Annotated in this window: 25 protein-coding genes (2 of these 25 running past the window's edge); 11 read left to right on the forward strand and 14 right to left on the reverse strand. The window is 68.4% G+C overall.

Annotated elements, in window-relative coordinates:
- The 3 genes from ACIBK2_RS29910 to ACIBK2_RS29920 all read left to right on the forward strand — a co-directional run.
- Positions 1 to 37,395: the 3' portion of a non-ribosomal peptide synthase/polyketide synthase gene (locus tag ACIBK2_RS29910; protein WP_396971894.1), read on the forward strand. It extends 6,417 nt beyond the left edge of the window; 37,395 of the gene's 43,812 nt are visible here — the last part of the coding sequence; the start codon falls outside the window, past its left edge; it ends in the stop codon at positions 37,393 to 37,395.
- A gap of 135 nt (positions 37,396 to 37,530) precedes the next feature.
- A complete protein-coding gene (locus tag ACIBK2_RS29915) occupies positions 37,531 to 38,106 on the forward strand; it encodes a Uma2 family endonuclease (protein ID WP_396971896.1) in 576 nt (191 codons plus the stop codon).
- 64 nt (positions 38,107 to 38,170) lie between these two features.
- Entirely contained in the window at positions 38,171 to 38,713 is a 543-nt protein-coding gene (locus ACIBK2_RS29920) for a TetR/AcrR family transcriptional regulator C-terminal domain-containing protein (RefSeq protein ID WP_396971898.1), read from the forward strand.
- Here the strand turns inward: ACIBK2_RS29920 and ACIBK2_RS29925 are convergent.
- Positions 38,665 to 39,804, reverse strand: a complete 1,140-nt coding sequence (locus ACIBK2_RS29925) for a GDSL-type esterase/lipase family protein (RefSeq protein ID WP_396971900.1) — start codon at positions 39,802 to 39,804, stop codon at positions 38,665 to 38,667. The two genes, ACIBK2_RS29920 and ACIBK2_RS29925, sit on opposite strands and share 49 nt — an antisense overlap.
- 109 nt (positions 39,805 to 39,913) lie before the next feature.
- Between ACIBK2_RS29925 and ACIBK2_RS29930 the strand changes: the two genes are divergently transcribed.
- Positions 39,914 to 40,402: a MarR family winged helix-turn-helix transcriptional regulator gene (locus tag ACIBK2_RS29930; protein WP_396971902.1), complete on the forward strand. Its 489-nt coding sequence runs from the start codon at positions 39,914 to 39,916 to the stop codon at positions 40,400 to 40,402.
- A gap of 3 nt (positions 40,403 to 40,405) precedes the next feature.
- On the opposite strand, the gene ACIBK2_RS29935 is transcribed toward ACIBK2_RS29930, so the two are convergent.
- Positions 40,406 to 41,074 (reverse strand): TetR/AcrR family transcriptional regulator C-terminal domain-containing protein, encoded by a 669-nt coding sequence (locus tag ACIBK2_RS29935; protein WP_396971904.1) that lies wholly within the window; start codon positions 41,072 to 41,074, stop codon positions 40,406 to 40,408.
- A gap of 92 nt (positions 41,075 to 41,166) precedes the next feature.
- Between ACIBK2_RS29935 and ACIBK2_RS29940 the strand changes: the two genes are divergently transcribed.
- Complete coding sequence (locus tag ACIBK2_RS29940; RefSeq protein ID WP_396971906.1) at positions 41,167 to 42,183, forward strand: NAD(P)-dependent alcohol dehydrogenase; 1,017 nt, start codon at positions 41,167 to 41,169, stop codon at positions 42,181 to 42,183.
- Between the two features lie 51 nt (positions 42,184 to 42,234).
- Positions 42,235 to 42,639, forward strand: a complete 405-nt coding sequence (locus tag ACIBK2_RS29945; RefSeq protein ID WP_396971908.1) for a RidA family protein — start codon at positions 42,235 to 42,237, stop codon at positions 42,637 to 42,639.
- Here the strand turns inward: ACIBK2_RS29945 and ACIBK2_RS29950 are convergent.
- Positions 42,636 to 43,586: a helix-turn-helix transcriptional regulator gene (locus ACIBK2_RS29950; protein ID WP_396971910.1), complete on the reverse strand. Its 951-nt coding sequence runs from the start codon at positions 43,584 to 43,586 to the stop codon at positions 42,636 to 42,638. The genes ACIBK2_RS29945 and ACIBK2_RS29950 overlap by 4 nt on opposite strands.
- 63 nt (positions 43,587 to 43,649) lie before the next feature.
- On the opposite strand from ACIBK2_RS29950, the gene ACIBK2_RS29955 reads away from it, so the two are divergent.
- The 3 genes from ACIBK2_RS29955 to ACIBK2_RS29965 all read left to right on the forward strand — a co-directional run bounded on the left by ACIBK2_RS29955 (position 43,650) and on the right by ACIBK2_RS29965 (position 45,324).
- Positions 43,650 to 44,804 (forward strand): epoxide hydrolase family protein, encoded by a 1,155-nt coding sequence (locus tag ACIBK2_RS29955; protein WP_396971912.1) that lies wholly within the window; start codon positions 43,650 to 43,652, stop codon positions 44,802 to 44,804.
- 85 nt (positions 44,805 to 44,889) lie between these two features.
- Positions 44,890 to 45,042 (forward strand): hypothetical protein, encoded by a 153-nt coding sequence (locus ACIBK2_RS29960; RefSeq protein ID WP_357385784.1) that lies wholly within the window; start codon positions 44,890 to 44,892, stop codon positions 45,040 to 45,042.
- Between the two features lie 96 nt (positions 45,043 to 45,138).
- A complete protein-coding gene (locus ACIBK2_RS29965) occupies positions 45,139 to 45,324 on the forward strand; it encodes a hypothetical protein (RefSeq protein ID WP_396971914.1) in 186 nt (61 codons plus the stop codon).
- A gap of 6 nt (positions 45,325 to 45,330) precedes the next feature.
- On the opposite strand, the gene ACIBK2_RS29970 is transcribed toward ACIBK2_RS29965, so the two are convergent.
- From ACIBK2_RS29970 to ACIBK2_RS29985, 4 genes are all read right to left on the reverse strand, one after another.
- Complete coding sequence (locus ACIBK2_RS29970; protein WP_396971991.1) at positions 45,331 to 47,337, reverse strand: 5-oxoprolinase/urea amidolyase family protein; 2,007 nt, start codon at positions 47,335 to 47,337, stop codon at positions 45,331 to 45,333.
- 50 nt (positions 47,338 to 47,387) lie between these two features.
- Positions 47,388 to 47,993: an urea amidolyase associated protein UAAP2 gene (locus tag ACIBK2_RS29975; protein WP_396971916.1), complete on the reverse strand. Its 606-nt coding sequence runs from the start codon at positions 47,991 to 47,993 to the stop codon at positions 47,388 to 47,390.
- On the reverse strand, positions 47,990 to 48,745 hold the full coding sequence (locus tag ACIBK2_RS29980; protein ID WP_396971918.1) for a DUF1989 domain-containing protein: 756 nt from the start codon (positions 48,743 to 48,745) through the stop codon (positions 47,990 to 47,992). The genes ACIBK2_RS29975 and ACIBK2_RS29980 overlap by 4 nt, the downstream gene beginning before the upstream one ends.
- Positions 48,746 to 48,864: 119 nt before the next feature.
- Entirely contained in the window at positions 48,865 to 50,403 is a 1,539-nt protein-coding gene (locus ACIBK2_RS29985) for an amino acid permease (RefSeq protein ID WP_396971919.1), read from the reverse strand.
- A gap of 209 nt (positions 50,404 to 50,612) precedes the next feature.
- On the opposite strand from ACIBK2_RS29985, the gene ACIBK2_RS29990 reads away from it, so the two are divergent.
- Positions 50,613 to 51,281 (forward strand): TetR/AcrR family transcriptional regulator, encoded by a 669-nt coding sequence (locus tag ACIBK2_RS29990; protein WP_396971921.1) that lies wholly within the window; start codon positions 50,613 to 50,615, stop codon positions 51,279 to 51,281.
- A gap of 3 nt (positions 51,282 to 51,284) precedes the next feature.
- On the opposite strand, the gene ACIBK2_RS29995 is transcribed toward ACIBK2_RS29990, so the two are convergent.
- From ACIBK2_RS29995 to ACIBK2_RS30025, 7 genes are all read right to left on the reverse strand, one after another.
- The gene (locus tag ACIBK2_RS29995; protein WP_396971993.1) at positions 51,285 to 52,733 is read right to left on the reverse strand and encodes a TerD family protein; all 1,449 of its coding nucleotides are present in this window, start codon (positions 52,731 to 52,733) and stop codon (positions 51,285 to 51,287) included.
- 47 nt (positions 52,734 to 52,780) lie between these two features.
- A complete protein-coding gene (locus tag ACIBK2_RS30000) occupies positions 52,781 to 53,305 on the reverse strand; it encodes a hypothetical protein (protein WP_396971923.1) in 525 nt (174 codons plus the stop codon).
- Positions 53,306 to 53,424: 119 nt separating this feature from the next.
- Positions 53,425 to 54,225: a family 1 encapsulin nanocompartment shell protein gene (locus tag ACIBK2_RS30005; RefSeq protein ID WP_396971925.1), complete on the reverse strand. Its 801-nt coding sequence runs from the start codon at positions 54,223 to 54,225 to the stop codon at positions 53,425 to 53,427.
- A complete protein-coding gene (locus tag ACIBK2_RS30010) occupies positions 54,222 to 55,241 on the reverse strand; it encodes a Dyp-type peroxidase (protein WP_396971927.1) in 1,020 nt (339 codons plus the stop codon). Before ACIBK2_RS30010 ends, ACIBK2_RS30005 begins: the two co-directional genes overlap by 4 nt.
- Before the next feature lie 60 nt (positions 55,242 to 55,301).
- A complete protein-coding gene (locus tag ACIBK2_RS30015) occupies positions 55,302 to 55,628 on the reverse strand; it encodes a cupin domain-containing protein (RefSeq protein WP_150401995.1) in 327 nt (108 codons plus the stop codon).
- A gap of 200 nt (positions 55,629 to 55,828) precedes the next feature.
- Complete coding sequence (locus ACIBK2_RS30020; RefSeq protein ID WP_396971929.1) at positions 55,829 to 56,329, reverse strand: dihydrofolate reductase; 501 nt, start codon at positions 56,327 to 56,329, stop codon at positions 55,829 to 55,831.
- Positions 56,326 to 57,126, reverse strand: coding sequence for a thymidylate synthase (locus ACIBK2_RS30025; protein ID WP_396971931.1), 801 nt, complete (start codon positions 57,124 to 57,126; stop codon positions 56,326 to 56,328). Before ACIBK2_RS30025 ends, ACIBK2_RS30020 begins: the two co-directional genes overlap by 4 nt.
- An 85-nt stretch (positions 57,127 to 57,211) precedes the next feature.
- Between ACIBK2_RS30025 and cobF the strand changes: the two genes are divergently transcribed.
- A protein-coding gene (cobF, locus tag ACIBK2_RS30030; RefSeq protein ID WP_396971933.1) for a precorrin-6A synthase (deacetylating) crosses the window boundary here: on the forward strand, positions 57,212 to 57,671 show its 5' portion. 278 nt of this gene lie beyond the right edge of the window; the window shows 460 of its 738 coding nt (coding positions 1–460); it begins with the start codon at positions 57,212 to 57,214; its stop codon lies beyond the right edge, outside the window.

A 57,671-nucleotide genomic window follows, 5' to 3' on the forward strand; every position in this document is an offset into this window, starting at 1 on the left:
TCGCACGCCGGTGACGGTGCGCGCAAGGCACTGGTGGCGCGCGTCCGTCCCGAGGAAGTTCCGCTTTCGCTTGCGCAGCAGCGCATGTGGTTCCTCAACCGGTTCGACACCGCCTCGGCGGTCAACAACATCCCGGTCGCCATCCGGCTGTCCGGCGATCTCGACGTGGCCGCCCTGCAGGTCGCGGTCATCGACGTGATCGACCGGCACGAGTCGCTGCGCACCGTGTTCCCGGAGACCAAGACCGGGCCGGTGCAGGTGGTCCTGGACGCGGCGCAGATCGTGCCCGACCTGACGCCGATCCCGGTGACCGAGCACAACCTGATCGACCACCTGGTCCAGCTCGCCTCGATGGCGTTCGACGTGACCAACGAAGTGCCTTTGCACGCAAGGCTTTTCGAGATCAGCGAGACCGAGTACGTGCTCGGCATGGTGGTGCACCACATCTCCGCCGACGGCTGGTCGATGGGCCCGCTGGCCCGCGACGTGATGGTGGCCTATGCCGCGCGCACCTCGTGGGAGGCCCCGGCCTGGTCGGCACTGCCCGTCCAGTACGCGGACTATGCGCTGTGGCAGCGCGAGGTGCTCGGCTCCGAGGACGACCCGAGTTCGTTGATCGCCAACCAGATTCGCTACTGGGCCCGCGAACTCGCGGACCTGCCAGACGAATTGGTACTGCCCTCGGATCGGCCGCGACCCGCCGCGGCGTCCTATCGCGGCGGCACCTACCCGTTCGTGATCTCCGGGGAGACCCAGCGCGCGCTGGTCGATCTGGGCCGCAGGCACAATGCCTCGCTGTTCATGGTCATGCACAGCGCGCTCGCCGTGCTGCTCGCCCGGGCCAGCGGCACCGGCGACATCGCCATCGGCACGCCGGTGGCCGGTCGCGGTGAGGCCGCGCTGGACGACCTGATCGGCATGTTCGTCAACACGCTCGTGCTGCGCACCGAGGTGGACGGCGCGGCCAGCTTCGCCGATCTGCTCGCGCAGGCCAGGGAAAAGGATCTGCACGCGTTCGCGCACGCGGACGTGCCGTTCGAGCGCCTCGTCGAGGTGCTCAACCCGGCCCGCTCGCAGGCCAGGCATCCGCTGTTCCAGGTGATGCTGACCTTCCAGAACACCAGGCAGGCCAGCCTCGAGCTGCCAGGACTCTCGGTGAACGGCGTCGACTACGACGCGCGTCTTGCCAAGTTCGACCTGCAGCTGACCTTGCAGGAGACCCAGGACGAGCTGGGCGACGCGGCGGGCATGTCGGCCGAATTCTCCTACGCCGAAGACCTTTTCGACGAGGACACGGTTGCCGCGTTCGCGCGCCGACTGGACCGCGTGCTCGCGGCCGTCACCGCCGACTCGAACGTGCCGATCGGCGACATCGACCTGCTCGCGCCCGAGGAACAAGCTCAGGTGCTGGTCGACTGGAACGACACCGCACACCAGGTGCCCGGCGCGACGCTGGTCTCGCTGTTCGACGCGCAGGCCGCGGCGACGCCGGACGCGCCTGCGCTGCTCTTCGACGAGGAGCGGCTCACCTACCGCGAACTGCAGGTGCGGGCCAACCGGATCGCCAGGCAGCTGATCAAGGCGGGCGTCGGACCGGAATCGCTGGTCGCGCTGTCCATCCGCCGCTCCAACGAGCTGGTCATCGCGATGTACGCGGTGCTGCAGACGGGTGCGGCGTACGTGCCGCTCGACCCGGATCAGCCCGCCGACCGGATCAACCACATCGTCGACACCGCGCGCCCGCGGATGATCCTGTACCGGTCTGCGGACGGGTTCGGCATCGACCTGCAGCGCGAGGTCTCGGTGATCGCGATCGAGGGCATCGAGGGCGTGCCCGGCATCGCCGCCTCCAGCGGCGCGCCGATCACCGATGCCGAACGCACCCGACCGCTTCGGCCGGGCAACACCGCCTACGTCATCTTCACCTCGGGCTCGACCGGTCGACCGAAGGGCGTGGCGGTCAGCCATGCCGCGATCGTCAACCGGCTGCTGTGGATGCAGCACGAGTACCCGATCGGGCCCGGCGACGCCGTGCTGCAGAAGACGCCCGCCACCTTCGACGTGTCGGTGTGGGAGTTCTTCTGGCCCTTGCAGACCGGCGCGCGACTGGTCGTCGCGAAGCCGGACGGGCATCGCGACCCGGTGTACCTGGCGCAGCTCATCGCCGAACACGGCATCACCACGGCGCATTTCGTGCCGTCGATGATGTCGGTGTTCGTGTCCACCCTCGGCAACGAGAACGGCGACGCGGACGGGTACCCGTCGTCGCGGCTGCGGCAGGTGTTCGCCTCCGGTGAGGCGCTGCCCGCGCAAACCGCGCAGCGTCTCCGCGAGCTGACCGGCGCCAAGCTGCACAACCTGTACGGCCCGACCGAGGCCGCGGTCGACGTCACGTATCACGAAGTGACGGACGCGGATTCGGTCTCGGTGCCGATCGGCCGACCCGTGTGGAACACCCGGGTCTTCGTGCTCGACGCCAGGCTGCATCCCGTCGCACCGGGTGTCGCAGGAGAGCTCTATCTCGCGGGCGATCAGCTCGCGCTCGGCTACCTCGGCCGCGCGGACCTGACCTCGGATCGCTTCGTCGCCAATCCGTACGGCGCCGCTGGTGCGCGGATGTACCGCACCGGTGACCTCGTCACCTGGACCGCGGACGGCGAGCTGGAGTACTTGGGCCGCACCGACTTCCAGGTGAAGCTGCGCGGCCTGCGCATCGAACTCGGCGAGATCGAGGCCGCGCTGCTGACCCAGCCCGGCGTCGCGCAGTCCGTCGTCGTGGTGCGCACCGACGCGCATGCCGGCGATCAGCTGGTGGGTTACGTTGTCGCCGAATCGGATTCGGTCATCGACACCGATGCGGTCAAGCTCGCGCTGGCCGGTCTGCTGCCCGGCTACATGATTCCGGCCGCCCTGGTCGTGCTCGACGCCTTCCCGGTCAACGCCAGCGGCAAGCTGGATCGCAAGGCGCTGCCCGCCCCGGTGTTCGAGGCCAAGCAGTTCCGGGCCCCGGCGACGCCGATCGAGGAGATCGTCGCGGAGGTGTTCGCCGATCTGCTCGGGCTGCCGCGCGTCGGCGTGGACGACGACTTCTTCGAGCTCGGCGGCAACTCCCTGGTCGCGACCCAGGTGGTCGCGCGGCTGAGCGCGGCGCTGGACACCGAGGTCGGCGTGCGCGCGCTGTTCGAGGCGCCGACGGTGGCGGCGCTGGCCGCCCGCGTCGAGTCGCGGGCGGGAACCGGTGCGCGCCAAGCGCTTACGGCACAGGTGCGCCCGGAGCGGCCACCGCTGTCGCTGGCACAGCAGCGGATGTGGTTCCTCAACCGCTTCGACGCCGATTCGGCCGCCAACAACATTCCGGCCGCGGTGCGGCTGGAGGGCGCGCTGGATCTGGCGGCACTGCGCGGCGCGGTCGCCGACGTGGTCGCGCGGCACGAATCGCTGCGCACCGTCTACCCGTCGCAGGACGGCGTCGCCTATCAGCGGGTGCTGCCCGCGACCAGGGCGATCCCGGACCTGGAGGTCTTCCCGGTCGCCGAAGGCCAATTGCTCGGCGCGCTCTATGAATTCGTCGAGCGCGGCTTCGATGTGACGGCCGAGCCGCCGGTGCGGCTGCGCGCGTACCAGCTCGGCGACCAGGACTATGTGCTGGTTGTCGTGGTGCATCACATTGCGACGGACGGCTTCTCGATGCGGCCGCTGGTCCGCGACCTGATGACCGCCTATGTCGCCCGTACTTCGGCGTCCGAACCGGGCTGGCCGCCGCTCGCGGTCCAGTACGTGGATTTCGCGCTGTGGCAGCGGGCCACCCTCGGCTCCGAGGACGATCCCACCTCGCTGATCTCCGAGCAGCTCGACTACTGGCGCAACGCGCTCAACGGTCTGCCCGACGAACTGCGCCTGGCCGGGCGTCCCCGGCCCGCGGTCGCGTCGTATCAGGCAGGGACACACCGGTTCCGGGTGCCCGGCGAGCTGATCGACGAGCTGAACCGGGTCGCGCACGCGCACGGCACCACGCTGTTCATGGTGGTGCACAGCGCCTTCGCGGCACTGCTCGCTCGCCTGAGCGGTTCCGACGACATCGCCATCGGTATCCCGGTGGCCGGGCGCGGTGAGCGGGCCCTCGACGACCTGGTCGGCATGTTCGTCAACACCCTGGTGCTGCGCGCGCAGGTCGACACCGACGCGTCGTTCACCGAGCTGCTCGCGCAGGTCCGCGAACGCGACCTGCAGGCGTTCGCGCACGCCGACGTGCCGTTCGAGCGGCTGGTCGAGGTGCTCAACCCGGCCCGCTCGCAGGCGCGGCACCCGCTGTTCCAGGTGATGCTGTCGTTCCAGAACCTGGGCCGCGCGTCGCTCGAGCTGCCCGGCCTGCTGGTGTCCGAACTCGGCATCGACCAGCCGACCGCGAAGTTCGACCTGCAGCTCACGCTGAGCGAGGTGCAGGGCACCGAGGCGTCGATGGACGCCGAACTCCTTTACGCCACTGACCTTTTCGACGGTGTGTTCGCGAATACCTTCGCCGAGCGCTTCCTTCGCGTGCTCGGTGGCGTCGCCGCCGAACCGACCGCTGCGGTGGGCGATATCGAACTGCTGGACGGGGCCGAGCGCGAGCTGGTCGTCGAGCGGTGGAACGACACCGAATTCCCGGTGGACGCCGCGCTGACCTCGCCGGTCGGCGATGCGGCCGCGACGCTGGTCTCGCTGTTCGAGGCACAGGTCGCGCGCACTCCTGAAGCGCACGCGGTGACGTTCGAGGGGACAAGTCTGGCCCACCCGTCGCCCGACCACCACCCCTCATCGAGTCCCTACGGGACGCTGACATATGCCGAGTTCGCCGGGCGGGTACACCGGCTGGCACGCTGGCTGAAGAAGAACGGCGTCGGCCCGGAATCGTATGTCGCCCTTGGCATGCGGCGCTCGATCGACCTCGTCGTCGGCATGTACGCGGTGAACGCGGCCGGTGGCGCGTACGTGCCGCTGGATCCGGATCACCCGGCCGAGCGCACCGACTACATCCTGGAGACCGCGCGCCCGGTGTGCGTGCTGACCTCCGGCACCGACCTGGAGTCCACGGCCTCCCGGCAGGTGCGCATCGATGAGCTGGATCTGTCGGCGTTCTCCGATGCGCCGCTGACCGACGCGGATCGGCACAAGCCGTTGCGCCCGGCCAACACTGCCTACGTCATCTTCACCTCGGGTTCGACCGGTCGCCCGAAGGGTGTCGCGGTCTCGCACGCGGCCATCGTCAACCGCCTGGTCTGGATGCACGCGGAGTACGGCCTCGCCGCCTACGACGTGGTGCTGCAGAAGACCCCGGCCACCTTCGACGTGTCGGTCTGGGAGTTCTTCTGGCCCTTGCAGGTCGGCGCGCGCCTGGTGATCGCCAAGCCGGACGGTCACCGCGATCCGGCCTACCTGGCGCGGCTGATCATCGAAGAGCGCGTCAGCACAGTGCACTTCGTGCCGTCGATGCTTTCGGTGTTCGTCGCTGAGGAGCGCGCGGCCGAATGCGTCAGTCTGCGTAATGTTTTCGCCTCGGGTGAGGCGCTCCCCGCCGTCACCGCGCAGCGCCTGCGCACGCTGACCGGTGCCAGGCTGCACAACCTGTACGGCCCGACCGAGGCCGCCGTCGACGTCACCTTCCACGAGGTGACCGAGGCCGACACCAGCTCGGTGCCGATCGGCGCCCCGGTGTTCAACACCCAGGTGTACGTGCTGGATTCGCGGCTGCGGCCGGTTCCGGTCGGCGTGCCAGGCGAGCTGTACCTGGCCGGCGCGCAGCTGGCGCACGGCTATGTGGCGCGCCCGGACCTGACCACCGACCGGTTCATCGCGAACCCGTTCGGCGATGCCCAGCGCATGTACCGCACCGGTGATCTGGTCTCCTGGACCGAGGACGGTGAGCTGGAGTACCTGGGTCGCACCGACTTCCAGGTGAAGCTGCGTGGTCTGCGGATCGAGCTCGGTGAGATCGAGAACGCGCTCACCGCGCTGGAATCGGTCGCGCAGGCGGTGGTGCTGGTGCGCACCGACGAGCGGACCGGCGATCAGCTGGTCGCCTACGTGGTCGGCGACCCGGATCGGGCGTTGGACGTCGAGTCGGTCAAGGCCGCGCTCGGCGAGCAGCTGCCCACCTACATGGTGCCCTCGGCCTACGTGGAGCTCGACGAGTTCCCGTTGAACCCGTCCGGCAAGCTGGATCGCCGGGCACTGCCCGAACCGACCTTCGCGGCCAAGACTTTCCGCGCGCCGACCACCCCGGTGCAGGAGATCGTCGCCGATACCTTCGCCGCAGTGCTCGGTGTCGATCGGGTCGGCCTTGACGACGACTTCTTCGAACTCGGCGGCAACTCCCTGGTCGCCACCCAGGTGGCGGCTCGACTCGGCGAGGCACTGGATACTCAGATTCCGGTGCGCGCGCTGTTCGAGGCGTCCAGCGTCGCTGCACTGGCCGCACGCGTGGAATCGGCTGCCGGACAAGGCGGCCGGGCGCCGCTGGTGCCGCAGGAGCGCACCGGCCTGGTGCCGTTGTCGCTGGCACAGCAGCGGATGTGGTTCCTCAACCGGTTCGACAACCGCACTGCGGTCAACAACATTCCGGTCGCCATCAGGCTCACCGGCGAACTCGATATCGATGCGCTCAACGCCGCCATCGGCGACGTACTGGCCCGCCACGAGGCGCTGCGCACCGTGTACCCCGAGGTGGAAGGCACCGGCTACCAGCGCATCCTGCCGGTATCCGAGGTGTCGTTCACTGTTGCCGCCGAGCCGGTCACCGCGGACGAATTGCCTGCGCGCATCGTCGAACTGGCCAGCTTCCACTTCGACGTGACCCGCGAGATCGCGTTCCGCGCCGACCTGCTCAGCCTGGACGAGCGCAACCACGTCGTGGTGCTGGTCATGCACCACATCAGCGCCGACGGCTTCTCGCTGCGGCCGCTGCTGCGTGACGTGGTCGTCGCCTACAGCGAGCGCACCCGCGGCGAGACGCCGTCCTGGGCGCCCCTGGACGTGCAGTACGCCGACTACGCGCTGTGGCAGCGCGACGTGCTCGGCATCGAGCACGATCCGGAATCGGTTGCCGCCCAGCAGATCGCGTACTGGACCGAGCAACTGCGTGATCTGCCCGACCAGATCGAGCTACCCGCCGACCGGCCGCGCCCGGAGATCGCGTCCAATGCCGGTGGCACGCACGGCTTCTCGGTCGATGCCGAACTGCACGCCGCACTGGCCGCACTGGCCCGCCGTCGCGGGGTCACGCTGTTCATGGTCGTGCACGCCGCGCTGGCCGCGTGGGCGGGCAGGCTGTCCAACAGCTCCGACATCGCCATCGGTACGCCGATCGCCGGACGTGGCGAGCGGGCCCTCGACGACCTGGTCGGCATGTTCGTCAACACGCTGGTGCTGCGCAGCGAGGTCGATCCCGCCGCACGGTTCAGCGAGCTGCTCGAGCAGGTCCGCCGCACCGACCTCGCGGCGTTCGGCAATGCCGATGTGCCGTTCGAGCGCCTGGTAGATGTCATCAGCCCGGCCCGCTCGCAGGCGCACCACCCGCTGTTCCAGGTCGCGCTGACCTTCGAGGCGGCCTCGGCCGCCGACATGGGCACCGTCGCACTGCCCGGCCTCGATCTCGACGTCGTCGAATTCGACGCGGGCACCGCCAAGTTCGACGTACAGCTGACCGTTGGCGAGAACGCGGACGGCTCACTGGCCATGTCGTGGAACTACGCGACCGAACTGTTCGATCCGGAGACGGTGGCCTCGTTCGCCGACCGGCTGGTGCGCGTGCTGCACACCATCGCCGAGGATCCCGAGATCGCCGTCGGCGACATCGACCTGCTCGGCGAGTCCGAGCGCCTCGATGTCTCGCAGCGCTGGGTGTCCTCCGGAATGGATGGCGGCGCAGGCGTTTTCGGTGAGCACGACGCCACCCTCGGCACCGTGTTCGACGCGGCCGTCGCCGCGCACCCGAACCGCACGGCGGCCCGCTTCGGCGTCGAGACGCTGACCTACAGCGAGCTGGACCGGCGCGCGAATATCCTGGCGCGCAGGCTGATCGCCGACGGCGCGGGCCCCGAGTCGCTGGTCGCGGTGATCCTGCCGCGCTCGCTCGACCTGGTGGTCGCGCTGGTCGCGGTGGTCAAGACCGGCGCGGGCTATGTCCCCGTCGATCCGACCTACCCGGCCGATCGCATCGCCTACGTGCTCGGGGATTCCCAGCCGACCAGCGTGATCCTGGACTCGACAGTCCAGGTGACGGTGCCGGTGGACCTGCCGAGCGTGGTGCTGGACGGCTTCGCCGTGGAAACCGGCAATATCGAGGACGCCGACGACGCGCCGATCACCGATGCGGACCGCAACGCGGCGCTCTCGCCGGACCACGTCGCGTACGTGATCTACACCTCCGGTTCGACCGGCCGCCCGAAGGGTGTCGCGGTCGCGCACCGGAATGTGGTGCGGCTGTTCGCCAATACCGATCGCGACTTCAATTTCGGTCCCGACGACGTGTGGACGCTGTTCCACTCCTACGCCTTCGACTTCTCGGTGTGGGAGCTGTGGGGCCCGCTGCTGTTCGGCGGCACCCTCGTGGTGGTCGACTACTACACCTCGCGCTCGCCCGAGCAGTTCCTGGAACTGCTGCGCGCCGAACGGGTCACGGTGCTCAACCAGACCCCGTCCGCGTTCTATCAACTGGCGGAAGCGGATCGCAACGCCGCACCCGACGCCGCACCGCTGGCCCTGCGCTACGTGGTGTTCGGCGGCGAGGCCCTGGAGCTGCGCAGGCTCTCGGATTGGGTTGCCCGCCACGGTGATTCGGCTCCGTTGCTGGTCAACATGTACGGCATCACCGAGACCACGGTGCATGTGTCCTACCGCGCGCTGGATGCCGCGACCATCGCCGCCGCGTCCGGCAGCGTGGTCGGCCGGGCCATCGCGGGTCTGCGGGTGTTCGTGCTCGACAACCGGCTGCGGCCGGTCCCGGTCGGTGTCGCGGGCGAAATGTACGTGGCCGGACCGCAATTGGCGCGTGGCTACCTCGGTCGCCCCGACCTGTCCGCCACTCGTTTCGTCGCCAACCCGCTCGGCGGCTCCGACGCGGCGGGCTCGCGCCTGTACCGCTCCGGCGACCTGGCGCGCTGGAACCGCTTCGGCGAACTCGAATACCTCGGCCGCGCCGACGATCAGGTGAAGGTCCGCGGCTTCCGCATCGAACTCGGCGAGATCGAGTCCGCCATCCTGGCCCAGCCGGGCATCGCCCAGGCGGCGGTCATCGTGCGCGAGGACCAGCCGGGCGATCAGCGGATCGTGGCCTACGTGGTGGCCGAGCCCGAGGTCATTCCGGTGCTCGACCGCGTTCGTGACGGTGCCGCCGAGCGGCTGCCGTCCTACATGGTGCCGTCGGCGCTGGTGCGGCTCGAGTGGATTCCGTTGACGGTCAACGGAAAGCTGGATCGGCGTGCGCTGCCCGCGCCCGCCGTGCAGTCCCGTGCCTTCCGCGCGCCGGTCACCCCGGTGCAGGAGACGGTGGCCGCGGTGTTCGCCGAGGTGCTCGACCTGCCAAGGGTCGGCGTCGACGACGACTTCTTCGACCTCGGCGGCAACTCGCTCATCGCCACCCGGGTCGTCTCCCGCATCGGTGCCGCGCTCGGCACCACCGTCGCGGTGCGCGCGCTGTTCGAGGCGCCCACAGTCGCCGCGCTGGCCGCGCGGGTGGAATCGCACGCCGACGGTGCCGCGCGGGCCAGGCTGGTCGCCCGGCCGCGCAAGGCCGACGAACTGGTGCCGCTGTCGTTCGCGCAGCAGCGCATGTGGTTCCTCAACAAGTACGACACCTCCTCGGCGGCCTACAACCTGCCGGTCGCCATCCGCCTCACCGGCGCACTCGACGTGGCCGCGCTGCGGCTCGCGGTGGCCGACGTGGTGCGCAGGCACGAGTCGCTGCGCACCCGCTACCCGGAGCACGGTGGCACCCCGGTCCAGGTGATCGTGCCGGCCGAGAACATCGCGCTGGACCTGCACCCGGTGCAGGTGGAGCCGGCCGAGCTGACCGCCGTGGTGACCGACTTCGTCACCACCGGATTCGATGTGGCCGAACAGGTTCCGCTGCGCACCAGGCTCTACAGCGCGGGCCCGAACGAGCATGTGCTCGTCGTCGTGGTGCACCACATCGCGGCGGACGGCTTCTCGATGGGACCGCTGACCCGCGACGTGATGCTCGCCTACTCGGCGCGCACCCAGGACAGCGCGCCCGGCTGGGCGCCGCTGGCAGTGCAGTACGCCGATTTCGCGGTCTGGCAGCGTGAAGTCCTTGGTACCGAAGATGATCCGGACTCGCTGATGGCGCGCCAGGTGGCGCACTGGCAGCAGGTCCTCGACGGTGTGCCGGACGAGCTGACCCTGCCCGCGGACCGGCCGCGTCCGGCGATCGCCTCGTTCCGCGGCGCGACACTGCACCGAGAACTGCCCGGCGATCTGATCGCCGCCCTGGAAGACATTGCGCGCCAACGCGGTGCGTCGCTGTTCATGGTGATGCACGGCGCGCTGACGGTGCTGCTGTCGCGGCTGTCCGGCGCGGACGACATCGCGGTCGGCACGCCGATAGCGGGCCGCGGCGAGCAGGCCCTCGACGATCTGGTCGGCATGTTCGTCAACACCCTGGTGTTGCGCACCGGCATCGACGCCGCCGAATCGTTCACCGAACTCGTCGATCGGGTGCGGCGCACCGACCTGGATGCCTACGGCAATGCCGACGTGCCGTTCGAGCGACTGGTGGAACTGCTCGCACCGGAACGCTCACAGGCCCGCAACCCGCTGTTCCAGGTGATGCTGGCCTTCCAGAACCTGGATCGCACCAGCCTCGAACTGCCCGGGCTCTCGGTGTCCGCGCTCGATCTCGAAGAGAACGTGGCGCGCTTCGACCTGCAGTTCACGCTGTCCGAACTGGGTGAACCCGGCACGGCCGGAATGGCTTTGGCGCTCACCTACGCCACCGAACTGTTCGACGAGTCGACCGCGGCGGAGATCGCGCAGCGCTGGCAGCGAGTACTCGAGGCCATCGCCGCGAACCCGACGATCGCGGTCGGTCAGATCGACGTCCTCGATGCCGCGGAGCGGGCCGACCTGACCGCCCGCACCGGCCCGCAGGCCACGGTCGCGCGGACGTTGCCGGACCTGATCGCCGAGGCCGCCGCCATCGACCCGGCCGCACCCGCGGTCGTGTTCCAGGGGCGCAGTCTGTCCTATGGCGAGCTCGACCAGCGCTCGAACCGCTTGGCCCGCTTGCTGATCGAGCGCGGACTCGGCACCGAGGATCTGGTAGCGGTCGCCGTGCCGCGCTCGGACGACTCCTACTTCGCCGAGTGGGCGGTCGCCAAGTCCGGTGCCGCGTTCGTGCCGATCGACCCGACCTACCCGGCCGACCGCATCGCGCACATGGTCACTGACTCGGGCTCACCGGTCGGCCTGACCGTGGCGTCGGTGCGCGGCGACCTGCCGGACTCGGTCGAATGGCTCGTCCTCGACGAGCTGGATCTGAGCGACGTCGACGCCGCCGCGATCACCGATGCCGAGCGCGTGCGCCCGGTGCGTCCGGAGCACCCGGCCTACGTCATCTACACCTCCGGCTCCACCGGCGTCCCCAAGGGCGTCGTGGTCACCCACACCGGTCTCGCCAACTTCCGAGATGAGCAGAACGCCCGCTACGACGTCGATTCGTCCACGCGCGCACTGCATTTCGCGTCGCCGAGCTTCGACGCGTCGATCCTCGAGTTCCTGCTGGCGATCGGCCGCGGCGGCACCCTGGTCGTCTGCCCGCCCGGCGTGTACGGCGGCAACGAGCTGGCCGAGCTGATCCGCACCGAGCGCGTCACGCACGCGTTCATCACCCCGTCCGTGCTCGCCTCGCTGGATCCGGCCGCGCTGGCCGACATGCGGGTGATCGTGGCCGGCGGCGAGGCGGTCCCGGCCGACCTGGTCACCAAGTGGGGTGGCGCACAGGATGGTTCGGGGCGTCGCTTCCACAACGGTTACGGTCCGACCGAGACCACGATCATGACCAACATCAGCGACGCGCTGACGCCGGGCGATCTGGTCACCATCGGTGGCCCGACCCGCGGCATGCAGTCGCTGATCCTGGACGCCCAGCTCCGGCCCGTTCCGGTGGGTGTCGCGGGTGAGCTCTATCTGTCGGGCATCCAGCTGGCCCGTGGTTACCACGCGCGCGCCGGGCTGTCCGCCGACCGATTCGTGGCGAATCCGTATGTCGCTGGTGCCCGGATGTACCGCACGGGTGACGTGGTCAAATGGGTTCCTGCATCGCGAAGCGATTCGATGAGGGGTGGTGGCCGGGCGACGGGTGGGCCCCGCACCGGTGAGGTCGAGTACGTCGGCCGGTCCGACTTCCAGGTCAAGGTGCGCGGTTTCCGCATCGAGCTCGGCGAGATCGACGCGGCACTGGCCGCGCACGAGAACGTCGACTTCGCGGTCACCGTCGGGCACAAGGGATCCGCCGGTGCCACCTCGCTCGTGGCCTATGTCGTTGCGGCGCAGGGCCGGACGATCGATGTGGCGGCGCTGACCGCGCAGGTCGAGGATCGGTTGCCCGCGTACATGGTGCCGTCGTCGATCATGGTGATCGACCGGGTGCCGCTGACGCCGGTCGGCAAGCTGGACCGAAAGGCGTTGCCGGAGCCGGTATTCGCGACCGAGGTCGTGTTCCGGGCCCCGCGCACGCCGATCGAGCAGGCCATCGCCGAGGTCTTCGCCGAGGTGCTGGGAGTAGAGCGGGTCGGCGTCGACGATTCGTTCTTCGCGCTCGGTGGCGACAGCATCGTCTCCATCCAGCTGGTGTCGCGGGCCAAGGCGCGCGGTGTGGTGTTCACGCCGCGCAACGTCTTCGAGCAGCGCACCGTGGCCGGGCTGGCCTCGGTCGCCGGAACCGCCGACGCCGCAGCGGCTTCGGCCGTGGTGCTCGCCGAGCTGCCCGGTGGTGGCGTCGGCACGATGCCGCTGACCCCGGTGGTGCGGTTCATGGCGGAGCGGCGTGGTTCGTTCGGCCGGTTCAATCAGACCCTCGCGCTGGAGCTGCCGGTCGGCATCGATCGGGCGGGCATCGTCGCGACGGTCAGCGCGGTCATCGATCGCCACGACATGCTGCGGGCGAGCCTGCGCGAGGTCGACGGTGAGTGGATTCTCGAAACCGCCGCTGCCGGAACGGTCGACGTGGATGCGTTGGTCGATCACCACACCTTCGACGCCGGTATCGATGATGCCGAGCTGATCGAGATCGCTTCCGCCGCACTGGATTCCTCGCTGGATCTGCTGGATCCCGCTGCGGGCGTTGTGGTTCGGTTCGTCTGGCTGGAGCCGTCGAGCAGCGAACGCGCCGGACGCCTGATCGTGGTCGGTCATCACCTGGTGGTCGACGGTGTCTCCTGGCGCATCCTGGTGCCGGACTTCGTCGCGGCCTGGGGCCAGCGCACCGCCGGTCAGCAGCCCGAACTGGTCGCACCGGCCACCTCGATGCGGGCCTGGGCGCACGGGCTCGAACGCGAGGCGCGCAGTGCCGAACGGGTCGCCGAACTCGAGCACTGGCGTTCGGTGGTCGACGCGGCCGATCCGCTGCTCACCGAGCGGCCGATGGACCCGGCCATCGACACCTCGGGTGTCATCGAGAAGCTGCAGGTCGAGGTGTCCGCCGAGGTCACCAAGGCGCTGCTGACCACGGTGCCCGCGCTGTTCCACGGCGGCGTGAACGATGGCCTGCTCACCGCGCTCGCCCTGGCGACCGCGAAGTGGCGGGCCCGCCGGGCGGGTGCCCGCGGCGATTCGCTGCTGATCCGCCTGGAGGGCCACGGCCGCGAAGAGGACATCGTGCCCGGCGCGGACCTGTCCCGCACGGTCGGCTGGTTCACCGCGATCTTCCCGGTCCGCTTCGACCTGTCCGGCATCGACATCGATGCCGCGCTGGCCGGCGGACCCGCGCTCGGCCAGGCCGTCAAGGCGATCAAGGAGCAGCTGCTCGCGGTGCCCGACAAGGGCGTCGGTTATGGCCTGCTGCGCTACCTGAACCCGGAGACCGCCGCCGAGCTGCCCGTCGAGCTGCCGGGCCAGGTGAGCTTCAACTACCTGGGCCGTGTCTCCGAGGGTGATGTGCCAGAGTCGCTGCGCGGCTTCGGCTGGATCCCGGCCGCCGAACTCGGCGCGCTGGGCGGGGCCTACGACGCGGACATGCCCGCGATGGCACCACTGGACATCAACGCGATCGTCACCGGCGACAAGCTGACCGCGAACATCGGCTACCCCTCGACGCTGCTCGATGCCGCCGCCGTCCGCGAATTCGGCGAGCTGTGGACCACCGCGCTGGAAGCGGTTGCCCGGCACGCTAATTCGACCGGTGCCGGTGGGCACACGCCGTCCGACTTCGCGCTGGTACGCAGCACACAGGGCGATATCGACGGCTGGGAACGGCGCTTCCCGAACCTGGCCGATATCTGGCCGCTGTCCGCGCTGCAGTCGGGTCTGCTGTTCCACGCCAGGCTCGCCGCCTCCTCGGTGGACGTGTACACCGCGCAAGCTGTGCTGACGCTCACCGGCCGGGTCGACGCGGCCCGGTTGCGTTCGGCCGCACAGGCTTTGGTGGACCGCTACGAGAACCTGCGCACCGCGTTCGTCACCGATCGTGACGGCAGCCCGGTGCAGGTGGTCCTGGATAGCGTCCGGGTCGCCTGGTCCGAGCACGACCGGATCGAGCAGGGCGACGGCGACGACCTGATCGCCGCGGACCGGACCAAGCGCTTCGATCTGACCGAGCCGCCGCTGATCCGCTTCACGCTGATCCAGGTGGCGCGTGACCGCTGGCAGTTCGTGGTGGCCAACCACCACATCCTGCTCGACGGCTGGTCCATGCCGCTGCTCATGCAGGACCTGCTGGTGCTCTACGCGGCACACGCGGACACCAGCGTGCTGCCCGCCGTGCGGTCCTACCGCCACTTCCTGGAATGGACTGCGCAGCAGGATCATTCGGCCTCGGTCGCGGCGTGGACGAACGCGCTGCGCGGAGTCACCGAGCCGACGCTGCTGGCTCGCCCGGACGCGGGACGCGAGATCACCTCGCTCTCCGGCGAATACTTCTTCGAGCTCGACGAGACGGCTACCGCGCGGCTCACCGCGCTGGCGGGTTCGCTCGGCGTCACGCCGAACACCGTGCTGCAGACCGCGTGGGGCATCCTGGTCGGCCGGATGACCGGTCGCGACGATGTGCTGTTCGGCACCACGGTGTCCGGGCGTCCCGCGGATCTGTCCGGCGTGGAGTCGATGGTCGGCCTGTTCATCAACACCGTGCCGGTGCGGGTGCGCTTCGACCCGGCGGAGTCCGCGCAGCAGCTGCTGGCCCGGACCCAGGGCGAGCAGGCGGATCTGCTCGATCACCACTACGTCGGTCTCGCGGATATCCAGTCCGCGGCCGGTATCGGTGGCCTGTTCGACACGCTGGTGGTGTTCGAGTCCTACCCGGTGGATGCCGAGGGGCTGCAGGCGCAGGCGGCGGATATCGACGGCATGGCGGTTGTCGGCCTCGACGCGGCCGATGCCACGCACTACCCGTTGACGCTGATCGCCCAGCTCGACTCGAAACTGCGGGTCCGCGCGGGCTACCTGCGTGATCTGTTCGACGAGCAGACCGTGCGCCGGATCGCCGATCGCCTGATCCGTGTGCTGACCGCGATCACCGTCGAACCGACTGTGCCGGTGGGCGATATCGAGCTGCTCGACACCGCTGAGCGTGAGCTCGTGGTGTCCGGCTGGAACGACACCGCGCACGAGGTGGATTCGGCCGCGACGCTCGTTTCGAAGTTCTACGAGCAGGTCGCGAGCACGCCCGACGCGACCGCGCTCTCGTTCGAGGGGACAATTCTGTCCTACGACGAGTTCGCGAGTCGGGTGAATCAGCTGGCCCGCTGGCTCATCGCCCGCGGCGTCGGCGCGGAATCGTATGTGGCGCTTGGCATGCGGCGCTCGATTGACCTGGTCGTCGGCATGTACGCGGTCACTGTTGCCGGTGGCGCGTACGTGCCGCTGGACCCGGATCACCCGGCCGAGCGCACGGAATACATTCTGGCCACGGCCGATCCGGTGTGTGTGCTGACCTCGGGTACCGATCTCGACATCGATACCGCGCAGGTGCGCATCGACCTGCTCGATCTGAGTGGACTGTCCGAAGCGGCGATCACCGACGCGGATCGCTGGGCGCCGTTGCGTCCGTCGAACACCGCGTATGTGATCTTCACGTCCGGGTCCACCGGTCGCCCCAAGGGGGTCGGTGTGTCGCACGCGGCGATCGTCAACCGCCTGGTGTGGATGCAGTCCGCGTACGAGCTGAACACCACGGACGCGGTGCTGCAGAAGACCCCGGCCACCTTCGACGTGTCGGTGTGGGAGTTCTTCTGGCCCTTGCAGATCGGCGCGCGACTGGTCGTCGCGAAGCCCGATGGCCATCGGGACCCGGCGTACCTGGCCGAGATCATCAGCGCCGAGCAGATCACCGTCACCCACTTCGTGCCGTCGATGCTCGCGGTGTTTGTCGCCGATGCGGCTGCGGCCCAGTGCGATTCACTGCGCCTGGTATTCGCCTCCGGTGAGGCGTTGCCGCCCAAGCCCGCCCATCGGCTGCGTGAGCTGACCGGTGCGGCGTTGCACAACCTGTACGGCCCGACCGAGGCCGCGGTCGACGTCACCTTCCACGAGGTCGTCGCGACCGACACGGACACGGTGCCGATCGGTGCTCCGGTATTCAACACCCAGGTGTACGTGCTTGATTCGCGTCTGCGCCCGGTGCCGGTGGGTGTCGCGGGTGAGCTGTATCTGGCGGGCACCCAGCTGGCCCGCGGGTACGTCGCGCGGTCGGATCTGACGAGTGACCGGTTCGTCGCGAACCCCTACGGTGCCACCGGCGAGCGCATGTACCGCACCGGTGACCTCGTGCAATGGGTGACCGCATCGCAAAGCGATTCGATGGGGGGTGGTGGCCGGGCGACGGGTGGGCCCTCGGCGGGTGAGCTGGAGTACCTGGGCCGCACCGACTTCCAGGTGAAGTTGCGTGGCCTCCGCATCGAACTCGGCGAGATCGAGACGGCGCTGACCGCGCTGGACGAGGTCGCCCAGTCGGTCGTCGTGGTCCGCGGTGACCAGCACACCGGCGATCAGCTCGTCGCCTATGTCATTCCCGCGCCGAATGTCCGGGTGGACACCGAGCTGCTGCGCGAGGACCTGGCCGAGCGGTTGCCCGCGTACATGGTTCCGGCCGTGGTGCTGGTGCTCGATGAGTTCCCGCTCAACGCCTCCGGCAAGCTCGATCGCAAGGCGCTGCCCGCGCCGGTCTTCGAGGCCGCGGTGTTCCGCGCGCCGACGACGCCGGTGGAGGAGATCGTCGCGGCCACCTTCGCCGAGGTGCTCGGTGTGGAACGGGTCGGCCTGGACGACGACTTCTTCGCGCTCGGCGGTAACTCGCTGACCGCGACCCGGGTCGCCGCGCGGTTGTCCGCCGCGCTGGACGCCGATCTCGGTGTCCGCGAACTGTTCGAGGCGTCCACCGTGGTCGCGCTCGCGGCCCGTGCGGAGACGCACACCGGAGCCGGTGCCCGCGCGGCCCTGGCGCCGCAGCAGCGGCCCGACCTGGTGCCGCTGTCGCTGGCCCAGCAGCGGATGTGGTTCCTCAACCGCTTCGACCCGGACTCGGCCGTGGACAACATCCCGGCCGCGGTGCGGCTGTCCGGTCTGCTGGACCGGCAGGCGCTGCAGATCGCGGTCGCCGACGTGCTGGCCAGGCACGAGTCGCTGCGCACCTTCTACCCGGAGGTCGACGGCACCGCGCACCAGCAGACAGTGCCGACCGCCAAGGTGATTCCGGACCTCGCGCCCTTCGAGGTCACCGAAGCTCAACTGCCGCAACGGCTTTCCGAGCTGGTGCTGACCGCCTTCGATGTCACCACCGAGGTGCCGTTCCGGGCCAGGCTGTTCGAGGTCAGCCCGACCGAGCACGTGCTGGCCCTGGTGGTGCACCACATCTCGGCCGACGGCTTCTCCATGGGCCCGCTGACCCGGGACGTGATGACCGCCTACGGCGCTCGCGTCGAAGGTGGCGAACCCGCCTGGCGGCCACTGGAAGTCCAGTACGCCGACTTCGCGCTGTGGCAGCGCGCGGTCCTCGGCGACGAGGACGATCCGGAATCGGTGATCGCCCAGCAGATCGCGTACTGGTCGAACTCGCTGGCCGGGCTGCCCGATCAGCTCGACCTGCCCACCGACCGGCCCCGCCCTGCGGTGGCCTCCGGTCGTGGCGCGACGCACAGCTTCGAGATCGACGCCGAAACCCACGGCAGGCTCACCGAACTCGCCCGCACCAGGGGCGCGACGCTGTTCATGGTCACGCACACCGCCCTCGCGGTGTTGCTGGCCCGCCTGTCCGGTGCGGACGACGTCGCCATCGGCACGCCGGTCGCGGGCCGTGGCGAGCGAGCGCTCGACGACCTGATCGGCATGTTCGTCAACACCCTGGTGCTGCGGACCCCGATCGATAGCGGCGCGACGTTCACCGATTTGCTTCGCACGGTGCGCGCCACCGACATTGCCGCGTTCGGGCACGCGGACCTGCCGTTCGAGCGGCTGGTCGAGATCCTGAACCCGGCGCGCTCGCAGGCGCGGCACCCGCTGTTCCAGGTGTTGCTGTCGTTCCAGAACCTGGGCCAGAACAGTCTCGAGCTGCCCGGCCTGACGGTCAGCGGCGTCGAATTGCCGATCGACACGGCGAAGTTCGATCTGCAGTTGACGCTGTCGGAGAAGAACGCCACTCAGGCGGTCAATGGCACGGCGGCCGCCCCGGCCGGTATTACTGCCGAATTCATCTATGCCACGGATCTTTTCGATCCCGAGACGATGGCGGAGCTGGGGCAGCGGTTCAACCGTCTGCTCGGTGCGCTTGCGGCGGAACCGGATCGGCCGATCGGCGATATCGCGCTGCTGGACAAGCGGGAGACCGAGCAGGCACTGCGCGGGTGGAACGACACCGAGCGTGACCTCGGCGCACCGACCACCCTGGTCGCCGAGTTCGCCGCTCAGGCTCAGGCCACCCCGGACGCCGTCGCCGTGGTCGACCCGGGCACCGGCAACTCGCTCACCTATGCCGAGTTCGGTGCCCGCGTGCATCGGTTGGCGCGCAAGCTGATCGAGGCCGGTGTCGGACCCGAGTCCCTGGTCGCCCTGGGGCTGCGGCGCTCGGTAGACCTGATGGTCGCCGCGTATGCCGTGCACGAGGCCGGTGGCGGCTACGTGCCGCTCGACCTCGACCAGCCCGCCGACCGGGTGAACTACGTGCTCGACTCGGCCGATCCGGTGTGCGTGCTGACCACGTCCCGCGACGCGTTCGACGCGGGTGCGCGGACCACCTTGTCGATCGACGAGCTCGACCTGTCCGGCTACTCGGACGAGCCGGTGACCGACGCCGAACGGCTCGCGCCGCTGCGGCCGGAGCACCCGGCGTACGTGATCTTCACGTCCGGTTCGACCGGTCGCCCAAAGGGCGTCGCGGTGCCGCACGCCGCCGTGGTCAACCAGATCCGTTGGATCACCGGCGAATACGGCATCGGCGCCGACGACGTCGTGCTGTTCAAGACGCCCGCCACCTTCGACGTGTCGGTGTGGGAGTTGTTCGGCCCGATGACCACCGGCGGCCGCATCGTGGTGGCCAGCGCGGACGGGCACCGCGATCCGCAGTACCTCGCCGACGTGATCGCCGCCGAACGCGTCACCATGACCTCGTTCGTGCCGTCGATGCTCACCGTCTTCGCAGGCAACGTCGACATCACCGACGGCAGCGACGCGCTCGCCTCGCTCCGGACGCTGTTCATCGCCGGTGAGGCCTTCACCACCGAAGCGGTCGACGCCATCCGCCGGGTCAGCTCGGCCGAGCTCTACAACCTCTATGGCCCAACGGAATTCACCGTGCACGCCACGCACGGCCCGGTGGCCGACGACGTGACCGGCGCGGTGCCGATCGGCCTGCCGGTGTGGAATGCCCAGGCGTACGTGCTGGATGCCCGGCTCAAGCCGGTGCCGTCCGGTGTCGCGGGTGAGCTGTATCTCGCGGGCGCCCAGCTGGCGCGCGGCTACTTCGGGCGCGCCGACCTGACCTCGGATCGCTTCGTGGCCAACCCGTTCGGTGCCGCGGGCGCCCGGATGTACCGCACCGGTGACCTCGTCACCCGCGACCACACCGGCGCCATCGTCTACATCGGCCGCACCGACTTCCAGGTGAAGCTGCGCGGCCTGCGCATCGAGCTCGGCGAGATCGAATCCGCGCTCGCCGCACACGATTCGGTGGCGCAGTCGGTCGCCATGGTGCGCTCGGACGGGCACACCGGCGATCAATTGGTCGGCTACGTCGTGCCGGTGAGCGGCGCGACGGTGGACGTCGACGAGCTCAGGACACACCTGGCCACCCGACTGCCGTCGTACATGGTGCCCGCCGCGCTCGTGGTGCTCGACGCCATGCCGCTCAACCCGAACGGCAAGCTGGATCGGCGCGCGCTGCCCGAACCCGCCTTCGAGGCAAGGGAATTCCGCGCACCGTCCACCCCGATCGAAGAGATCGTGGCCAACACCTTCGCCGAGGTGCTCGGGCTTACCAGCGCCGACGGCGAACGCGCCGTCGGCATCGACGACGACTTCTTCGAACTGGGCGGCAACTCGCTCATCGCGACCCAGGTGGTCGCCCGGCTCGGTGCCGCACTCGACACCCGGGTCCCGGTGCGGATGCTGTTCGAGGCGCCGACCGTCGCCGCGCTGGCCGCGCGGATGGAGGCGCACCAGGGCACCGGACGTCGCCGCGAACTGGTCGCGGGGCAGCGTCCGGCCCGGATTCCGTTGTCGCTCTCACAGCAGCGGATGTGGTTCCTCAACCGGTTCGACACCGACTCGGCGGTCAACAACATCCCGCTTGCGGTCCGGCTCACCGGCTCGCTCGACACCGACGCGCTGCGCCAGGCCGTCGCCGACGTGGTCGACCGGCACGAGGTGCTGCGCACCGTCTACCCGGAGACCGCCGACGGCCAAGGCGTCCAGGTCGTGCAGCCCGCCGGGCAGGACACCATCGACCTGACTCCGATCGAGGTGTCCGAGACCGAAATCCAGGACCGCGTCAGCGAATTGGTGCTGACCGGCTTCGACGTCACCAACGAGGTGCCGGTCCGGGCCCAGCTGTTCCGGGTCGCCGGCTCGATGGACGGCTCCCAGCCGGACACCCACGTGCTGGTCTTCGTGGTGCACCACATCTCCGGCGACGGCTGGTCGGTGCGTCCGCTGGCCCGCGACGTGATGATCGCCTACGCGGCCCGCTCGCGCGGCGACGCCCCGGCCTGGCCGCCACTGCCGGTGCAGTACGCGGACTACGCGCTGTGGCAGCGGGAAACCCTTGGCTCCGAGGACGATCCGACCTCGCTGATCGCCCAGCAGGTCGCCTACTGGTCCGGCAGCCTGGCCGGGCTGCCCGACCAGCTCGACCTGCCGTCGGACCGCTCGCGGCCCGCCGTCGCGTCGAATCGCGGTGGCGTCTACGAGTTCTCGCTCGACGCGCAGCTGCTGCACGATCTGAACGCGCTCGCCAGGGAACACGGCGCGAGCCTGTTCATGGTGGTGCACGCCGCGTTCGCCGCGCTGCTCGCCCGGTTGTCCGGCAGCGACGACATCGCCATCGGCACCGCGGTCGCGGGTCGTGGTGAGGCCGTGCTCGACGACGCCATCGGCATGTTCGTCAACACGCTCGTGCTGCGCAGCGAGGTCGACCCGGCCGCGCCGTTCGCCGACCTGGTCGCGCACACCAAGGACCGCGACCTCGCCGCCTTCGGGCACGCGGACCTGCCGTTCGAGCGGCTGGTCGAGATCCTGAACCCGGCCCGCTCGCAAGCGCGGCACCCGCTGTTCCAGGTGATGCTGTCGTTCCAGAACACCGGGGAAGCCTCGTTCGAGCTGCCCGGCCTCGAGGTCGCCGGTGTGCCCCTGGACGTGGTGACGGCCAAGTTCGATCTGCACCTGAGCCTGTCCGACCGGATCGATGCCGACGGCTCCGCCGACGGTATGACCGCGGAATTCGCTTACGCGACGGACATGTTCGACGCGGGCACGATTGCCGGTGTCGCGGATCGGCTCGTCCGGCTGTTGAGCGCTGTTGTCGCGGATCCGTCCGTGGCGATCGGCGATGTCGAGCTGCTGGATTCGGCCGAGCACGCGCAGGTTGTCGCGCGCTGGAACGACACTGCGCATGCGGTGGATGATTCGGCGACGTTGGTGTCGATGTTCGAGGCGCAGGTCGCTCGGACGCCTGAGGCAGTGGCTGTGACGTTCGAGGGGACGAGTCTGTCCTATGTCGAGTTCTCGGCGAGGGTGAATCGTCTTGCTCGGCATTTGATCTCGATGGGTGTTGGCCCGGATTCGATGGTCGCGCTCGGTATGCGGCGGTCGATCGATCTGGTTGTCGGCATGTACGCGGTCAGCGTTGCCGGTGGTGCGTATGTGCCGTTGGATCCCGATCACCCGGCTGAGCGCACTCACTACGTGCTCGATACCGCGCGACCGGTGTGTGTGTTGACCACCGCGCGCGATGAGTTCGACGCGGGCAAGACACCTGCCGTCGAGATCGATCGCTTGAAGCTCTCGGATTACTCCGATGCACCTGTGACCGACACGGATCGTCGTGCGCCGCTGCGCCCGTCGAATACCGCGTATGTGATCTTCACGTCGGGTTCGACGGGTCGGCCGAAGGGTGTCGCGGTCAGTCATGGTGCGATCGTGAACCGTTTGGTGTGGATGCAGGCTGAGTACGGCTTGGAGCGCACTGATGTGGTGTTGCAGAAGACTCCGGCGACTTTCGATGTGTCGGTGTGGGAGTTCTTCTGGCCCTTGCAGATCGGTGCCCGCCTGGTCGTCGCGAAGCCCGATGGCCATCGGGATCCGGCGTACCTGATCCAGGTGATCACCGAGGAAGACGTGACCACCGCGCACTTCGTGCCGTCGATGCTCTCGGTGTTCGTCGCCGAGGAGCGCGCGGACGAATGCACCAGCCTGGTCAACGTTTTCGCCTCCGGTGAAGCCTTGCCCGCGGCCACCGCGCAGCGGATGCAGGAACTCACCGGCGCCCGCCTGCACAACCTGTACGGCCCGACCGAGGCCGCCGTCGACGTCACCTTCCACGAGGTGGACGAGGCCGACGCGGTGTCCGTGCCGATCGGTGCCCCGGTGTTCAACACCCAGGTGTACGTGCTGGATTCGCGGCTTCACCCGGTGCCGGTCGGTGTCGCGGGTGAGCTGTACCTCGCGGGTGTGCAGCTGGCTCGCGGCTACGTCGCGCGCCCGGAGCTGACCGCGGATCGTTTCGTGGCCAACCCGTTCGCCACGGACGGCGAGCGGATGTACCGCACCGGTGACCTCGTCACCTGGACTGCGCGTGGCGAACTGGAGTACCTGGGCCGCACCGACTTCCAGGTGAAGCTGCGCGGCTTGCGGATCGAGCTCGGCGAGATCGAATCCGCCCTCACCACACTGGATTCCATCGCGCAGGCCGTGGTGGTCGTGCGCTCGGACGACCGCCTCGGCGATCAGCTCGTCGGCTATGTCGTCCCGACCACCGGTCGTGCGATCGACATCGACGGCGTGCGTGCCGAACTCGGCGGCGAACTGCCCGCGTACATGGTGCCGTCGGCGTTCGTGGTGCTGGAAGGGTTCCCGCTCAACGCCTCCGGCAAGCTCGACCGCAAGGCGCTGCCCGCGCCGGTGTTCGAGGCCAAGGTGTTCCGCGCACCGTCCACCCCGATCGAGGAGATCGTCGCGGGCACCTTCGGCGATGTGCTCGGCGTCGCCAGGGTCGGCCTGGACGACGACTTCTTCGAGCTCGGCGGTAACTCGCTGCTGGCCACCCAGGTGACCGCACGACTCGGTGCCGCGCTGGACACCCGCCTGGCCGTCCGCGACCTGTTCGAGGCGTCCACGGTGTCCGCGCTGGCCACCCAGGTCGAGCGCAACGCCGGATCAGGCAGGCAGCGGCCCAAGCTGGAGACAGGGGAGCGTCCCGCGCGGATCCCGCTGTCGCCGGCCCAGCAGCGCTACTGGTTCCTCAACCAGTTCGACACGACCACTTCTGCGGTCGACAACATCCCACTGGCCGTGCGCCTGTCGGGTGCCCTCGATGTCGCCGCGCTGGAGCAGGCGATCGGCGACGTGTTCGCCCGCCACGAGGTACTGCGCACCACCTACCCGCGTTCGGCGGAGGGCCCGCACCAGGTGATCCGGCCCGCGGCGCAGTCCGCGGCCGCGCTGACCCCGGTCGACGTCACCGAGGCCGACCTGCTCAACTCCGTTATCGCGTTCGCGCTGACCACCTTCGACGTCACCGTCGAGGTGCCGCTCGCGGTGGCGCTGTTCCGGATCGCGCCGGACGAGCACGTGCTCGCGTTCACCGTGCACCACGTGGCGGCCGACGGCTCCTCGATGGGACCGCTGGCCCGCGACGTGATGGCCGCCTACGTGGCCCGCGTGCAAGGCGATGTGCCGCAGTGGCTTCCGCTGTCGGTGCAGTACGCCGACTACGCGCTGTGGCAGCGCGCGGTGCTCGGCGCCGAAGACGATCCGGAATCCCTTGCTGCCCAGCAGGTCTCCTACTGGCAGACCGCGCTGGCCGAGCTGCCCGATCAGCTGGAGCTGCCCGCCGACCGGCCGCGCCCGCCCGCGCAGTCGTTCCACGGCAAGGCGATTCGCTTCGAGATCTCCCCGGAGCGGCACGCCCGCCTGCACGAACTCGCGCGCGCCAACAACGCGTCGCTGTTCATGGTGGTGCACGCGGCACTCGCCGTGCTGCTGTCGCGACTGTCCGGCACCGACGACATCGCGGTCGGTACCCCGATCGCCGGCCGTGGTGAACGCGAACTCGACGACCTGATCGGTATGTTCGTCAACACCTTGGTCTTCCGGACCAGGGTCGCGCCGGGCGACCGCTTCGCCGACCTGCTCGCCGACGTCAAGGAACGCGACCTCGAGGCGTTCGCCAACGCGGACGTGCCGTTCGAGCGCCTCGTCGAGGTGCTCAACCCGGTCCGCTCCACCGCGCGCAATCCGCTGTTCCAGGTGGGTCTTTCGTTCCAGAACCTGGCCGAGACCACCTTCGAACTGCCGGGCCTGTCGGTGAGCGCGGTCAACTTCGACTCGCAGCTGGCCAAGACCGACCTGCACGTCACGCTGTACGACCGCTACGCCGAGGACGGCACGCCGGCCGAGATCATCACCGAATTCGGTTACGCCATCGACCTGTTCGACGAGGACACGGTCCAGGGCTTCGCGGACCGGTTCGTGCGGGTGCTGGACGCCGTAGTCGCCGACGCCACCAGGCCGGTCGGCGAGATCGACCTGCTGGCCGAGGACGAGCACACCCGCATCCTCAGCACCTGGAACGACACCGCGCACGAGGTCGACACGGCCGCGACGCTGGTGTCGCTGCTGGACGCCTCGGTCGCGGCGACACCGGACGCGGTCGCGCTCGTCGCCGACGAGCCGACCGGGCAGCAGCAGCTCACCTACGCCGAGCTGGACAACCGGGTGAACCGGTTGGCCCGCTACTTGATCCAGCGCGGCGTCGGCCCGGAGGATCGGGTGGCGCTGGCCATCCGCCGCTCCACCGACCTCGTGGTCGCCATGTACGCGGTCGCGAAATCCGGTGCGGCCTATGTGCCTATCGATCCGGATCAGCCAGCCGAGCGGACCGACTACATCCTCGAGACTGCGGCACCGGTCTGCGTGCTGACCACCGGTCGCGACGGATTCCGTACCGCCGCGACCGAAACCGTGCAGATCGACGCGCTCGACCTGACCGTGTTCGCGGCCGGGCCGGTCACCGAACGCCGCGGCACGCTGGCCCCGGCGAACACCGCGTACGTGATCTTCACGTCCGGTTCCACCGGCCAGCCCAAGGGTGTCGCCGTTCCGCACGCCGCGATCGTCAACCAGTTGCAGTGGGAGATCGCGACCTTCGGCCTCGGCGCCGACGACGCGATCCTGCTGAAGACCGCGGCCACGTTCGATCTCTCGGTCTGGGAGTTCTGGACCGCCGCCGCTTCGGGTGGGCGACTGGTGATCTCGGCGGCCGACGGGCACCGCGATCCGGCCTACCTCAACGAGCTGATGCGGACCACCGGGGTCACCACGCTGCACGTGGTGCCGTCGATGCTGGACTCGCTGCTCACCGAATCCGCCGGCCACCTGACGCATTCGCTGCGCCGGGTGCTCGCCATCGGTGAGGCGCTGCCCGCGGCGACCGCGCAACGGTTCCGCCGCGACAACGCCGCGGACCTGTTCAACCTGTACGGCCCGACCGAGGCTGCGGTGTCGATCACCAGCCACCTGGTCACCGACGCCGACGAACTCTCGGTGTCGATCGGCGCACCGGAATGGAACAGCCGCGTCTACGTGCTCGACGCCAGGCTGCGGCCGGTCCCGGCCGGCGTCTCCGGTGAGTTGTACCTGGCCGGTGCGCAATTGGCGCGCGGATACTTCGGCAAGGCCGAGCTGACCGCCGACCGGTTCGTCGCCGATCCGTTCGGCGCGGCGGGCGAGCGCATGTACCGCACCGGTGACCTGGTGGCCTGGAACGCCGCTGGCGAGCTGGATTACCGCGGCCGGACCGACTTCCAGGTGAAGATCCGTGGTTTCCGGATCGAGCTCGGCGAGATCGAGGCCGCGCTGCTGCGTCAGCCCGCCATCACCGCGGCCGCTGTACTCGCGCATACCGATCCGAGCATCGGCGATCGTCTCGTGGCGTATGTGGTGCCGCGGGCGGGTCAGCTCGACAAGCGCGCGCTGCAGGCCGCGCTCGCCGCCGAACTGCCGTCGTACATGGTGCCGTCGGTGCTCATCCAGCTGGATGCGTTGCCGCTCAACGCCAATGGCAAGCTGGACCGGAAGGCGTTGCCGCAGCCCACCTTCGAGAAGGCAGTGTTCCGCGCGCCGGTCACGCCGATCGAGCAGATCGTCGCGAACACCTTCGCCGACGTGCTGCGCATCTCGGATCGCGAAGGCGCGGAGTCGAAGCGGCTCGGCCTCGACGACGACTTCTTCGCCTGGGGCGGTAACTCGCTGCTGGCAACCCAGGTCGCGGCGCGGCTTGGCGAGGCACTGAACACACGGGTGCCGGTTCGGTTGATGTTCGAGGCGTCTACGGTTGCCGCGCTGGCCGTCCGGGTCGAGCAGCACGCCGACGCCGGTGGCCGCAAGGCGCTGACCGCAGGCCCACGGCCGGAACACATTCCGCTGTCGCTCGCGCAGCAGCGCATGTGGTTCCTCAACCGGTTCGACACCCAGTCGGCGGCCTACAACGTGCCGATCGCGGTGCGGCTCACCGGAGCACTCGACGTGGCCGCGCTGCGTGCCGCGATCGCGGACCTGGTCAGCAGGCACGAGATCCTGCGCACCAGCTACCCGCAGACGGACAGCGGTCCGGTGCAGGTGATCCTGCCGCCGGCCCAGGCCGTGCCGCGGCTGGAGGTGCGCGTGGTCGCACCCGCGCAGATCGAATCCGCCGTGGTGGCACTGACTTCGACGATGTTCGACGTCACCACCGAGGTGCCGATGAAGGTCGCGCTGTTCCAGATCGCCGGGGAGCAGGCGGAATCGGCTGCACCTTCGGATCGCTCCGCTTCTGCCGAGGTCGAATACGTCCTCGCGATGGTCGTGCACCACATCTCCGGTGACGGTTCGTCGGTCGGCCCGCTGACCCGCGACCTGATGATCGCCTACGCCGCGCGCTCGGCCGGGGAGGCCCCGAACTGGGCGCCGCTCGAGGTGCAGTACGCCGACTACAGCATCTGGCAGCGTGAGCTGCTCGGCAGCGAGGACGATCGGGAGTCGCTGGCGTCCAAGCAGGTCGCCTACTGGCGTGACGCGCTGGCGGAGCTGCCGGATCAGCTGGATCTGCCGTCGGATCGGCCGCGTCCCGCGGTGCAGTCCTTCGCCGGTGGCAAGGTCGAGCTGCGCATCGACGCCGAGACCCATCAGGCGCTGATCGAGCTGGCCCGCACCGAGGGCGCGACGCTGTTCATGGTCGTGCACACCGCGCTCGCGGTGCTGCTGGCCCGCCTGTCGGGCACCGACGACATCGCCATCGGCACGCCGATGGCGGGTCGTGGCGAGGCCGTGCTGGACGACCTGATCGGCATGTTCGTCAACACGCTGGTGTTCCGCACCAAGGTCGACGCCGGTGAGGCGTTCACCGAACTGCTTGCGCGCCAACGGGAAACCGATATCCAGGCGTTCGCCAACGCAGACGTGCCGTTCGAGCGTCTCGTCGAGGTACTCAACCCGGTCCGGTCCACCGCGCGGCATCCGCTGTTCCAGGTGGGTCTTTCGTTCCAGAACCTGGCGCAGGCCGGGCTGGAGCTGCCGGGTCTGGCGGTGTCCGGGCTCGATATCGATACGGCGCTGTCGCAGTTCGATCTGCACCTGATCGCGACCGACCGGTACAGCGACGCGGGCGAGCCCGAGGGCATCACCGGGTTCTTCACCTACGCCACCGACATGTTCGAGCGGGACACGGTGCAGGGCTTCGTCGATCGGTTCGCGCGTCTGATCGGTGAGATCATCGCCGCGCCGCGCACCTCGGTCGGCGATATCGAACTGCTCGATGTCGCGGAGCGTGCGCAGCTGGTGACCGGTCGCAATGCGACCGACAACGCGGTGGATACGACGGCGACGCTGGTTTCGCTGCTGGACGCCTCGGTGGCGGCCGGGCCGAAGGAAGTCGCGCTGGTCACCGAGGACGGTGCGTCGATAACTTACGGCGAGCTCGATGCTCGGGTGAATCGTCTTGCCCGGCACCTGATCTCGATCGGCGTAGGGCCGGAGTCGCGGGTCGCGCTCGCGTTCCGGCGTTCGGTCGACCTGATCGTGGCGATGTACGCGGTCTCGAAGTCCGGTGGCGCGTATGTGCCGGTGGATCCGGCGCAGGCTGCCGAGCGGACCAGCTACATCCTCGAGACCGCTGCTCCGGTGTGCGTGTTGACCAACGCGGATGCCGAGTTCGATACCGATGTTGCGCCTTTGGTGCGGATCGATGAGCTGGATCTGGCAGAGGTCGCCAAGACCCCGATCACCGATGACGATCGGGTCGCGCCGTTGCGTCCGGCGAACACCGCGTACGTGATCTTCACGTCGGGTTCGACGGGTCGTCCGAAGGGTGTGGCGGTTTCGCATGGCGCGATCGCGAATCAGTTGCAGTGGAAGGTCACTGAGTTCGGTCTCGACGCAGCTGACGCGATTCTGCTGAAGACCGCTGCCACGTTCGATCTTTCGGTGTGGGAGTTCTGGTCTGCGGCAGTATGTGGTGGCCGACTGGTCATCGCCGCGCCCGACGGTCACCAGGACCCGGCCTACCTCAACGAGCTGATGGCTCGCGAGTGGGTCACCACACTGCACGTGGTGCCGTCGATGCTCGACGCGCTCACGGCCGGTGATTTCCCGAACTCGCTGTGGCGAGTACTGGCGATCGGTGAGGCACTGCCGGGTGCACTGGCCCAGCGGTTCGTGCGCGAACACTCGCGCACCGAGCTGTTCAACCTGTACGGCCCCACCGAGGCCGCCGTGTCCATCACCAACCATCGGGTGACCAGGGCCGACGAGACCTCGGTGTCCATCGGTCTGCCCGAGTGGAACAGCCAGGTCTACGTGCTGGATTCGCGACTGCGGCCGGTGCCGGATGGTGTCGCCGGTGAGCTGTACCTCGCTGGTGCACAGCTCGCCCGCGGTTACTTCGGTCGTGCGGATCTGACTGCGGATCGGTTCGTAGCCAACCCGTTCCAGACCGGTGCGCGGATGTATCGCACCGGCGACCTGGTGGCCTGGAACGCCTCCGGTGAGCTGGAGTACCGGGGCCGCACCGACTTCCAGGTGAAGATCCGTGGTTTCCGGATCGAGCTGGGTGAGATCGAGGCCGCGCTGCTGGCGTTGCCCGAGGTCGCGCAGACCGCAGTGGTCGCGAAGTCCGATCCCAAGACCGGTGATCGTCTCGTCGCGTACTTGGTCGCGTCGAACGGTGATCTCGATGTCGCACAGGTGAAGTCGGCACTTGTCGCCGGTTTGCCGTCGTACATGGTGCCTGCGGCGTTCGTCGTTCTCGATGCGCTGCCGTTGAACGTGAACGGCAAGCTGGATCGGAAGGCGTTGCCGGAGCCCGAGTTCGAGGCTCAGGCGTTCCGTGCGCCGTCGACTCCGATCGAGGAGATCGTGGCGTCGGTGTATGCCGAGGTGCTCGGTGTCGAGCAGGTCGGTGCGGATGACGACTTCTTCGGTCTCGGCGGTAACTCGCTGCTGGCCACCCAGGTCGCCGCCCGCATCGGTGCCGCACTCGATGCCAGGGTGCCGGTGCGCGCGCTGTTCGAGGCGTCCACCGTCGCCGGTCTGGCCGTGAAGGTCGAACAGCACGCCGGTGCCGGTGGCCGTCGCGCCCTGGTGGCGGGCCCACGCCCGGAACAGGTTCCGCTGTCGCTGGCTCAGCAGCGCATGTGGTTCCTCAACCAGTTCGACATCGCCTCGGCCGTCAACAACATCCCGGTCGCCGTGCGGCTCACCGGCGACCTCGACGTCGCCGCGCTGCAGGATGCCGTCGCCGATGTCATCGCCAGGCACGAGACGCTGCGCACGGTGTACCCGGAGCAGGGCCGCGCCGCGAGCCAGGTGATCATGCCCGCCGAGCAGTCGGTGCCGGATCTGACGCCGGAAACCGTTGGCGTCGAAGACATTCAGCAGCGGATCGTGGACGTGATCACCGCGGGCTTCGATGTCACCACGGAGATTCCGTTGCGGGCCAAGCTGTTCCGGGTCACCGACGGCGAATACGTGCTCGTCTTCGTTGTCCACCACATCAGCGCGGACGGCTGGTCGATGGGCCCGCTGACCCGCGACGTGATGCTCGCCTACGCGGCCCGCTCGAACGGCGTGCCGCCGGGCTGGGCGCCGCTGCCGGTGCAGTACGCGGACTTCAGCCTCTGGCAGCGCGACGTGCTCGGCTCGGAGGCCGATCCGGCCAGCCTGATCTCGCAGCAGGCCGAATACTGGCGCGCCGCGCTGGCCGGGCTGCCCGACGAGCTCAACCTGCCCGCCGACCGGACCAGGCCGACGACCCAGTCGTTCGCCGGTGGGCGCGTGCTGTTCCCGATCGAGGGCGAGCTGCATCGCAAGCTCACCGAGATCGCGCGGGAGCAGAACGCGACCATGTTCATGCTGGTGCACGCCGCGCTCGCACTGTTCCTGGCGCGGATGTCGGGCACCGACGACATCGCCATCGGCACCCCGATCGCCGGTCGTGGCGAGGCCGAACTCGACGACGTGATCGGCATGTTCGTCAACACACTGGTGCTGCGCTCGCACGTCGAAGGCGACCTCACCTTCGGCGAGCTGCTGGCCCGGACGAAGGACGCGGACCTACAGGCGTTCGCGCATGCCGACCTGCCGTTCGAGCGGCTCGTCGAGCTGCTCAACCCGGAGCGCTCGACCGCGCGGCACCCGCTGTTCCAGGTGGCGCTGTCGTTCGAGAACCTGCCGGAGACCAGTTTCGAGCTGCCCGGATTGCACGTCGGCGCGGTCGATTTCGAGGTCGAGACGGCGAAGTTCGATCTGTCGCTGACGATTCGGGAGGCCGCGGCCGGCGGCGACGCGGGCATGTACGCCGAGTTCTCCTTCGCCCGTGACCTGTTCGACGACGCCACGGTCGAGGTCTTCGCGCAGCGGTTCACCAGGCTGCTCGACGCCATCGTCACCGAACGCGAGCTGCCGATCGGCGACCTGCCGCTGCTGGACGCGGACGAGTACGAGCTGCTCACGCACGTGCACGGCGAAGACGTGATGGCCACCGGGCTGCTGCCGGACCTGCTGCAGCGCGGCGCGAAGCTGAACCCGGAGCAGATCGCGGTCCGCTACCAGGGCCGCTCGATCACCTACCGCGAGCTCGACGAGTACTCGTCGCGGCTGGCGCGGGTGCTGATCGAACGCGGTGTCGGCCCGGAACGCATTGTGGCGCTGTCCTTCCCGCGCTCCTACGAGATGGTCGCGGCGTTCTGGGCGGTGGCGAAGGCCGGTGGCGCGCACGTGCCGGTCGACCCGACCTACCCCGAAGACCGCATGCGGCACATGATCAACGACTCCGGCGCGGTCATCGGTATTACCGCGACCGAGCATGTGGATCGCCTGCCGCGCGATGTCGAATGGTTGCGGTTGGACGATCCGGCGCTCGATGAGCTGATCGAGGCCAAGTCGCCCGACTCGGTGACCGACGCCGATCGCCTCTCGTCGCTGGCCATGCGGCATCCGGTGTATGTCATCTACACGTCGGGTTCGACGGGTATGCCCAAGGGCGTCACCGTGACTCACGCGGGGATGGGTGGCCTGGTCGGTGTCGCCACCGACCTGTACCAGCTCGAGGCGCACCACCGGTTCCTGCATATCTGCTCGCCGAGCTTCGACCCGTCGGTGCTCGAATGGCTGTGTGCCGCTTACACCGGCGCGACGCTGGTGATCGTGCCGTCCACCATCATCGGTGGCCCGGACCTGGCCGAGCTGCTGCGGACCGAGCGGGTCACGCACACGATCATCACCCCCGCGGTGCTCGGCACGGTCGATCCGGCGGGCATGGAGGCCCTCGAAGTCGCTTCTGTCGGTGGCGATGTCACCACGCCGGAGCTGCTGGCCAAGTGGTATCCGGGCCGGAAGTACTTCAACGCCTACGGTCCGACCGAGACGACGATCATCTCGTCCTACGCGAGCCTGACGCCGGGGCGGCACGTCACCATCGGTCTGCCGGTGCGCGGCATGTCGGCGCTGGTGCTCGACAACCGGCTCAACCCGGTGCCGCCGGGTGTCGCGGGCGAGCTCTACCTCGCCGGTGGCGCGGTGGCGCGTGGCTACCACAACCGCCCCGACCTCACTTCGGAGCGGTTCGTCGCCAACCCGTGGAGCAACGAGGGTGCACGGATGTACCGCACCGGTGACGTGGTGCGCTGGTTCGCCGAACCGGGCGAGCGGGCGGGTAATGCCGCCGTGCCCGAGGTGCGCTGGGAGCTGGACTACGTCGGGCGCTCGGACTTCCAGGTGAAGATCCGTGGCTTCCGCATCGAGCTCGGCGAGATCGACACGGTCCTCGCGGCCCATCCTGATGTCGAGTTCGCGATCACGCTCGGCAAGGAGACCGCGGCGGGCGCCACGATTCTGGTGTCGTATGTGCTGGCGGTGCCCGGCCACGAGATCGACCCGGTCCGGCTCAGCGAGCACGCCTCGCGCAGCCTGCCGCCGCACATGGTGCCGTCGGCGATCGTGGTGCTCGACGAGATCCCGCTGACCCCGGTCGGCAAGCTCGATCGCAAGGCACTGCCCGAGCCGGTGCTCGCGCCCCGCGAGTTCCGGGCACCCGCCAGCGAGGTCGAGGCGATCATCGCCGAGGTGTTCGCCGAGGTGCTCGGGGTCGAGCAGATCGGGTTGGACGACTCGTTCTTCGCGCTCGGCGGCGACAGCATCCTGTCCATCCAGCTGGTGTCGCGGGCCAAGGCGCGCGGCGTGGTGTTCTCCCCGCGCGAGGTGTTCGAGCGGCGCAGTGTGGCTTCGCTTGCCGAAATCGCCACGCTCGGTGCGGGTTCGGAGCAGGTCAAGCTGGAAGAGCTGCCGGGCGGCGGGGTCGGTGAGATTCCGCTGACGCCGATCATGACGCAGATCCTCGCGAGTGGCTCTGCCTACGACCGCTTCTCGCAGACGATGGCGCTGCGACTGCCGGACGGTATCGATCGGGCGACGCTCGTCGGAACCATCGCCGCGGTGTTCGATCACCACGATGTGCTGCGTACTCGGTTGCGCCGCACCGAGGATCGGTGGGCGTTCGAGGCGCTGGCGACCGGTGCGGTCGACGTGGATGCCATGGTGCATCGGGTCGAGCTGGCCGCCGACGTCGACGACGCGGAGCTGAAGCGGGTCGGCAGCGCGGCGTTCGACGCCGCGCTCGGCCGACTCGATCCGGCGAATGCGGTGATGGCGCAGTTCATCTGGTTCGCGTTCGAGGGCGAGCGGCGCGATGTGCTGCTCATCGTCGCGCATCACTTCGTGGTCGACGGTGTGTCCTGGCGCATCCTGATTCCGGACTTCGCGGTCGCGTGGTCGCAGTTGGCCGCCGGTCAGCAGGTGGCGTTGCCCGCCAACGGCACGTCGATGCGGCGCTGGGCGCACAGCCTGGTCGAGGCGGCTTCGTCGGCCGAGCGGGTCGCGGAACTGCCGTTCTGGCAGCAGGTTTCGACGACACCGGATCCGCTGCTCGGTGCGCGGCCGTTCGACCCCGCGGTCGATACGTTCGCCACCGTCGAGCGGGTCGAGGTCACCTTGCCCGCCGAGGTCACCGATGCGGTGCTCACCGCGATCCCCGGCCTCTACCGCGGCGGCGTGAACGACGGACTGCTGTCCGCGCTCGCGATGGCCGTCGCGCGCTGGCGTGGCGAGGGCGCGGCCGCCCTGGCCCACCCGTCGCCCGACCACCACCCCTCATCGAGTCGCTACGCGACGCTGATTAACCTCGAGGGGCACGGTCGTGAAGAGGAAGTCGTTCCGGGCGCGGATCTTTCGCGCACCGTCGGCTGGTTCACCACGGCCTACCCGGTCCGGCTCGACCTCGGCGGCGCCGATCTCACCGACGCGTTCGCCGGTGGTGCCGCGCTCGGCGAGATCGTGAAGTCGATCAAGGAGCAGCTGCTCGCGGTGCCCGACAAGGGCCTCGGTTACGGGCTGCTGCGGCACCTGAACTCGGCGACCGGGCAGCGACTCGGTGCCTCGGGGCAGATCAGCTTCAACTACCTGGGTCGCATGTCGGCCGGGGAAATCCCTGAGCAGCTCGCCGAAATCGGCTGGGTGCCGGTGGGCGATCTCGGTCAGCTCGACGGCGACATGGACCTGGACATGCCCGCCAACGCGACGATCGACATCAACGCGATCGTCACCGACGGCGCGGACGGTCCGGAGCTGGGCGCGGCGTTCGCGTTCCCGACGGGGCTGTTGACGCGGGAACAGGTGCAGGAGTTCGCCGACCACTGGGTCGCCGCGCTCACCGCGCTGGCCACGCACGTGCGCAGGCCGGACGCGGGTGGCTTCACACCGTCCGACATGTCGCTGGTGCGGGTCGAACAGGCCGATATCGAGCTGTGGGAACGGAACTACCCGGCGCTGGCCGAGGTGTGGCCGCTCTCGCCGCTGCAGTCCGGTCTGCTGTTCCACGCGATGATGACCCAGGCCACCGTCGACGTGTACACCATGCAGGCCGTGGTCGATCTCGGCGGCACGCTGGATGTCGAGCGGCTGCACGCGGCCGCGCAGGGCATCATCGACCGCTACCCGAACCTGCGCACCGCGTTCGTCACCGACTCCGACGGGCAGGCCGTGCAGGTCGTGCTCGATCGGATCGAAGCGCCGTGGCGCGAGGTGGATCTCACCGGGTTGCCCGCCGACGAGCGGACCGTGGAGCTGCGCAGGCAGGTCGCGGCCGATCAGGCGACGCACTTCGACATGGCGGTGCCGCCGCTGCTGCGGTTCACCCTGTTCCGTACCGACGAGAGCCAGTGGCACCTGGCGATCACCACCCATCACATCCTGTTGGATGGCTGGTCGATGCCGCTGCTGATGCGGGATCTGCTGGTGCTGTATGCGGTTCGCGGCGATCAGACGGCGCTGCCCCGGGTGGCCTCGTACCGTAACTTCCTCGGCTGGCTGGCCGGGCGGGACCGCGAGGCGTCGCTGCGGGCCTGGGCGACCGCGCTCGACGGCGTCAGCGAGCCGACTCAGCTTGCGCCGCAACCGCGTTCGGCCGAGCAGTACGAGATCGGCAAGCTGGTCACCGAGCTCGACTCCGACCGCACCCGCCAACTCACCAAGCACGCCGCCGAATTGGGCGTCACGGTGAACACGCTGGTGCAGGCGGCCTGGGGCATCCTGCTCGGACGGCTCACCGGCCGTGGCGATGTGGTGTTCGGTGCCACCGTCTCCGGGCGGCCCGCCGAACTGCCCGGCGTCGAGTCGATGGTCGGCCTGTTCATCAACACGCTGCCGGTGCGGCTGCGGATCGATGACCGGCAGACGATCGGCAAGCTGCTGGAGCGGTTGCAGCACGATCAGGCCGATCTGCTCGAGCACCACTATGTGGGGCTCACCGACATCCAGCGGGTGGCGGGCACCGGATCGCTGTTCGACACGCTGCTGGTGTTCGAGTCGTATCCGATGGACAAGGAAGCCATTTCGGCCGCCAGCTCCATCGACGGCATGTCGGTGACCGGTGTCGGCGTCAACGACGCCACGCATTACCCGCTGACGCTGCTGGTGACCGCCGAGGCGACCATCGAGCTCACGCTCAAGTATCTGGGCAGCCGGTTCTCCGCCGACGAGGTGGAGATCATGTCCGCGCGGTTGGTTCGCGTGCTCGAGGCGCTGCTCGGCGATCCGGACGGGCTCGTCGGCGACATCGACATCCTCGATGCCGGTGAACGCGCCCGCCTGCTCGTCGAATCCGGTATCACGGCAACCACTTCTACGCCGGAACCGGCAGGCCGGGTCGGCGCGCACACGGTCGCCAAGGTGCTCGCCGAGGTGGTCGAGGAGGATCCGGAGGCGCCCGCGCTGCTCGCCGACGGTGACGAAATCGCTTACCACGTCCTGGATCGACGCTCCTCGCAGTTGGCGCGGGTGCTCATCGATCGGGGTGCGGGGCCGGGCGACATCGTCGCGCTGGCGCTGCCGCGCTCACTGGACTCGGTCGTCGCGGCCTGGGCGGTGCAGAAGGCCGGTGCGGCACTGTTGTTCGCCGGTGATCTCTCCGTCGACGACATGGCAAGCGCCGGAGCCACCTTCGGCATCACGCCGAACGCGGTGCCGGACAGCGCGATTCAGTGGTTGGTCCCGTCCGAGCCACGGATGCAGGCCGACCTGGCCGCGGCCCCGTCGCACCCGGTCTCCTACGCCGACCGGGTCCGCCCGCTCGGCGAAGACGACCCGGCCTTTGTCGTACCGTCCGGCGACGGCGTCCTCGCGATCACCCAGACCGAGGCCCTGGCTCGAGCCGAACACGTCCGTGAGGAGTACGGCATCGACTACGAGTCGACCACGTACACGGCGGCTCCCTCCGGCCGTGCAGCAATGCTCGAGTTCCTTGCCTCCGCCACCGCAGGCGCTCTCTCGGTCCTCCCGACCGGCGAAGTAGCCAACGACCTCGCCGACGGCGAAGTCACCCACTGGTTCGTCACCCCGAGTGAGGCAACCGACGCGGCGGATCCCGAGGTCAAGATTGTGATCGCCGAGTAGTTCCAAACGGCAATCCGTCTGTGAAGAGCACATTCAGTGCTCTTCACAGACGGATTGGCCAGCGCGTTCAGCTAGACTCGGACGAAATCAGCAAGACTTCAATTGCTCCCGTTCAACGAGGTTGGAGGTGCCCCGATGGCGATGCCGATTCCCCACGCCGACTATTGGACGGCCGCAGACCTCGACAACATTCCTGACGACGGACTGCGTTATGAGGTGTTGAATGGCCAGCTCGTTGTGCACGCCGCACCCAAGCCTCGGCACCAACTACTGATCAAGGGTTTGGAACGTGCCCTCGACGCGGTCGTGCCGTCCGGGCATCTGGTCGTCGAGGGGCTAGGTGTGTTGATCGGCGATGATGAGCCGATCCCGGATCTGATGGTGGTGACCATCCCGTTTGATCTGGACGAGCGCGGGATCCCGGCCGAGCAGGTGAAGCTGGCTGTCGAGGTGGTCTCCAGATCGACAACCTTGCAGGACCGAATGACTAAGCCGGTCGTCTACGGCGAAGCCGGAATCCCGAACTACTGGCGATTTGAGATCAATCCGTTCAGAGGCCAGCTGTCCGGCGAGTCCTTGCCGGTCCTCTTCGCTCACGAACTCGGCGATGACCAGACCTACGAGCTGACCCACAGGGTGGCGGCCGGAGACGCCGTCACCCTGCGTAGTCCATTCGAAATCACCATCGATCCCCGAATGCTGCTGCCCTAGCAGAGACGCAATCACGCCGGAGGATGATCTGCGGGGACCAAGCGAGGACTTCGTCTACGGTCCATTGGTCGTCGACGAGGTGCTGGCGGGGATCGATGTGTCGACTCCGGCCGATGCGCACTGGCGAGACCGGCTGACCGCCTTGCTCGGGCGGATGCGGGCCGCCATCTCCGCCCATCCGGCGACGGTGCCGTTGGTCCCTCGGCACCGGAAGTCTGCCACCGGCACCCGGCGCTGGATGGAGGCCATGCTGTCGGTGCTCGCCGAGGGCGGCTTCGACGGGCCGGATCGAGTAATCGCCCAGCGCACGCTGGTCGCGTTCTTGCTCGGGTCCTTGGAGAACCAGCACTACGCGTCGATCAACGCGCCCGCGACCACGGCTATCGCGCAGCTCTCTCCCGAGGAGTATCCGATGCTGACCCAGACTGCGGCGCAGGCCAGGAAGATGTCGGTCGACGACGAGTTTCGCGGCGGTCTCGAGATTTGTCTTGCGCGGGTTGGTGCCGTAATCGATGAGAGCCGTTGCGCGTTGTGGCGCAACGGCTCTCGGGTGCGGGTTCAGCTGAACAGGGCGGTGATGGCGATCGTTTCGGCCATGGCGCGGTAGCCCGCGTCATTGAGGTGCATGCCGTCGCCGCAGTCGTAGCGGGGAGCGATGAAGCCGGGGCGGTCGGGGTCTTCGACGGCGCGGGCCACGTCGAAGACCGAGTCGATAACGTCGGTGGTGCGCAGCCATTCGTTTACTTCGCGGCGGGTCTGCTGGGTTTCCTCGAGTGGCATGCCGGGGTAGATGCAGCCCGCGTAGGGGCCGATGGTGGCGGCGTGGATGGTCAGGCCTGATTCGTGGGCGCGGCGGGCGATCTCGGTGAAGCCGGCGATCAGTTCGTCGGTGGTGGCGTGGGGTTCGCCGGACATGCCGCCGAGAATGAGGTCGTTGATGCCGAAGTTGATCAGGACGGTGCTCGCGCCGGGGACGCTGCGGACGTCTCGGTCGAATCGATCGAGCCCGGGCACGCCGATTTCGTTGGTCAGCAGGCGATTTCCGCCGATGCCCTGGTTGACGGCCCAGCCGTGGTCGAGGCGGTCGTTGAGGGCGTCCACCGAACGGAGGTTCGCGCTCATGGTGGAGCCGACGCCTTCGAACCATGAGTCGCCGAGGGCGACGGCGATCGGGGTGCCGACGGGGGCAAGTACATCGACGCCGGTGACGTAGAAGCGTGCTGGAACCTCCTCGGGGTCTGCGAGATTCGGCTCCGCAGTGACATTTCCGGTTGCTACGTAGGCGGTTTCGCTCGGCTGGTGGGAGAGGGTGGCGAGCCCGGTCGGCTCGGGCAGGTAAAGGCTCAGGATGAGATCGGTGCCCGCGGTCACGGCCAGCTCGACCGGGTCGCTGACTACCTCTGCGCCGACCGGGATGGTGATCTGGTCCGCGCCGTCGAACCGCAGCACGGTGTCGGTCTCCGTGACGATCTCGCTGCCGGTCTTGCGCAGCGCGACGCGCGCGGCGCCGATGACCAGCGGGGTCTGTCCGAAGAGGTTGGTCAGCCGGATCCGGAACTGCTCGCCGCCACCGGCCAGGTGCAGCACCTGACGCACGGTCTCGTCGGCGAACGCCCGCGATTCGGTGAGCTTGACCTGCTCGTACGGGCTGATGACCGCGGAACGGAAACCGGCGACCCAGGCGGTGGTGTCAGACATCGAAAGCTCCAGTAGTTGTCGTGCGGAATATTGCGTTGGCATATTTCTACAACTGAGTATTCCTCGTGTCAACTATCCCCGGAGCAACTACTTCGGGTAGGTTGGTGGCATGGATGCGACCGAACTGTTCGAGGACCCGCGGCTGACCACCATGGGTCTGCTGTTCGAGGCGTTCGAAGGGGTGGTCACCAAGCTGGAACCGGTCTGGAAGTCGCACGGCCTGTCCGGCCTGGATCTGAATGCGCTGATGCGCCTGAGTCGTTCGCCGAATCGCCGGCTGCGGATGACCGATCTCGCCGCGCAGACCACGCTGTCCACCAGCGGCGTCACCAGGCTGGTCGATCGGCTGGCCCGGGCGGAACTGGTCGAGCGCGAGCTGGACCCGGGTGACCGGCGCAGTGCGTATGCGGTGCTGACCGACCGCGGCGCGGAACGGCTCGCGCAGGTGCTGCCGGACTATTTGGCCGCGGTGGAGCGCTGGTTCACCGGGCTGCTGACGCCCGCGCAGCTCGACGGCTTGATCGCCGCATTGCGCATCGTTCGAGACGTGACCATGCCGGATGCGACGGTCGGCGTCGACCGATCGGTGAAGGTGTGAACGTCAGGCGGATTCGTCGAGGAGTCGTGCGAGCCCGCCGAGGATCAGGTTCAGTCCGAAGGTGAAATCGGCGATGCCCGTGTGCTTTCCGTCGATCACCAACTGCGACAGCGCGTTCATGTACGGAAACCGATCCGCCGGGATGAGCGGCAGGAATTGCTTTGCGGCGGAGGCGTATTCGTCCGGCTGCAGCGGGAAGTTGACCTGCTGCATGGTGAATCCGTAGATGTGGCTGTCCATCGCGTTCCATGCGCGATCGGCCAGCTGGTAGGAGAAACCCGCGGCGCGCAGGCAGCCGACGGTGGCGTCGATGTAGCGCAGCATGGCCGGGCCGACGTTGAGTCGAGTGCCGATCAGTCCGTTGGCCCACGGGTGGCGCAGTAGCGCCTCGTGTGCGGCGGTCGCCCGCGCGCGCATGGCCGCCTGCCAGTCGCCGCCGATCTCGGGCACGCCCATCTCGGCGACCACCAGATCGGCGATGCCGTCGAGCAGGTCGTCCTTGTTGGTCACGTGGTTGTACAGCGACATCGCCTCGACGCCGAGCGTCTGTGCCAGTCGGCGCATGGACAAGGCCGCGAGGCCGTGCTCGTCGGCGAACTGAACGGCGGTGTGCAGCACCTTTTCCCGATTGAGCGGCGCGCGTGCGGCACCGTCGGCGGACGTTCTGGGCATCGGCCCCTCTCTTGACGGACTTACGGTGTAAGCGTACCGTCCGTGGTGAGCGACTTACGCTGTAAGTACACGTTTCATGCGAGGAAAATCCCATGTCCGAGGCCAAGAGCCCGCAATCAACGGTCGATGTCAGCACGATGACGGCGGTGGTCGCGCCGCAGTACGGTGACGGTTCGGTGCTCCGGACCGAGGTGGTGGACCGCCCTAATCCGCGTCCCGGCGAGGTTCTGGTCCGGGTGCGTGCCGCGTCGGTATGTCAGGGCGATGCGCACCTGCTCACCGGCACGCCCTATCTGCTGCGGCTCGGGTTCGGCCTGCGGCGGCCCAAGGATCCGATCATCGGGCACGACCTGGCCGGGGAAGTGGTGGCGGTCGGCGACGAGGTGACCGGATTCCGGCCCGGCGACACGGTATTCGGCTCGGTGAACGCGGGCGCTTTCGCGGAGTACGCCTGTGTCTCGGAGCAGCGACTTGCCCTCGTGCCGACCGGGCTCGCCGTCGAAGAGGCTGCGGCCCTGCCTGATTCGGGCATGACCGCGCTGCAGGGGCTACGCGATGTCGGTCAGCTGCGGGCCGGGCAGACCGTGTTGATCAACGGAGCATCGGGTGGCGTCGGCACCGCCGCGATCCAACTGGCCAAGGCGCTCGGCGCGGAGGTCACCGCCGTGTGCAGCACCCGCCACCTCGAGGTCATGCGATCACTGGGTGCCGATCATGTAATCGACTACACCACTGACGATTTCACCGCGAGCGGACGACACTATGACGTCATGCTCGACCTGATCGGCAACCGGTCACTGCGGGACTGCCGACGGATACTCACCCCGAAGGGCATCTTCGTCTCATCGGCCGGTGCGCCCGGCGGCAACTGGGCAGGCCCGATCACCTGGATGGGAAAGATGGTGCTGGCCAACCTGTTCGTCGGCCAGAAGATCGGCATTCTGCTCATGCGTCCGCGCCGCACCGATCTGGAGTTCCTCGCCGGGCTGACCGCAGCGGGCAAACTCCGGCCGCTGATCGAAAAGCGCTACCCCTTGGCCCGCGCCACCGAGGCGGTGCAGCACATTCTGGATGGGCACGCCCAGGGCAAGACCGTCATCGTCGTCTGAGCTGCGACTCTTCCGGTCGAGGGATAGGGGACCGGTACTTACAGTACGAACATGACAATCGCGACATACATCAATCCCGAAACGCTGCCGAACAACCCGGCATTCACCCAGGTCGTGCGGGTCGCCGCAGCGGCGGACACCATCTACGTGGGCGGGCAGAACGGGGTGGACAGCTCCGGTCGGCTGGTCGGAGCTGATGTCGCGGCACAGACGCGGCAGTCGCTGGCCAACCTGCAGACTTGCCTGGCGGCGGCGGGTGCGTCGATCGAACATGTGGTGAAGTGGACGATTCTGATTGTCGACGGTCAGTCGGTACAGGAGGGTTTCGCCGCGTTCATGGAGGTGTGGGCTGGTCGCCCGAATCCGCCGGCGATCACCGTCGCGTTGGTCGCCGGACTCGCGGTCCCCGGCGCGCTGGTCGAGGTCGAAGCGGTTGCCGCCGTGCCTGTTTCCTAATCGACCGATTGGGCGAGCCGAGCTGTCAGCTCGCGGATATGCGTGATGAGTTCCGGCGGCTCGTGCACGCGGAACGGAAAGCCAAAAGTGGCCAGATAGACGGCCAACTCGTCGAGCGAGTCCGATCCTGTTCGCAGCACGCAGGTTTCGGCGTCGACGGCTTCGAGGGCGCCAATGGTGGGTGCTATGCGATCGGCGGCGATCTCGGCAGGCACGCCGAGGGTGACGCGGGCGGAATAGCGATACGGCGAACTCGCCACTCCGCGGGATAGATAGCCGGACAGGTCGACGTCGGGTGCTTCGCGCGGGGCGAAGCGGGGACCGGTCGGGACGCGGGGTTGCAGGCGGTCGCAGCGGTAGGTGCGCCAGTCGGCGCGGTCGACGTCCCAGCCGATGAGGTACCAGCGACGGCCGATGTGCGCCAGCCGATGCGGCTCGGTGGTGCGCAAAGATGTGGTGCCGTCATGACTTCGGTAGTCGAAGCGGAGACGGTGACTGTCGCGGATGGCGCCTGCGATCGCGGTGAGCGTGTCCGGGTCGACGGTCGCGCCACCGGCCCGCACCGTGACGGTGACCGATTGCAGCAGACTGACCCGGTGGCGCAGCCGGGACGGCAGCACCTGTTCGAGCTTGGTGAGTGCGCGCAGCGAGCTGTCCTCGATTCCGGTGATGGTGCCGCCCGCGGCGGTGCGCAAGCCGATCGCGACCGCCACCGCCTCGTCGTCGTCCAGCAGCAGTGGCGGCAGCTTCGCACCCGCGCCGAGTCGATAGCCCGCGACGCCGGGCGTGGCATCTACTGGGTAGCCGAGGTTGCGCAGCTTGTCGATATCGCGGCGCACCGTGCGGACATCGACCTCGAGGCGTTCGGCCAGGTCGGTGCCGGTCCAGTCGCGGGGAGTCTGGAGCAGCGACAGCAACCGCAGCAGTCTCGCGGAGGTTTCCAACATGGGTTTCAGTCTGCCGGAAAGCTAGGGCGGAAGCTGTCCTAGGCGGGTCATATCGTCTATTTCATGACCAACGAGATCCGCGAATTCCGCATCGACATCCCGCAGCAGCAGCTCGATGACCTGCGCACTCGGCTCGACGGCGCGCGCTGGCCCGCGCCGCTGCCCGGGGACGGCTGGGACACCGGTGTGCCGACCACCTGGCTGCGCGAGCTGGTCGACTACTGGCGTACCGAATACGACTGGCGCGCGGCCGAGGCAGAACTGAACTCGTATCCCCAATACACGACCGAGATCGATGGGCAGAACATCCATTTCCTGCACATCCGTTCGCCGCATGCGGACGCGCTGCCGCTGCTGCTGACCCATGGATGGCCCGGCTCGGTAGTCGAATTCCTCGACGTGATCGGGCCGCTGACCGATCCCGCCGCGCACGGCGGGGATCCGAAAGACGCGTTCCACCTGGTGATTCCGTCGCTACCCGGTTTCGGCTTCTCCGGTCCGGTCGCGGAATCGGGCTGGCGGATCGAGCGGACCGCGCAGGCCTGGGTCGAACTCATGCGCAGGCTCGGGTATGAGCGCTACGGGGTGCAGGGCGGTGACGTCGGTGCCGGGGTGAGCCCGGAGGTCGGCCGGATCGTGCCGGAAAGCGTTGTGGGCGTGCACGTCAACGGCGGACCCGGCCCGATGCCGCAGTTGCCGCTGTCCGAGGCGGAGCTGGCGAGCCTGAACGAGGTCGAGCGCGATCGAGTGCGCCGGATCGAGGCCTTCATGCGGGAAGAGTTCGGGTACATCGCGATTCAGTCGACCCGCCCGCAGACGCTGGCTTACGGGCTGGTGGATTCTCCGGTGGGACAGCTCGCCTGGATCATGGACAAGTTCCGGGAGTGGACGTATCCGCGAAACGTGGACCCGGACAAGATCATTGACCGTGATCGGCTGCTGACCAACGCGATGCTGTACTGGCTCACCGGAACCGCGGGTTCGGCGGCGTATGTCGGCTACGTGCACTCCGATGCGTGGGGTGCGCCGAAGACGAACTCCGGAGTGCCCACCGCGGGACTGATTCTCGCGCACGACGTCGGCATCCGGCGCTACTCGGAACCCGAGAACACCATCACCCGGTGGACCGAGGCCGACCAGGGCGGTCACTTCGCCGCGCTGGAGGCGCCGGTGCTGCTGACCGACGATATCCGCGAGTTCTTCCGCGACCTGCGCTGAAAACCGAAGCCCGTGGGCCTGTTCCGGCATGTCGCCGCCGGAGCGGGCCCATCATGGGAGCAGGACCGTCGGCGAGGTGCAGCCCATGGATAAACCCAAACCGTTCACCCAGGAACACCGGGAAGACTTCTGGCGCCGCTGTGGGTGGTCGCCCGAACTCCCGGAGGCCGAACGCGCGGCGATCGAACGCGCGTGGGACGACGAGGCGATCGACATGGCAGAGCTGTTCGGCTGGTGAATTCGGGGGCTTGCCGTAGCCCGACCGGTGGCGCACCATCAGGTCGGGAGGAATGTCATGGATACATTGGGGTTGCCGAGCCGTAGGAATCGCACGATGGTTTCGTCGCGCGTGGATCCGGTGCTGAACTATTTCGGTAAGTGTCCGCTCTGCGGGTATCCCGCACACGCGTCGCGGATCACCGCGCAGTTCGACGACGACGAGACCGAGCAGTTGGTCGTCGCCACGTGCGGGTTGCCGTGTGGCTGGAGCGGACCTGTCGTTGCGACGACGATGACCTGACCGCCGCTACCCTGCGGCGAGTTCACCGGCGAGCTGCCACGAGTTGCGCTCGGCGGCAAAGGCTTCTGCCTGTATGGCGCGGAATTCGGTGATGGATGCGTCGTTCTCGGTGAGGAACCTGCGATAGTCGGCGAGCCGGAATTCCCCGTCCTCGGCCCGCACCTCGACGTTGCCCGCGGCGAAATCGGCGCGCAGGTCGAGCAGTTCGTCGGCCTCGACCGGATACCAGCGGATTCGATCGAAATAGCGCAACAGCCAAGGTGTTTCGTCGCCGGAGGGGTGCCGATCCGCACCGGGTCGACCGGCGAGCGGACCCGCGTGATGATTCCACACCTGGGTGGTGCGGCCGACGAACTGATAGCCGCCGGGGCCCTCCATGCCGTAGATGCACAGGTAAGCGCCGCCGATGCCGACCGCGTTCTGCGGAGTCCAGGTGCGGGCTGGGTTGTACTTGGTGGTCACCAGGCGGTGGCGCGGGTCCGTCGGAGTGGCGACCGGGGCGCCGAGGTACACGTCGCCAAGGCCGAGTACGAGATATTCGGCACCGAAGACTGTGTCGTAAACGTCTGCTACCGAGGCCAATCCGTTCATGCGGCGGATGAACTCGATGTTCCACGGGCACCAGGGAGCGTCGGCGCGGACGCCGTGCATGTAGCGGGTGATCGCCTCGCGAGTGGACGGGTCGTCCCAGGACAGGGGGAGGTGCACGGTGCGGCTGGGGACGACGAGCTGATCGGCGGCGGGCAGGTGTTGTTCGGCTTCGGCCAGCAGATCCAGCAGAGACGGCACGGACAGGATGTGGGGGTCCACTCGGATCTGCAGCGAGCGGATGCCGGGGGTCAGCTCGGTCACGCCGCGCACGCCTGCGGCGAGCAGGTGCTGATGCAGGGCGTGCACGCGGGCGCGCAGTGCGAGATCCAGTGTCATGGTGCCGTATTCGACGAGCACGGCGTCGTCGCCCGCGCGGCGATAGGTCACGCCCGTTTCGTCGTCGACCTCGGTGCGCCGCAGTACGCCGTCGTCACCGTCACCGCCGGACGACAGCACGGTCGGCCAAGAGGCCCTGCGCCCGGTGCCCAGGTCGCGAATCGAGGCGGCCCGATCGCTGCGGATCGGCACGAAACGCACTGCGTCGCCTGGGGATAACTGCCCGAGCTTCCAGCGGTCGGCGGCGACCACGGTGACCGGGCAGACGAAGCCGCCGAGGCTCGGTCCGTCGGGGCCGAGCAGGATCGGAGTGTCGCCCGTGAAGTCCAGTGCACCAACCGAATACGCAGTGTCGTGGATGTTGGACGGATGCAGGCCCGCCTCGCCGCCGTCGGTCCGGGCCCAGTCGGGTTTCGGTCCGATCAGCCGTACGCCGGTGCGGTCGGAGTTGAAGTGCACCTCGTAGTCGGTGCCGATGATGGTGTCGAAGTCGGCGCGGGTGAAGAACTCCGGCGCGCCGTGCGGGCCTTCGGTCACCGCCAGTTCCCAGCGCTCGGCCAGCACCGGCTGGTCGTCCATCGGAACACCGGTCGCGATCGGGTCGCGGGATGGCCCGAGCGGCAATGCTTCCCCGACCTGCAGCGCGTTGCCCGCGCTGCCGCCGAATCGACCGAGGGTGAAGGTCGCTGTGCTGCCCAGGTATTCGGGTAGCTGGATGCCGCCCGCGAGCAGGACGTAGCAGCGCATGCCCGGCCCGCGCACCGCACCGACATCGAGGACACCGCCCGCGGGGATCTGGACGGTCCGCCACTGCTCCACGCGAACGCCGTTCACCGTGACGTCCGTCGGCGCACCGGTGACACACACCCAAGTGGGTGCCGAAAACCTCAGTGCGGGACCACCGAGGGTGCACTCCAGCCCGGCCGCGCCCTCGGCATTGCCGAGCACCCGGTTGCCGAGCCGGAACGACAGATCGTCCATCGGACCGGACGGCGGGACGCCGACGTGCCAGTATCCGGTCCGCCCCGGCCAATCCTGCACTGTCGTCAGCATTCCGGGCCGGACGACTTCGACGGACGTGCACACGGGTGTGGGGCCGATCGAGGGCTCGGCAGCAGCGGATAGGTCGGTGATGGTCACTTCGACACCACCATCCGCACCGGCGTGGGGTCGAAACCGTTGCAGGGGTTGTTGATCTGCGGGCAGTTGGAGACCAACACCAGGGTGTCGATCTCGGCGCGCAGGGTGACTTTCTTTCCCGGCGCGGACAATCCGTCAACGATCCCGAGCGTCCCGTCGGCCTCCACCGGAACGTTCATGAACCAGTTGATGTTCGACACCAAGTCCCGCTTGCCGAGACCCCATTGCAAAGCCGCGGTGAGGAAGTTCTCCACGCAGGCGTGCTGGTGCCGGGTGTGCTGGCCGTAGCGGAGCGTGTTCGACTCCTGCGAGCAGGCGCCCGCGATGGTGTCGTGATTACCTACCTCGTCGGCGACGACGGTCATCAAGGCGGTGCCCGCGTCCGTCAGCAGCACGCTGCCGGTGGTCAGGAAGATATTGCGCTGCGCGGCGATCGTGGCCTGCGCGCTGTAGCGATCGGTGTGATCCGCCGCCGAATACAACAGGCAGTCCACCGCCTGATTGCCGTGCAGGTCGATGATCTCCAGCTGCTCGCCCGCCTTGACCACCGCGGACCAGGGGGCGCGGGCCGGGACGGTCTCGTCGAGAACGACAGTGCTCATTGCCTGACCTCCAGCGTTAGTGCGGCCGTCCAGGCGCGTTCGGTGTTGTCCACGGCCCGTTGGTATTCCGGGTCGCTGTTGTGGATGACGGCGAGATCCTCCGGCGCGGCCCAGGCGACGACATCGAGATCCGTAGCGGCGCGGTCGTCGAGTGGGTGCGCGGCATTGGCAACGAGCAGGACAACCGGGAGGTGCACCAGCAGATCGACCGAGGAACCGGGGGCAGCGCTACCGGTAGCGGTCAGTGCGCCATCGGATTCCACTCGAACGCCACGGAAGAACGACACCGTCGGCCCGATATCGCGGGGTTCCAGACCATGCTTGGCACCGGCCAGGCGCAGTAGCTGCCGTGCCTCGGCGGTCGGTCCGCACAGGGTGTCGTGGCTACCTGAAGTATCGGCGAGCACAGTCGCCAGAATGCGCCCCTGGTCCGACAGCAGCGGATGGCCGTCGCCGAGATAGGCCTGCCACGGAACCTTCACTGTGTCAGCGACATTCAGCCGCTCCCACGGCGCATCGGGACGCACCAGCAGCAGATGTGCGCAGGCTGCGCCCGCTGGGTCGGTCAATCGGATCCGAGTTCCGCGCCCCAGCACGACATTCACGTAACCGTCCGGCGGAATACGCTGGGCGAAGCTGATTCTCGCCTGCTCGACGCCCGCGGGCAGTTCGGGTCCCTCGATGGTCGCCGCGGCGGCCTGGGATCGCGCGTGTGCCCTCGCGCTTTCGGTGGATGCGGTGCTGCTGGTCATTCGTTGCCCCCTTCGCTGGGTGCGGCCTCGGTCATTCGTTGTGCAAGTGCTTCTTGTCGGACTGTCGGATACGAACGTGTGCGCGGTGGTGCTGGCCTGCACCACCACCGCGTCACCTGTCAGGCGGATTGTGTTGTGGGTTCCTGATTTTCGGTGCTGCTCGGCGAGCGGAGAACGATCCGGTGCACGACCACACCGGCGGCGATCACCAGCAGTACGAACAGCGGTGCGGCCCAGAGCATCCACCAGCCGCCGCCGTTCGGGGTGTAGACCTCGGCGCGCGGCCAGGCCAGGTTCACCGCCATCGCGATGCCCCACAGCACGGCGAGCACGTTCACCGGAATCCCCAAGCGGCCCAGGCTGAACAGTCCCGCTTCGTCTGCTTCGTCAGCGGGCATCCCCTTGAACCGCCGCACCAACAGCGGCACGGTGACCAGCAGATACGCCAGATACAGCGTCACGATGCAGACGCTGGCCAACGTCGCGAAGATCGCGGCATTGCCGAGATTCAGCACCAGCAGGCCGATGCCGAGCGCGCCGATGATGACCGACGGCAGCACCGGGGTGCCGAAGCGCGGGTGCACCGCGGCGAGCCGCCGGGCGAACGGCAACTTCCCGTCCCGGGCCATCGAGAACATCAGCCGCGAGCCCGCCGTCTGAATCGCCAAGGTGCACACCGTGATCGCCACCGCGACGCAGCAGAGCAGCACCGTGCCCGCCGGGCTGTTCAGCTTCGAGGTGAGTACGTAGGCCAGGCCGCCGGTGGCCAGCGAGCCGTCGGACAGGCTCGGCGCGGCCATCAGCGCGCTGATCAGCAGCAGCCCGCCGCCGAGCGCGGACACCGCGAGCGCGGTCAGGATGGTGCGCGGCGCCACCCGGCGCGGATTCTTCGTCTCCTCGGAAAGCTCACCGGCGGAATCGAACCCGACCATCACGTAGGCGGCCATCAGCCCGGACACCAGGAACGCCGCCCAATACGAGCCGGGCACCGCCTGATCGGTCTGCAGCACCACGCCGGGCCCGCGTTCGGTGTGCGTGAAGAACAGCGCGATGATCGCGAGCACGCCGACGATCTCGACGGTGACGCCGATCGAGTTGATCCGCGACATCAGGTCGATGCCGATCACGTTGACGATCGTGGTGACCACCAGCAGGACGCTGCCGAGCAGCACCGCGTTGGTCGCACCGGAGGACGAGGTGAGCGCGGTGTCGTCGCCGACCAACTGGAAGCCGCTCCAGATCGACGGCAGCACCACCTGCAGTGCGATCGCGGCCGCGGCGGCGGTGACGATCTGCGCGATCACCATCATCCAGCCCGCGAACCAGCCGACGAGCTCACCGCCGAGGCGGCGCGACCACTGGTAGATGCAGCCCGAAATCGGGTAGCGCGCGGCCAGTTCGGCGAAGTTCAGCGCGACCAGGAACTGCCCGGCGAACACGATCGGCCAGGTCCAGAAGAAGGCGGCGCCGCCGAACGAATAGCCGAAGCCGAAGAACTGGAAGATCGTGGTGAGGATGGAGACGAACGAGAAGCCGGCCGCGAACGAGGCGTAGCGGCCGAGCTTGCGATGCAGCACGGGTTCATAGCCGAAGCGGGCCAGATCGGCGCCGTCGCGGCTGGTGTCGGGCGGAGGGGCGGGGGCGAACGTTGTGGCCATGAGGGTCCTTCGGCGAGCGGCCAATACCTATCAGATGACAGTTTTGCGGTGGCGATCGCGCTTTCGGTGACCCGCGTGTATCGCTTGCGGTAACCCCGGTAACTTCTGCGTTGCCGAGGTTTCTATCGAATGACAGAAACCTCTCCACCGGCTACCGGTGGAACGACCGTGGCGGATCGGTCCAGCGGAGACCTGCCAGAATGGGCCACGTGGCAAACCTCGGCCCCGGCCGTCCTCGTGTGGAGCAGCGACGCCGTCGCGGCCAGACGCCGCGCGCCGAGATCCTGGATGCCGCCGGGGAGCTGTTCACCACCAATGGCTACGCGAACACCTCCACCCGTGTGGTCGCCGACGCGGTCGGCATCCGTCAGGCATCGCTCTATCACCACTTCGCCGCCAAGGATGACATCCTCGATGCGCTGCTTGCCGAAACCATAGCTGCCCCACTGGAACTCGCCGAGCGACTGGGGAAGGTGTCGGCGCCGGTGTCAACCAGGCTTTACGCGCTGGCCTACTTCGACGTGCGTCAACTGTGTGCGGCGCACTGGAATCTCGGTGCGCTGTATCTGCTTCCGGAGCTGCGCACCGAGCGGTTCGCGACGTTCCGGCTGCGGCGTGACGAACTGCGCGGACACTACGAGACGTTGGCGGCCGTGGTGCTGGCCGAGGCGGGTGGCGCGGGCATCGTCGGTGCCGAGGCGCTGCCGTTCCGGCTGGTCGAGATGGTGATCAGCATGCGCTCGGATGAGGGTGCGGCGCCCGCCGACGCGGAGCGGACCATCCCGGAGGCGGCGCTGCGTGTACTCGGCTGGCCCGGTGACCTCGAGGCGCTGCGCGGCGAGGCACAGCGGCTGCTCGATCAGCTCGACCCGGCTTGAGCCCTACTTGCCCGCGCTACGTCCCCACTTGAGGCCCCAGCCGTAAGCCTGGTCGACTTCCTTCTTGCCCCACATCGGACGACCGGCGGGCGGCCGGATGAAGACGCCCTGGCGGTGAACTACGAACTCGCCGTTGATGTTCTCGATCAACGCGAGCACCATCTCCCGCGAATTGTCAGTGCACCCGTCGACCAGCATCTCGATCGGCGGCGAGCCGACCGGGTACAGCGTGGCGGTGGCGTGCACGCCGCGGAAGTCGTCCGCGCCGGCGTACAGCGAGGCGAACACCAGGATCCGGCGGAACTTCGCGGTGTGGTCGAGGTTGATGTCGAGGTTCTCGCCGGCGGCGACAGCGCCGGTCCGGTCATCCTGATCGAGCTGGATGAAGGGGGCCTTGCGCAGCGAGCCGAAGCTGTCGAGCGGGCCGATCGCGCCCTTCGTACCGTCGGTCATCTCCCAGAAGCAGCAGAGGTCCAGGTCGAGGCCCGCGCTCTTGCGTTTTCCGAACTTGCGCGGGGCCGCGGAGGCGCCGGTCCAGTTCAGGTTGACCCGCATCACGCCGCCGGTGGCGCCCTGTTTGGTCAGCGAGATCGACGGTGATTCTTTGGTCAGCGAGATCTTGCTGAGGTTGACCGGAGCGCCGGGCTGCGGTGAAAACTGTTGTGGTGGAGCCATGTTCGGTGGTGGCGAACCGTAAGCGCCGGGCGGCGGCGGATATCCGGCAGGCGGCGGGTATCCGGACGTCGGCGGGTACTGGGTCGGCGGTGGAAACTGCGCCTGCGGCGGAGCGTACTGCGGTGCGGGCGGAGCCGGGGGCGGCGGCGCGGTGAACTGATGCGGCGGCGCGGCGGGCGGTGGCGGCGGGGTGAACTGGTGCGGCGGCGCGGCGGGCGGTGGCGGCGGGGTGAACTGGTGCGGCGGCGCGGCAGGTGCCGGCGCGTCATCCACCGAGATGCCGTAATCGGTGGCCAGACCGGCCAATCCGGAGGCGTACCCCTGCCCGACCGCGCGGAACTTCCACGCGCCCTGACGGCGATAGAGCTCCCCGAGCACGAACGCCGTCTCGGTGGTCGCGCCGACGCTGTCGAACCGCGCCACCTCGGCGCCGCTGCCCGGATCCACTAAACGCACATAGAGACCACGGAATTGGCTGAAGGTGCCGCTGTCCGCGGAGGCCGCGATCACGATGGTGTCGATCTGCGGTTCCACCTGCGCCAGGTTCGCCGACAGCACGTCGAGCACGGTCGGTCCCTGCTGCTTACCCTCGTGCCGGACCGCGCCGGACGGATGCACGGGCTGGTTGTAGAACACGAAGTCGTTGTCGCTGCGCACCTTCCCGGCGACCAGCAGCAGCGCCGAGGCGTCGGCGTCGGGCACGCCGGGCCCGCTCTGCCAGCCCAGTTCGATCCGGACGGCGGACATCGGCACCGCAACGTTGGCGCCCTTCGTCATCGACACACTTGCCAACGTATCGCCAAACCCGCCGATTGGGTACCTGATCAGCGCGTCGGCGGCGCGATCTCCCAGTGCTGCTGCAGCGCGCCCGCGATTTCGGGGAGCACGGTGATCGGAATCCGCTTGCGCCGCAACAGCGCCCGGATCTCGTTCACCTGCTCGCGCTTGCGCAGGTCGTAGGCGCCGGAGACCGGGCGCAGCACCGGCGGAATGGACAGCAGCACCAATTCGCCGTGCTGTTCGTCCCCGCCGGACAGGTCGAGCGCTAACGACCAGCGGGATCGTTCGTCGAGGGTGAAGCGGCCTGCGACCACCCGGTCCCAGTCGATGCTGGATTCGGTCCACGGGGTGCGCCGGTAGATCGCCCGCTCGGTGAGTACGACGGCATCCCTGGTGAACAGCGCCACCACCACCGCGATACCGGCGACGGCACCGGCCAGCAGGCCGGTGAACACCCGGTTCACGCCGAACAGCCCGACCACCACCGCGCACACCGCGACGGTCGCCAGGATCCCGAGGGAGCTGTACAGCATCGCGCGCCGTGTCGGCACCACACCCGCCCGCACCATTGCCTCACCTACCTACTTCCGGCGTGCTGCGGCACACGCTACCGCTCGCCGTAAAGCCGCACACCTGCTGACTTCCCCACACCGAATCGGTACGGGAAATCAGCAGGTATGCGGGTTGATCAAGCTTCGAGCGCGACCGCGGCCTCGGCCGTGTACACCAGGAACGTCAGGCTCTGCTGGAAGTACAGCTCCACCGACTCGGCATCGTGGGACAGGTAGCCGATCGACAGGTCCTGGCCGATCCGCAGGTCGAAATCGCCGCCGCGGCAGGTCAGCACGAACGCGCCGTCGATGGCGGGCGCCCAGATGATCTCGCCGTCCGGGATGAGCCGCTCGATGTGGGTGCGGATCGGGTGCCCGTGATCGGAGGTCTCGCTGACCGCGGTGAACAGCTCCGCGCTCAGCAGCACTGAGTACGGCCCGTCGACGCCGGCCAGCCGCAGTGCGGTGAGCGCCTGGGTGACCGACTCCGGCACCAGCCGCGGATCATTCGGCAGCGCGATGGCCTGGTTGGTCGTACTCGCCCGGATGCCGGTGATATTCGCGGCCGGATAGCCCTCGAAGATGGCCCGGTCCTCGGCGAACGCGATCTTCTTCGCGGCGTCCTTGACCGGATCCAGGTCGGGGTCCATCGCGCCGCGTTCGACGTTGTCGAGCTCCTCGCGCGACAGCCGGAACGGCACCCGCAGCTCGACCAGCGGCGCGACCACCCGCTGCCTGGCCTGCACGCCCTCGTCGGGCGCGGTGATCGGAGTGGTGTGCCCGGTGCCGACCGCCGAGTAGTCGGCGCCGTGCGGGCCGGACAGATCGACGACGCGGCGCCCGGCGATGTGCCGCTTGAAGGTGCGCGTCGCCTCTTCCTCGATCGCCGACCATGCCTCGGCGGTGATCGGCGCGAGTTCGCGATAGAGGTTGTTCATGCCTGCGTGCTCCTTTTCAACGTGCCGATACCGAGTGAGCCCGAGCCGATATCGTTGGGCTGCACATCTTCCGCTGCAATGGCGTCGTCCGGTGGCGGGGGAAGTTCATCGAAGAAATCGAGGGACGGCGCGAAGAACGACGTGCCGGTGACCGCGATGGAGAAGTCGAGGATGCGGTCGTAGGCCGCCTCCTCGGTGCCGACGAACATCCGGGTGAGCATCAACTCGGTGACGCTCGGTGTCGCGGCGTAAGCGATGTAGTACGTACCGAACTCGCCGTCCTTGACGCTGCCGAACGGCATGTTGGCGCGCAGGATCTCGCGCTCGGTGCCGTCGGCGTCCACGATGGTGTTCACCGCGACGTGCGAGTCGGCGGGCTTGTCGGCGTCGGACAGCTCGAAATCGTCGAGCTTGGTGCGCCCGATCACCTTCTCCTGCTGCTCGACCGACAGCGCCCGCCACTCCGCCATCGGATGCAGGTACTTCTGCACGATGACGTAACTGCCGTCGCGGAATTCGGGATCCTCGTCGCCGACCAGCGCGGCCGAATACGCGCCCTGGCCCTCCGGGTTCTCGGTGCCGTCCACGAAGCCGAGCAGGTCGCGCTGTTCGAAGTAGCGGAACCCGACGGTCTCGTCGATGATCGTGGCCGCGCCGGCCAGCCGGTCGCCGATGGTCATGGCCAGCTCGAAGCAGGCGTCCTGGTTTTCCGCCCTGATGTGGAACAGCAGATCGCCCGGCGTCACGGGGGCGGTGTGGTGCTTGCCGACGAAGCCGGGGAAGTCGTGCAGTTCGGCGGGCCGTGGTCCGATGAAGAGCCGGTCCCAGGCCGCGGAGCCGATCGAGGTGACGCAGGTGAGACCCGCGCCGGGAATGCGGAAGCCGACCGAGCGGCGCAGACCTTGGATATCGGCGAGGGTGTCCCGGACGACCGCCTCGCCGCCCTCGTCGATGGTGGCGACGAGGAAAATGGCGGCCGGGGTGAGCGGATCGAGAATCGGCTGCGGCTCACTCATGATCTTCAGCCTAGTGCCCGGCACCGACACCTCGGGAAGGTGGCACGGGCACCCGGGCTACTACTTCGCGACCGTCAGCAGGAAGGCCACATCGTCCACGGCCATCACGCTGTGCCGTGCCTTGGGCACCACGAGTAGATCACCCGTCGAACCCTTCCATTCGTTGCTGCCACTGATCAATGTCAGCGTGCCGCTGAGGACCAGCAGGGTGGCCTCGCCCGCGTTGTCGTGCTCGGCCAGGCTCTGGCCCGCGCTGAGGCCGACCACGGTCTGGCGCAGCGAATTCGCGTGGCCACCGTAGATAGTTTGCGAACTCCGCCCGCTGGTGGCGGTGCTCGCGATCTTGAGCTGTTGTCGAGCAACCGCAGTCAGCGATTTCTTGTCCATGGACCGCCTTTCGCAAATGACAACAGCCGGTGCGGGGGCTGGTCGCACCGGCTCGGGGCCCGGACGGACGCAGGTCCGACCCCACTTACCAGGAAGTATGCCCGACCGTGCGAGGTCTCGAGTCGGGTTTGCGCGGCCGTCGCGTTCTGTGATCGAACGGTGTTGTGCGGCTGCGATGATCGCTGCGGAGAGTTTGCCGACTAGTCGGATTCGCGGCGGATGTAGCGACGGATTCGGTACCGCAGCCCGGAGCTCGACTCGTGCCACGGCTCGTCCTCGTCGGCTGCCCATTCGGGACCGATCTGCGGGGCGTAGGCATCGCCCGCGACGGTGGTGTCCACCTCGGTCACGAGCAGGTCGGTCGCGAAATCCATAGCGGCCCGGTAGATCTCGCCGCCACCGGCGATCCACACGGTGTCCGGCCCGCTCAACGTGAGCGCCTCGTCGACCGATGCGGCGCGTTCGGCACCCTCGGCCGACCAGTTCGGTTGCCTGGTCACCACGATGTTGCGGCGGCCGACCAGCGGGCGGAACTTGGGCGGCAGCGAGTCCCAGGTGCGCCTGCCCATCACCACGGGATGTCCCATGGTGACCGCCTTGAAGTTCGCCATGTCCTCGGGCACGCGCCACGGGATGGTGTTCTCGAAACCGATCACCCCGTCCGGGGTTTGCGCCCAGATCAGCCCGATCGTGCGAGTCACACGGCCACCGGGGCCTTGATCGCCGGATGATGTTGGTAGTCAACCACTTCCACGTCCTCGTAGACGTAGTCGAACAGCGACGTCGCGGGGCGCAGTTGCAGCGTGGGGAACGGGAGCGGATCGCGGGTGAGCTGTTCGCCGACCTGCTCGAGATGGTTGTCGTAAATGTGGCAGTCGCCGCCGGTCCAGATGAAATCGCCGAGTTCCAGCTCGGTCTGCTGCGCGACCATCTGGGTGAGCAGCGCGTAGCTGGCGATATTGAACGGCACGCCGAGGAAGAGGTCGGCGCTGCGCTGGTACAGCTGGCAGGACAGTTTTCCGTCGGCCACATAGAACTGGAAGAACGCGTGGCATGGGGCCAGCGCCATCTTGTCCAGCTCGGAAACGTTCCAGGCGGACACCAGCATGCGCCGGGAGTCGGGGTTGGTGCGCAGGGTGTGCAGCACCTCGGAGATCTGGTCGATGTGCATGCCGTCCGGCGTCGGCCAGGACCGCCACTGCACGCCGTAGACCGGGCCGAGTTCGCCGTCGGTGCCCGCCCATTCGTCCCAGATGGAGACGCCGTGCTCCTGCAGCCAGCGCACGTTGGAATCGCCGCGCAGGAACCACAGCAACTCGTAGACGATCGACTTCAGATGCACCTTTTTCGTGGTGATCAGCGGGAAGCCTGCCGACAGGTCATAGCGCAGCTGATGACCGAAGATGCTGCGCGTTCCGGTGCCGGTGCGGTCCGACTTCTTCGTGCCGGACTCCAGCACCAGCCGGAGCAGATCCTCGTACTGGGTATCGGTCGCCACGCCTGGCAACTCTAGGGGATGGTAGAAGGCGAAGCCGACGGGGCGGGTGAGCACTAGTCTTCGGGCGGCCTGGCAAGCTCGCCGCATGCGCAAGCTCTACGTGATCGGCATCGGCGCGGGCGACCCTGAGCAGGTGACGGTGCAGGCCATCAAGGCGATGCGGCAGGTCGACGTGTTCTTCGTCATCGGCAAGGGCGCCGAGAAGCGCGAACTGGTCGAGGTGCGGACCGCGATCCTGGCCGAGCACGTCGATCGGCCGTATCGGATCGTGGAGATCGCGGACCCGCCGCGGGATCGAGCGCCTGCCGACTATCAGGGTGTCGTCGAGGACTGGCACGAGCGGCGCTCGGCGGTGCTGGAAGCGGCTTTCGCGCAGGTCGACGGGGTCGGCGGGATTCTGGTGTGGGGTGATCCGTCGCTGTACGACAGCACCCTGCGGATGATCGAGCGGGTGCTCGCGCGCGGGACGACGCAGTTCGAGTACGCGGTGATCCCCGGCGTGACCAGCGTGCAAGCGCTGGCCGCGCGGCATCGGATAGTGCTGC

The organism is Nocardia sp. NPDC050175 (genome assembly GCF_044459885.1).
In the GTDB taxonomy this organism is placed as follows: domain Bacteria; phylum Actinomycetota; class Actinomycetes; order Mycobacteriales; family Mycobacteriaceae; genus Nocardia.

Coding starts and splice junctions, on each gene's coding strand:
- ACIBK2_RS29960 (WP_357385784.1), top strand. CDS start 44,890: ATGGATAAACCCAAACCGTTCACCCAGGAACACCGGGAAGACTTCTGG.
- ACIBK2_RS30015 (WP_150401995.1), bottom strand. CDS start 55,628: ATGGACAAGAAATCGCTGACTGCGGTTGCTCGACAACAGCTCAAGATC.
- ACIBK2_RS29995 (WP_396971993.1), bottom strand. CDS start 52,733: ATGACGAAGGGCGCCAACGTTGCGGTGCCGATGTCCGCCGTCCGGATC.
- ACIBK2_RS29955 (WP_396971912.1), top strand. CDS start 43,650: ATGACCAACGAGATCCGCGAATTCCGCATCGACATCCCGCAGCAGCAG.
- ACIBK2_RS29915 (WP_396971896.1), top strand. CDS start 37,531: ATGGCGATGCCGATTCCCCACGCCGACTATTGGACGGCCGCAGACCTC.
- ACIBK2_RS29975 (WP_396971916.1), bottom strand. CDS start 47,993: ATGAGCACTGTCGTTCTCGACGAGACCGTCCCGGCCCGCGCCCCCTGG.
- ACIBK2_RS29985 (WP_396971919.1), bottom strand. CDS start 50,403: ATGGCCACAACGTTCGCCCCCGCCCCTCCGCCCGACACCAGCCGCGAC.
- ACIBK2_RS30010 (WP_396971927.1), bottom strand. CDS start 55,241: ATGAGTGAGCCGCAGCCGATTCTCGATCCGCTCACCCCGGCCGCCATT.
- ACIBK2_RS30000 (WP_396971923.1), bottom strand. CDS start 53,305: ATGGTGCGGGCGGGTGTGGTGCCGACACGGCGCGCGATGCTGTACAGC.
- ACIBK2_RS29940 (WP_396971906.1), top strand. CDS start 41,167: ATGTCCGAGGCCAAGAGCCCGCAATCAACGGTCGATGTCAGCACGATG.
- ACIBK2_RS30005 (WP_396971925.1), bottom strand. CDS start 54,225: ATGAACAACCTCTATCGCGAACTCGCGCCGATCACCGCCGAGGCATGG.
- ACIBK2_RS29980 (WP_396971918.1), bottom strand. CDS start 48,745: ATGACCAGCAGCACCGCATCCACCGAAAGCGCGAGGGCACACGCGCGA.
- ACIBK2_RS29965 (WP_396971914.1), top strand. CDS start 45,139: ATGGTTTCGTCGCGCGTGGATCCGGTGCTGAACTATTTCGGTAAGTGT.
- ACIBK2_RS29950 (WP_396971910.1), bottom strand. CDS start 43,586: ATGTTGGAAACCTCCGCGAGACTGCTGCGGTTGCTGTCGCTGCTCCAG.
- ACIBK2_RS29935 (WP_396971904.1), bottom strand. CDS start 41,074: ATGCCCAGAACGTCCGCCGACGGTGCCGCACGCGCGCCGCTCAATCGG.
- ACIBK2_RS29925 (WP_396971900.1), bottom strand. CDS start 39,804: ATGTCTGACACCACCGCCTGGGTCGCCGGTTTCCGTTCCGCGGTCATC.
- ACIBK2_RS29945 (WP_396971908.1), top strand. CDS start 42,235: ATGACAATCGCGACATACATCAATCCCGAAACGCTGCCGAACAACCCG.
- ACIBK2_RS29930 (WP_396971902.1), top strand. CDS start 39,914: ATGGATGCGACCGAACTGTTCGAGGACCCGCGGCTGACCACCATGGGT.